The sequence below is a fragment of the Streptomyces sp. NPDC107498 genome, from assembly GCF_055582805.1.
The window spans coordinates 1-49,967 of sequence record NZ_JBVJPE010000036.1 but is presented as its reverse complement, the minus strand read 5'-3'; the positions used below and the strand labels follow the sequence as shown (position 1 = coordinate 49,967).

Annotated in this window: 39 protein-coding genes and 1 pseudogene; 11 read left to right on the top strand and 29 right to left on the bottom strand. The window is 73.2% G+C overall.

What is annotated here, in order from left to right:
* Positions 1-92: 92 nt before the first annotated feature.
* The 3 genes from ACZ66Z_RS35110 to ACZ66Z_RS35100 all read left to right on the top strand — a co-directional run bounded on the left by ACZ66Z_RS35110 (position 93) and on the right by ACZ66Z_RS35100 (position 7,108).
* Positions 93-5,438 carry an amino acid adenylation domain-containing protein gene (locus ACZ66Z_RS35110; RefSeq protein WP_469939921.1) on the top strand — a complete coding sequence of 1,782 codons (5,346 nt, stop codon included), beginning with the start codon at positions 93-95 and terminating at the stop codon, positions 5,436-5,438.
* A 147-nt stretch (positions 5,439-5,585) separates the two neighbouring features.
* Positions 5,586-6,668, top strand: a complete 1,083-nt coding sequence (locus tag ACZ66Z_RS35105; RefSeq protein WP_469939920.1) for a flavin-containing monooxygenase — start codon at positions 5,586-5,588, stop codon at positions 6,666-6,668.
* Positions 6,665-7,108, top strand: coding sequence for a hypothetical protein (locus tag ACZ66Z_RS35100; RefSeq protein WP_469939918.1), 444 nt, complete (start codon positions 6,665-6,667; stop codon positions 7,106-7,108). The genes ACZ66Z_RS35105 and ACZ66Z_RS35100 overlap by 4 nt, the downstream gene beginning before the upstream one ends.
* 58 nt (positions 7,109-7,166) lie before the next feature.
* Here the strand turns inward: ACZ66Z_RS35100 and ACZ66Z_RS35095 are convergent, their stop codons facing one another.
* The 5 genes from ACZ66Z_RS35095 to ACZ66Z_RS35075 all read right to left on the bottom strand — a co-directional run bounded on the left by ACZ66Z_RS35095 (position 7,167) and on the right by ACZ66Z_RS35075 (position 11,883).
* Positions 7,167-8,864 (bottom strand): long-chain fatty acid--CoA ligase, encoded by a 1,698-nt coding sequence (locus ACZ66Z_RS35095; protein ID WP_469939917.1) that lies wholly within the window; start codon positions 8,862-8,864, stop codon positions 7,167-7,169.
* Between the two features lie 38 nt (positions 8,865-8,902).
* Positions 8,903-9,457, bottom strand: a complete 555-nt coding sequence (locus ACZ66Z_RS35090) for a hypothetical protein (protein WP_469939916.1) — start codon at positions 9,455-9,457, stop codon at positions 8,903-8,905.
* 206 nt (positions 9,458-9,663) lie between these two features.
* Positions 9,664-10,209: a hypothetical protein gene (locus ACZ66Z_RS35085; RefSeq protein ID WP_469939915.1), complete on the bottom strand. Its 546-nt coding sequence runs from the start codon at positions 10,207-10,209 to the stop codon at positions 9,664-9,666.
* Positions 10,210-10,354: 145 nt separating this feature from the next.
* Complete coding sequence (locus ACZ66Z_RS35080; RefSeq protein WP_469939913.1) at positions 10,355-10,552, bottom strand: hypothetical protein; 198 nt, start codon at positions 10,550-10,552, stop codon at positions 10,355-10,357.
* A complete protein-coding gene (locus ACZ66Z_RS35075; RefSeq protein WP_469939912.1) occupies positions 10,549-11,883 on the bottom strand; it encodes an aminotransferase-like domain-containing protein in 1,335 nt (444 codons plus the stop codon). Before ACZ66Z_RS35075 ends, ACZ66Z_RS35080 begins: the two co-directional genes overlap by 4 nt.
* A gap of 126 nt (positions 11,884-12,009) precedes the next feature.
* Between ACZ66Z_RS35075 and ACZ66Z_RS35070 the strand changes: the two genes are divergently transcribed.
* Positions 12,010-12,771 (top strand): enoyl-CoA hydratase-related protein, encoded by a 762-nt coding sequence (locus ACZ66Z_RS35070; protein WP_469939911.1) that lies wholly within the window; start codon positions 12,010-12,012, stop codon positions 12,769-12,771.
* 256 nt (positions 12,772-13,027) lie between these two features.
* Here ACZ66Z_RS35070 and ACZ66Z_RS35065 read toward each other — a convergent pair whose 3' ends face one another.
* The 6 genes from ACZ66Z_RS35065 to ACZ66Z_RS35040 all read right to left on the bottom strand — a co-directional run bounded on the left by ACZ66Z_RS35065 (position 13,028) and on the right by ACZ66Z_RS35040 (position 21,961).
* Positions 13,028-14,485: a carboxylesterase/lipase family protein gene (locus tag ACZ66Z_RS35065; protein WP_469939909.1), complete on the bottom strand. Its 1,458-nt coding sequence runs from the start codon at positions 14,483-14,485 to the stop codon at positions 13,028-13,030.
* Complete coding sequence (locus ACZ66Z_RS35060; protein WP_469939908.1) at positions 14,482-15,507, bottom strand: alpha/beta fold hydrolase; 1,026 nt, start codon at positions 15,505-15,507, stop codon at positions 14,482-14,484. The genes ACZ66Z_RS35065 and ACZ66Z_RS35060 overlap by 4 nt, the downstream gene beginning before the upstream one ends.
* 30 nt (positions 15,508-15,537) lie before the next feature.
* Entirely contained in the window at positions 15,538-16,833 is a 1,296-nt protein-coding gene (locus tag ACZ66Z_RS35055) for an esterase/lipase family protein (protein ID WP_469939906.1), read from the bottom strand.
* 371 nt (positions 16,834-17,204) lie between these two features.
* Positions 17,205-18,047: an MBL fold metallo-hydrolase gene (locus ACZ66Z_RS35050; RefSeq protein ID WP_469939904.1), complete on the bottom strand. Its 843-nt coding sequence runs from the start codon at positions 18,045-18,047 to the stop codon at positions 17,205-17,207.
* Positions 18,040-18,924: an NAD-dependent epimerase/dehydratase family protein gene (locus tag ACZ66Z_RS35045; protein ID WP_469939902.1), complete on the bottom strand. Its 885-nt coding sequence runs from the start codon at positions 18,922-18,924 to the stop codon at positions 18,040-18,042. Before ACZ66Z_RS35045 ends, ACZ66Z_RS35050 begins: the two co-directional genes overlap by 8 nt.
* 205 nt (positions 18,925-19,129) lie before the next feature.
* Positions 19,130-21,961 (bottom strand): helix-turn-helix transcriptional regulator, encoded by a 2,832-nt coding sequence (locus ACZ66Z_RS35040; protein ID WP_469939901.1) that lies wholly within the window; start codon positions 21,959-21,961, stop codon positions 19,130-19,132.
* 429 nt (positions 21,962-22,390) lie between these two features.
* On the opposite strand from ACZ66Z_RS35040, the gene ACZ66Z_RS35035 reads away from it, so the two are divergent.
* Entirely contained in the window at positions 22,391-23,278 is an 888-nt protein-coding gene (locus ACZ66Z_RS35035; RefSeq protein ID WP_469939899.1) for a LysR family transcriptional regulator, read from the top strand.
* Between the two features lie 125 nt (positions 23,279-23,403).
* On the opposite strand, the gene ACZ66Z_RS35030 is transcribed toward ACZ66Z_RS35035, so the two are convergent.
* Positions 23,404-24,105 (bottom strand): hemerythrin domain-containing protein, encoded by a 702-nt coding sequence (locus ACZ66Z_RS35030; RefSeq protein WP_469939897.1) that lies wholly within the window; start codon positions 24,103-24,105, stop codon positions 23,404-23,406.
* 297 nt (positions 24,106-24,402) lie between these two features.
* Complete coding sequence (locus tag ACZ66Z_RS35025) at positions 24,403-24,624, bottom strand: hypothetical protein (protein ID WP_469939896.1); 222 nt, start codon at positions 24,622-24,624, stop codon at positions 24,403-24,405.
* A 328-nt stretch (positions 24,625-24,952) separates the two neighbouring features.
* On the opposite strand from ACZ66Z_RS35025, the gene ACZ66Z_RS35020 reads away from it, so the two are divergent.
* Positions 24,953-25,114 (top strand): hypothetical protein, encoded by a 162-nt coding sequence (locus tag ACZ66Z_RS35020; protein WP_469939894.1) that lies wholly within the window; start codon positions 24,953-24,955, stop codon positions 25,112-25,114.
* Here ACZ66Z_RS35020 and ACZ66Z_RS35015 read toward each other — a convergent pair.
* The 4 genes from ACZ66Z_RS35015 to ACZ66Z_RS35000 all read right to left on the bottom strand — a co-directional run bounded on the left by ACZ66Z_RS35015 (position 25,089) and on the right by ACZ66Z_RS35000 (position 28,256).
* Positions 25,089-25,799 carry a class F sortase gene (locus ACZ66Z_RS35015; RefSeq protein WP_469939893.1) on the bottom strand — a complete coding sequence of 237 codons (711 nt, stop codon included), beginning with the start codon at positions 25,797-25,799 and terminating at the stop codon, positions 25,089-25,091. The two genes, ACZ66Z_RS35020 and ACZ66Z_RS35015, sit on opposite strands and share 26 nt — an antisense overlap.
* Before the next feature lie 109 nt (positions 25,800-25,908).
* Positions 25,909-26,742 carry a DUF4397 domain-containing protein gene (locus ACZ66Z_RS35010; RefSeq protein ID WP_469939892.1) on the bottom strand — a complete coding sequence of 278 codons (834 nt, stop codon included), beginning with the start codon at positions 26,740-26,742 and terminating at the stop codon, positions 25,909-25,911.
* 81 nt (positions 26,743-26,823) lie between these two features.
* A complete protein-coding gene (locus ACZ66Z_RS35005; RefSeq protein ID WP_469939890.1) occupies positions 26,824-27,534 on the bottom strand; it encodes a DedA family protein in 711 nt (236 codons plus the stop codon).
* Positions 27,531-28,256, bottom strand: coding sequence for a class I SAM-dependent methyltransferase (locus ACZ66Z_RS35000; protein ID WP_469939888.1), 726 nt, complete (start codon positions 28,254-28,256; stop codon positions 27,531-27,533). The genes ACZ66Z_RS35005 and ACZ66Z_RS35000 overlap by 4 nt, the downstream gene beginning before the upstream one ends.
* A 132-nt stretch (positions 28,257-28,388) precedes the next feature.
* On the opposite strand from ACZ66Z_RS35000, the gene ACZ66Z_RS34995 reads away from it, so the two are divergent.
* Together ACZ66Z_RS34995 and ACZ66Z_RS34990 are read left to right on the top strand one after the other, a co-directional pair.
* A complete protein-coding gene (locus tag ACZ66Z_RS34995; RefSeq protein ID WP_469939887.1) occupies positions 28,389-29,525 on the top strand; it encodes a sensor histidine kinase in 1,137 nt (378 codons plus the stop codon).
* Positions 29,522-30,172, top strand: a complete 651-nt coding sequence (locus ACZ66Z_RS34990; RefSeq protein WP_469939885.1) for a response regulator — start codon at positions 29,522-29,524, stop codon at positions 30,170-30,172. The genes ACZ66Z_RS34995 and ACZ66Z_RS34990 overlap by 4 nt, the downstream gene beginning before the upstream one ends.
* Before the next feature lie 55 nt (positions 30,173-30,227).
* Here ACZ66Z_RS34990 and ACZ66Z_RS34985 read toward each other — a convergent pair whose 3' ends face one another.
* The 12 genes from ACZ66Z_RS34985 to ACZ66Z_RS34930 all read right to left on the bottom strand — a co-directional run bounded on the left by ACZ66Z_RS34985 (position 30,228) and on the right by ACZ66Z_RS34930 (position 45,704).
* Positions 30,228-31,559, bottom strand: coding sequence for a type III PLP-dependent enzyme domain-containing protein (locus ACZ66Z_RS34985; RefSeq protein ID WP_469939884.1), 1,332 nt, complete (start codon positions 31,557-31,559; stop codon positions 30,228-30,230).
* Between the two features lie 47 nt (positions 31,560-31,606).
* A complete protein-coding gene (gene lysA, locus ACZ66Z_RS34980) occupies positions 31,607-32,911 on the bottom strand; it encodes a diaminopimelate decarboxylase (protein ID WP_469939882.1) in 1,305 nt (434 codons plus the stop codon).
* A gap of 25 nt (positions 32,912-32,936) precedes the next feature.
* Positions 32,937-34,289, bottom strand: coding sequence for a M20/M25/M40 family metallo-hydrolase (locus tag ACZ66Z_RS34975; RefSeq protein ID WP_469939881.1), 1,353 nt, complete (start codon positions 34,287-34,289; stop codon positions 32,937-32,939).
* A 42-nt stretch (positions 34,290-34,331) separates the two neighbouring features.
* Positions 34,332-35,195: a M55 family metallopeptidase gene (locus ACZ66Z_RS34970; RefSeq protein ID WP_469939879.1), complete on the bottom strand. Its 864-nt coding sequence runs from the start codon at positions 35,193-35,195 to the stop codon at positions 34,332-34,334.
* Positions 35,192-36,145: a S66 peptidase family protein gene (locus tag ACZ66Z_RS34965; protein WP_469939878.1), complete on the bottom strand. Its 954-nt coding sequence runs from the start codon at positions 36,143-36,145 to the stop codon at positions 35,192-35,194. The genes ACZ66Z_RS34970 and ACZ66Z_RS34965 overlap by 4 nt, the downstream gene beginning before the upstream one ends.
* Positions 36,146-36,150: 5 nt before the next feature.
* Positions 36,151-38,193 (bottom strand): S9 family peptidase, encoded by a 2,043-nt coding sequence (locus ACZ66Z_RS34960; RefSeq protein ID WP_469939877.1) that lies wholly within the window; start codon positions 38,191-38,193, stop codon positions 36,151-36,153.
* Positions 38,194-38,727: 534 nt separating this feature from the next.
* A complete protein-coding gene (locus ACZ66Z_RS34955) occupies positions 38,728-39,951 on the bottom strand; it encodes a C39 family peptidase (protein WP_469939875.1) in 1,224 nt (407 codons plus the stop codon).
* A 198-nt stretch (positions 39,952-40,149) separates the two neighbouring features.
* The gene (locus ACZ66Z_RS34950; RefSeq protein ID WP_469939873.1) at positions 40,150-41,160 is read right to left on the bottom strand and encodes an ABC transporter ATP-binding protein; all 1,011 of its coding nucleotides are present in this window, start codon (positions 41,158-41,160) and stop codon (positions 40,150-40,152) included.
* Positions 41,144-42,148 (bottom strand): ABC transporter ATP-binding protein, encoded by a 1,005-nt coding sequence (locus ACZ66Z_RS34945; RefSeq protein WP_469939872.1) that lies wholly within the window; start codon positions 42,146-42,148, stop codon positions 41,144-41,146. Before ACZ66Z_RS34945 ends, ACZ66Z_RS34950 begins: the two co-directional genes overlap by 17 nt.
* 6 nt (positions 42,149-42,154) lie before the next feature.
* Entirely contained in the window at positions 42,155-43,096 is a 942-nt protein-coding gene (locus ACZ66Z_RS34940; RefSeq protein WP_469939870.1) for an ABC transporter permease, read from the bottom strand.
* The gene (locus ACZ66Z_RS34935; protein WP_469939923.1) at positions 43,089-44,015 is read right to left on the bottom strand and encodes an ABC transporter permease; all 927 of its coding nucleotides are present in this window, start codon (positions 44,013-44,015) and stop codon (positions 43,089-43,091) included. The genes ACZ66Z_RS34940 and ACZ66Z_RS34935 overlap by 8 nt, the downstream gene beginning before the upstream one ends.
* Positions 44,016-44,087: 72 nt before the next feature.
* Complete coding sequence (locus ACZ66Z_RS34930) at positions 44,088-45,704, bottom strand: peptide ABC transporter substrate-binding protein (protein WP_469939868.1); 1,617 nt, start codon at positions 45,702-45,704, stop codon at positions 44,088-44,090.
* A 483-nt stretch (positions 45,705-46,187) separates the two neighbouring features.
* Here ACZ66Z_RS34930 and ACZ66Z_RS34925 point away from each other — a divergent pair.
* The 3 genes and pseudogenes from ACZ66Z_RS34925 to ACZ66Z_RS34915 form a co-directional block, all read left to right on the top strand.
* Positions 46,188-47,438, top strand: a pseudogene (locus ACZ66Z_RS34925) (glycoside hydrolase family 10-like protein); the annotation flags it as partial.
* A gap of 507 nt (positions 47,439-47,945) precedes the next feature.
* A complete protein-coding gene (locus ACZ66Z_RS34920) occupies positions 47,946-49,457 on the top strand; it encodes a PucR family transcriptional regulator (protein WP_469939866.1) in 1,512 nt (503 codons plus the stop codon).
* Between the two features lie 185 nt (positions 49,458-49,642).
* Positions 49,643-49,834: a hypothetical protein gene (locus ACZ66Z_RS34915; RefSeq protein ID WP_469939865.1), complete on the top strand. Its 192-nt coding sequence runs from the start codon at positions 49,643-49,645 to the stop codon at positions 49,832-49,834.
* Positions 49,835-49,967: the final 133 nt, after the last annotated feature.

The following is a 49,967-nucleotide window of genomic DNA, read 5'->3' as shown; positions in this document are numbered from 1 at the left end:
GCGTCACCATCGACTGGCCCACCCTCCTTCGGCCCTATCGCGCCCACACCGTCGAACTGCCCTCCTACCCCTTCCAACGGCAGCACTACTGGTTGCGGAACGAGCCCGTCGCCGTCCCGCGCAGCGAGGCCCGGCCGGTGGAACTCCCTGGCGAGCGGGGGGATCTGCTGGGCGCACGACTGCCGTCGTCTCCGCTCGCGCAGGCGCAGTTCGCCCCGCGGCTCGACGCGGTGGCGCACCCCTGCCTCGGCGACTTCGTGGTCGGCGGGCGGCCGGTGGTCAGCGCGGGTGTCCTCGTGGAGTCGTTGATCGAGGCGGTCACCGAACTCTCCGGGCCGGGGCCCGTGTCCGTCGAGGACCTGGACCTCCCCGTCGACCTGGTGCTCGAACCGGTCGGCATCGACCGGTCGGCGGCCGGCGGCGGGCGCGCCGCCCAGCTCGTCGTGGACGCGGACCTGTTCCGCTACTACGCGCAGGACCCGGCGGGCGGCTGGCAGCTGCACGCGCAGGGCCGGGCCGCCTCCGGTGCTCCGGCCGCTCCCTCGGTGGCGTTCGCGTCGGTGGGTTCGGGTCGTGAGCTGACGGGCGACGAGTTGTACCGGATGCTGTGGCAGCGCGCCCTGTACCTGGGCTCCGCCGCCCGCTGGGTGGAGCGGATCCGGCTCGGCCGGGGCGAGGCCACGGCCGAGATCCGGTCCGCCCTGCCCGGCGAGGCGGAGCGCTACCTGATCCACCCCGGTCTGGTCGACGCCATGTTCCAGACGGCACTGGCCTGCTTCCCGATGGACGGCCCGGCACTCGTGCCGGCCGGTCTCGACCGCTTCGTGCACTACGACCGCGGTGGAGCCCGGGAAGGCCTTCGATGTCACGCCGAACTGTTCGAGGACGGCACCCGGGTGCGCATCCGGCTCGTCACCGCGCAGGGCCGGTTGGTCGCCGAGGCCTGCGGCGTGCGCTTCGTCCCGGCCCTGAGCCGGCCGGCGGCGGAGCCCGCCGCCGTGCCGGTGCCCGCGGCCGCACGCGTGACCCCGGCCGTGGCCGAACCGCAGCGGCGGACCACGGTCCCGACGGCGCCGGCCCCGGCACCGGTCGAGGAGCCCGAGACCGCGCCCGCACCGGCGCCCGAGGCGGTGCGCGCCCTCGTGACGCGGACCGTCGCCCAGGCCCTCGGCACGGTGGCGGCCCGGCTGGACACCGGGCAGTCGCTGCAGGCGCTCGGCCTGGACTCGCTGATCGCGATGAAGATCCGGACGGCGCTGAACCGCGAGCTCGACGTCCTGCTGCCGATGACGGCGTTCCTGAACGGCCGCAGCACCGAGGACATCGCCGGGGACGTGCTGGCCGCGCTCGGCGCCGGAACCGAGGCGGGGACGCCGGAGACCGACGGAGGCACCGACGCGGAGGCCCCGCAGACCGGTGCCGCGGCCGACGCCGCGGCCGGCGTCGAGACCGGTGCCGAGACCGGCGGTGACGTCGACGCGGAGCGCTACGAGCCGTTCGGCCTGACCGATCTCCAGCAGGCGTACCTCGTCGGCCGGGGCGACGCCTTCGAGCTCGGCAACACCTCCACCTACTTCCAGATCGAGATCGACCTGGAGAAGGTGGACCTGGAGCGGCTCGGTGCGTCCTTCCGGGCGATGATCGAGCGTCACGACATGCTGCGGGCCGTCTTCACCGCCGAGGGCGAGCAGCGCGTCCAGCGCGAGGTCCCGGCCTACGCGATCCGTGAGACGGACGTCTCCCACCTGGCCGAGGACGAGCGCGAGGCCGCGCTGACCGCCGTCCACGAGGAGATGCGGCACCAGGTCTTCGACACCGCCCGCTGGCCGCTGTTCGACGTGCGGGTGACCCGGATCGACGACCGGACGATCCGGCTGCACGCCGGCTTCGACGCCCTGGTCATCGACGGCTTCAGCACGTCGATCCTGTTCAAGGAGTGGGCCGCGCACTACCGCGGCGAGGAGCTGCCCGAGCTGGAGCTGCGCTACCGGGACTACGTCCGCCAGGCCCGTGAGCTGGAGTGCGGTCCCGAGTACGACCGGGCGCTCGCCTACTGGCGGGACCGGCTGGACACCCTGCCGCCCGCGCCCCAGCTGCCGCTGGCGGTGGCTCCGTCGAGCCTGGACCGGCCGGTGTTCAACCACCGTGGCGCGACGCTCCCGAAGGAGGAGTGGGACCGCTTCAAGGAGCACGCGGCGGTGGCCGGGGTCAGCCCCTCGGCGGCGCTGTGCACCGCGTACGCGCAGGTGATCGCGGAGTGGAGCGCGACGCCCGACTTCTGTCTGAACCTGCTGTACTTCAACCGGCTGCCGCTGCACCCGCAGGTCGGCGACGTCATCGGCAACTTCTCCACCACGCTGATGCTGGAGATCCGCGACTCGGCCGACGACGCGTTCGCCGTCCGTGCGGGCGAGGTGCAGGCCCGGCTGTGGAGCGACATGGAGCACAGCCAGGTCAGCGGCGTGCAGGTGCTGAGGGAGCTGAACCGGGCGCGTGGCGCCTCGGTGCGGGCCGCGGCGCCGGTGGTCTTCACGAGCCTGGTGAACTTCGCGGGGCAGCAGGACACCGAGCGGCGCGGGGTCGTGCAGTACCTGGCCGGGATCGGTGAGAACGGCCGTCAGGTGAGCAGCTCGGTGCGCACGCCGCAGGTGTGGCTGGACCACCAGGCGGTCGAGGAGGCCGGTGAGCTCGTCCTGAACTGGGACGTGATCGAGGAGCTGTTCCCGGCGGGTTGCGTGGACGCCATGTTCGCCGCGTACCAGCGGTTGCTGCACGAGCTGTGCCGTGACCCGGAGGCCTGGCGGCGGCCGAGGCCGGCGCTCGTGCCGGCGGCCGACCTGGACGTACGGGCCGCGGCCAACGACACCGACGGGCCCGTGCCCGACGGCCTGTTGCACGACGCGGTGCTCGCCCAGGCCGCGGCCACGCCCGACGCGCCCGCCGTCATCTCGCGGGCGCTGACCCTGACGTACGGGGAGCTCGACCGCAGGTCCAACCAGGTGGGGCACGCGCTGCGCGCCCAGGGCGCCGGGCCCGGCGACCTGGTGGGCATCGTGATGGACAAGGGCTGGGAGCAGGTCGTCGCGGCGCTCGGCATCCTGCGGGCCGGGGCGGCGTACGTCCCGATCGACGCCCGCGTGCCGGTCGAGCGGCTGCACGTGCTGCTGGAGAGCGCCGGGATCACCCGCGTCGTCACCCAGCCGTGGGTGGAGGACACGGCGGACTGGCCGCAGGGCGTGGCCAGGACCGTGGTGCGGGCCGACGACGAGGGCGAGGAGGCCCCGCTCGGGGAGTCGGGCGCCAAGCCCGGCGACCTCGCGTACGTGATCTTCACCTCGGGCTCCACCGGGCTGCCCAAGGGCGTGATGATCGAGCACGGTGCGGCCCTGAACACGGTGGTCGACGTCAACGAGCGCTACGGCGTCACCGCGGCGGACCGGGCCCTCGGACTGTCCGCGATGCACTTCGACCTGTCGGTCTACGACGTGTTCGGCCTGCTGTCGGTGGGCGGCGCCCTGGTGCTGCCGGAGCCGGCCGCGCACCGCGAGCCCGCCCGCTGGGCGGAGCTCGTCACGGAGCACGGGGTGACGATCTGGAACAGCGTGCCCGCGCTGATGGAGATGTTCACCGAGCACGCCCTGTCGAACGGGCTCACCGGGCTGCCGGTGCGGCTCGTCATGATGAGCGGCGACTGGATACCCGTGTCGCTGCCCGGCCGGATCCGGCTGCTGCTGCCGGAGGCGGAGCTGTGGAGCCTGGGCGGCGCCACGGAGGCGTCGATCTGGTCGATCCTGCACCCCATCGGCGACGTGCCGGACGACTGCGCGAGCATCCCGTACGGCAAGGCCATGCGCAACCAGCGCTTCCACGTGCTCGACGGCGCGATGCGGCCCTGCCCCGTGTGGGTGCCCGGCGACCTCTACATCGCCGGCGTCGGGCTGGCCCGGGGCTACCTGAACGACGAGGTCAAGACCCGGGCCGCGTTCCTGCACCACCCGGTCACCGGTGAGCGTCTCTACCGCACCGGCGACATGGGACGCTTCCTGCCGGACGGCACCATCGAGTTCCTCGGCCGGCTGGACTCCCAGGTGAAGATCCAGGGCTACCGGATCGAGCTGGGCGAGGTGGAGGCCGCGCTGACCCAGTGCGGGGGCGTGCGGAGCGCCGCGGTCGTCGCGGCGGGCGAGCAGCACGGCCCCAAGCGGCTGATCGCGTACGTCGTCCTCGACGAGGGGCGCGACGACACCGAGCAGCAGATCATCGAGGCGCTGCGCCAGGTGGTCCCGTCGCACCTGGTGCCGCAGCGCGTCCTCGTCCTGGACGAACTGCCGCTCAGCGACAACGGCAAGGTCAACCGGGCGGCGCTGCCCGCTCCCGAGGAGGTCGCCGCGGAGGGCGCCGGCTTCGTCGCGCCCCGCGACGAGGTGGAGCGCCGGCTCGCGGAGATCTGGGCGGAGTTCTTCGGAGTGTCCGAGATCGGGGTGACCGCGAGCTTCTTCGACCTCGGCGGCGACTCGCTCCTCGCGGTGCGCCTCATGGCCAGGATCGCCCGCGGTCTGGGCCGCAGCCTGCCGCTGTCCACCCTCTTCGCCCGGCCGACCATCGAGCTGCTCGCCCGGGCGGTCCGGGAGGCCGGCAGCGGCGAGGAGGGGCGCACGGCGCTGGTGCCGGTGCGCACGGGCGGTTCGCGGACTCCCCTGGTGTTCGTGCACCCGGTCGGCGGTGACGTGCTCTGCTACGCGGAGCTCGCCGAACTCCTCGGCGACGACCAGCCGTTCTACGCGCTGCAGCTGCCGGACACGGAGCTGACCAGTGTCGGGGCCATGGCCGCGCACTACGTCGCGGCGGTCCGGGAGGCGCTGCCGGAGGGTCCGTACCGGCTCGGCGGCTGGTCGATGGGCGGCGTGATCGCCCTGGAGATGGCGAACCGGCTGACCGCGGCGGGCGCCGAGGTGGAGCTGCTCGCCGTGGTCGACCTGATGGTCGAGCCCGGGCCGGCCGAGGGCGAGCCGGTCTCCGACGAGACGCTGCTCTCCTGGTTCGCCCGGGACCTGGCGGGGCTCGCCGGGGTGGACTGGGAGCTGCCGGTCGAGGCCTTCGACGGCCGTCCGCCGGTGCGGGTGCTGCACGCGGAGGCGCGGGCGGCGGGGGCGCTGTCCGAGGACATCGACCTCGACACGCTGAGCGGCATCGTCGACCGGTTCCGGAACAACTACCGGGCCCTGTTGAGTCACACGCCCAGCGGGTTCACCGGCCGAGTGGTGTCGCTGCGGGCGGCGGACGGCGGTGCGACGGTCGAGACCGCGTCCCGCTGGATGCGGTACTTCTCCGGTGACGCCACCCTCGTCGACGTGCCCGGCGACCACTACACGGTGATGCGGGGCGAGCGGCTGCGCGTCCTGGCCGGCGAGCTGCGCCGCGCCCTCGACGCGCACTGACCCGAACCGGCCGGGCCGCCCGCGCGGGCGGCCCGGCCGGTCCACCCCGGACCGGTCCTGCGGATCCGGCGGGGTCCAGGTACGAGAAGTGAGGACAATCGGAATGCGAATTGATCAGGCCGGCCGGAACAGCGCCGGAGCGAGCCGATGAGCGCGTTGCCGGCCACCGTGCCGGTCGCCGTCGTCGGAGCGGGCCAATCGGGGCTCGCCGCCGCGTACCACCTGCGGCAGGCCGGCGTGGGGTGTGTGGTCCTCGACGCCGGCAGCGAGGTCGGCGAGACCTGGGAGCGGCGCTGGGACTCCCTGAAGCTGTTCACCTCCGCGCAGTTCTCCGGGCTGCCGGGCCTGCCGTTCCCCGGGGCCGGGGCGCACTACCCCGGCAAGGACGAGGTCGTGGCGTATCTGCGGGACTACGCCGAGCGGTTCGACATCCCGGTGCTGACCGACCACAGGGTGCTGTCGCTGCGCAGGGACGACGACGGCTATCTGCTGACCACCGCGCACGGCGACTGCCGCGCCGAGCAGGTCGTGATCGCGACCGGCCCGTTCGGCGCCCCCCGGCTTCCGGAGTTCGCGGCCGGGCTGAGTGCGGACGTGCCCACCCTGCACACCAGCGAGTACCGCGCGCCCGCCCAGGTGCCGCCGGGCACGGTGGTGGTCGTCGGCGACGGCAACTCCGGCCGGCAGATAGCCGCGGAGCTGTCCGCGACCCACAGCGTGGTGCTCAGCTGCAGCGACAAGGTGTCGCCGCCCCTGCCGCAGACCGTCGTCGGGCGGGACATGTTCTGGTGGATGAGCGTCATCGGCGTGATGAGCCTCCCGGTGAACATGCAGGCGCCGGACCCGATCGTCGGCGACCGGGTGCCCGAGCTGGTCGCCGCGGGCGGGGTGCGGACCGTGGGCCGGATCACCGCGGCCGAGGGCGCCGAGCTGGTCACCGCCGACGGCGAGCGCGTCAAGCCGTCCACGGTGATCTGGGCGACCGGCTACCGCACCGACTGGAGCTGGCTCGACCCGGCGATGCTCGACGAGGACGGGCAGCCCCGGCACACGGAGGGCACGGGGGTGCTGCCCGGCAGCCACTACCTGGGGCTCTACCGGATGCGCACCCGCGGCTCGGCGCTGATCGGCTTCGTCGGCCGGGACGCCGAGCGCACCGCGGCGGCGATCACCGCAGCCGCCCAGAGCACCACGACCGTTCCTCCCACGGCAGAAGGCGAGCCGTCATGACCACCACCGCCACCACCACCACCACCGAACTCGACGTGCTGGGCGCGCTGTTGGCGTTCGACTTCATCGGGTTCGCGCAGAAGTCCGCCGCCCTCGACCCCGCCGGGCCGGGGTACGGGCAGGCGGTCGGCGCCGCCTTCGGGCTCGCCGCCCGTCGCCGCTTCCCGCAGGGGGCGGCGCCGCGGGAGATCAGCGCGTACGTCGCGGAGTTCCTCGGCTCGCTGGAGGCCGGCGCGGAGGACTTCGACCGGGCGGCCCTCGAAGGCCTGTTCGCCGAGGGGCTGCACGGGGCCGCGGCGTCCGGTGGCGAGCGGCTCGATCCGGAGGCGAGGATGCAGGCCCACCTCGTCCTGTCGCTCCGGCTGGTACGGGAACTGGGCCTCGGCCCCGACGAGCAGCGGGAGCTGCTGACCGAGGCCGCGCGCGCGACGTCGGCCTGAGGCGTACGGAAGGAGGCGGCGCCCCGGACGATCCGGGACGCCGCCTCCTCCGTTCGCCTCACTCCGCGGGCGGCACCCGCGCGCCGGACCCGCCGGGCCCGTCCGGCCCGTCGGATCCGCCGGGCCCGCCCGGGGCCCAGACGTCGAGCGTCCCTTCCCCGTACGAGGCCCGCACCGCCCGCTTGTCGTACTTGCCGACGCTGGTCTTGGGCACCGCGTCGACGAAGGACCAGCGCTCCGGTATCCACCAGCGCGCCACCCGTCCGGTCAGGAACTCCCGGAGCTCGTCCCCGCCGGTCCCCGCGCCCGGCACCAGTGACACGCAGGCCAGGGGGCGTTCCTCCCAGCGCGGGTCGGGCACGCCGACCACGACGGCCTCGAGCACGGCGGGGTGCTCGATGATCGCGTTCTCGAGCTCGATGGTGGAGATCCACTCACCGCCGCTCTTGATGCCGTCCTTGAGCCGGTCGCTGACGACCACCCAGCCGCCCGGTTCGATCACTCCCAGGTCGCCGGTGCGCAGCCAGCCGTCGTGGAACTTCTCCGCGGAGTCCTCGGTGTTGAAGTACGAGCCGGTGACCCACGGTCCGCGCAGCTCCAGTTCGCCCACCGACCGGCCGTCCCAGGGCTGTTCGCTGCCGTCCTCCGCGATCAGCCGGGCGTCGACGAAGGGCATGAGGCGGCCGCTCTTGGCCAGCCAGTCGACCTCGTCCTCGTCCGGGGTGCCGTGCGGGGGGACGGCGAAGGTGGCGAGGGGGCTGGTCTCGGTCAGTCCCCAGCCCTGCTTCAGCCGGACCCCGTAGCGGTCCTTGAGCTGCTTGAGCAGGGCGCGCGGCGGGGTGGCGCCGCCGCAGCCCGCGAGTCGTACGCCGCTCAGGTCCAGCGGGTGCTGCTCGCCGTGGTGGACCAGGCTGTTCCAGATGGTGCAGATCGCCGCGACGGCGGTGGGCCGTTCCTCGTTGATGATCCGGGCCAGGTCCGGGGTGTGCAGACGGCGGCCGTTCATGATGAGGTCGGAGCCCGCCAGCCAGGCGGCGTAGGGCCAGCCCCAGGCGTTGGCGTGGAACATGGGCACGATCGGCAGGACGCGGTCGCCGTCGTGCATCGCGAACCCGGCGCCGGCCGAGACGCCGAGCGTGTGGAGGGTGATCGAGCGGTGGCTGTAGGCCACGCCCTTGGGGTTGCCGGTGGTGCCGGTCGTGTAGCAGAGCGCCGCCGCTTCCCGTTCGTCCAGGTCGGGCCAGTCGAAGCCGGGCCGCTCGGCCGCGAGCAGTTCGTCCCAGCGGTGTACGGCGATGTGCGGGGGCAGCTCCACCTCCGGCGCGTCGCCGATGACGACCAGGTGGCGCACGCTGCCCAGCCGGTCCCGTAGGGGCGGGAGCATGTCCAGGAGGGTCGCGTCGACGAGGAGGACGGCGTCCTCGGCGTGCTCGACGATGTAGCCCAACTGGTCCGGATGGAGACGGAGGTTGAGGGTGTGCAGCACCGCCCCCATGCTCGGTACGGCGAGGTACGCCACCAGGTGTTCGGGGGTGTTCCAGGCCAGCGTGGCGACCCGTTCGCCGGTCTGCACGCCCAGTCGGGAGAGCGCGGCGGCGAGCCGTTCGGCCTGACGGGCGATGTCGGCGAAGGTCTGCGAGGACCGTGCGGTCGACCCGTCGGCACATCGCACCACCCGGCTGTCCCCGTAGACGCGTTGTCCGTGCGCGAGGATGTCGCGAACCAGCAGCTCGCGGTCCTGCATCGTGCTCTTCATGGTGCGCCCCCTTGCGAGTACGCGGTCAGCGGTCGGGATCAGCCGAGGTACTGGATCTCTCCCAGCAGGGAGCTGCTGACGTGATCGTGGTCGAGCAGGTTGACGCGGGCGTTCATCTTGCCGCTGCCGGCCGCGAACTCGTAGTTGCCGGAGCCGCCGATGATCTTGAAGGTGCCGGTCGGGTAGACCAGGGTGTCCGACGTCAGCGGCGCGGTGAGCGCGTAGCTGATGTTGAGCCGGTCACCGTCGGGCTCCGTCATCGTCGCCGTCCCCTTGATGTCGTACTTGCCGGGGATGGTCGCGGTGCACACCACTTCCTTCTGCGCCCAGGTGGCGGTGGTGACCGGCCTGCCGGTGGAGGTCCCCGTGCCGGTCACGTTGTAGCCGTTGCAGCCCACGGTGTCGGGGTGCGTGGTCGCGACCACCGCGAAGTTGCTGGTGATCTCGACCGTGGGAAGGTAGGTCGCGGCCGCGGCGGCCGAGGGGGCGGTCCCGGCGGCGTACGTGACGCCTGCCGTGCCGCCGGCGATCAGTACCGATCCGGCCACCACGCCCGCTATGCGCGCGGACCAGTGACGGGCAACTCTTGCCATGTTCTCCCCCGAAGTGTCAGTTCTGTCTCAACTGAGCCCGCATGAAGGGCTGTTGGGGACAGCTTCCCTGATCGAGGAGTCTTCCGTCGAGACGTTCGACGCACGCGCCGCGAACAGAAGGAAGGAGCCGGCCCCGCGCACGGCGGGGCCGGCTCCGGGGGCGGACGACGTCGACGGGACGTCATCCGCCGGGGACCGGCCTCAGGTCAGATCTGCCACCGGAAGCCCATGGATCCGGACAGGGAGGCCGTGACGTGGTCCTTGTCGAGCAGGTTGACCGTGGCGTTCATCTTGCCGCTGCCGACCGCCTCGTCGAAGGCGCCGTCGCCACCGGTGATCGTGAACGTGCCGGACGGGTACACCATGGTGTCCGACGTCAGCGGCGCGCTGAGGTGGTAGGTGAAGTAGAGGTGGGAACCGTCGGTCTGCGTGACCGTCACCTTGCCGTTGATGTCCCACTGACCCGGGACGGTCGCGGTACAGGCGTCCTCCGTCTGCGACCAGGTGCCGGTGCCGGCGATCCGGTTGCCGGTGACGGTCCCCGACCCGACCACCTTGTAGCCGTTGCAGCCCACGGTGTCCGGGTGCGTGGTCGTGACCACGCCGTACTTCCCGAGGGCGTCGAACGGGCTCGCCCCGGGAGGAGGCGTCACGACGGCGTTCGAGACGCCTGCCGTACCCCCGACGATCAGCGCCGCTCCGGCCATCGCGCCCGCTATGCGCGTCGACCAACGCCGAGTGAGTGTTGCCATGTCATCCCCCGCACTTGTCGTTGTTTGACCAACTCAGGCCACTCGATGGCCTGTTGCCGATCAGTTTCCATGATCGAGGGCCATTCCGTCGACCCGTTCAGGCCAATCGCTTTCACCGACCGCCACCCGGACCCTCACGGATGCTTCACAGCCGCCGGACGCGCGGCACTCCGGCCTGCGCCGGAAGGGTGAACTCGCCGTCGGCGGTCTCCGGCCGGCCCGCGGTGAACGCTCGGATCCGGCCGAGCGGGAGGGCGGCCCGCTCCGGCGAGCCGAACCGGACGGTCCCGCCGGCCCTCGGGAGGTGCACGTCCGCCGTGGCCCCGCCGGTCCCGTGGGTCACGGCGGGATCGTCCCGATCGTGTCCCTCAGGCGGTGCAGCGCGTCCCGGAGCCCGTCCGGGGGCGGGGTGGCCAGTGCCAGCCGGAGGGCCCGGGGGCGGTGGGGGCCGACGGCGAAGGCGTCCGCGGTGGACACGAGGACGCCTTCCTCCGCGAGCAGGGCCGCCACGTGGTCGGGCCGCTGGTGCGGCTCCAGCCCGAGCCAGACCGTGTACGAGGTCGGGTGGGCCGTGACGTCCATGCCGGTCAGCACCTCGCGGGCGATGCCCTGCCGGACGGCGGCGTCCGCGCGACGGCCCCGCTCCAGGCGCGTCACCGTGCCGTCGGAGAGCCAGCGGGTGGCGAGCGCGGTGACGATCCCCGGGGCTCCCCAGGCCGCCGCGCGAAGGCTCCGGGTGACCCGCTCGACGTGACGGCCGGGCAGTACGGCGAAGCCGAACCGCAGGCCGGGCGCCACGTTCTTCGACAGGCCGGCGACATGACAGGTGCGTTCGGGCGCGAGGGCCCGGAGCGGCGGGGGCGGCGAGGGGTCGAGGAACGCGTAGGTGCCGTCCTCGATGATCAGGCAGTCCCGCGCCCGGGCGACCGCGACGAGGCGGTCGCGCCGCTCCCGGTCGAGGACCCAGCCGAGCGGGTTGTGCACGGTCGGCTGGGTGTAGACGGCACGGACGGGCCGGTCGCGGCACAGTCGGTCGAAGGCGTCGAGGTCGGGGCCGGTCGGCGTGACCGGGACCGGGGCCAGGTCGAGGCCGTGCGCCGAGGCGAGGAGCTTGACGCCCGGGTAGCCGAGCGCGTCGACGGCGAGGACGTCGCCGGGCCGGGTCAGCGCCCGCAGGACGACGTCGAGCGCCTGCTGGGTCCCGCCCGTCAGCAGGACGTCCTGCGGCGGGACGTCGATCCCCCGCCCGAGCAGGTACGTGGCCACGACCGCCCGGTCGCGCCGACGTCCCCCCGGCGGGTGCTGGCGGAGCAGCGCCTCGGCGTCTCCGGTCGTCGCCAGCGCGCTCAGGGCCTGCCGCAGCAGCTCCGTCTGCCCCGGCGCCAGCGGCTGGTTGAACGACAGGTCCGCCACCCGGGGCACCGGCAGCGCGCGTGACGGTTCGAGCCCGTCGTAGCCGGAGCGCTCGCGGACGAACGTCCCCCGGCCCGGCTCCCCCACGACCAGTCCCATGGCGGCGAGTTCGGCGTAGACCCGGGTGGCGGTGGCCAGCGCGATCCGCCGCTCGCGGGCGAGGGCGCGGTGCGTCGGGAGCCTGCCGCCCGCCGGGATCGCGCCGGAGCGGATCGCGGCGGCGAACTCGTCGACGACGGCTTTGTAGGAGGGCGGTCGCATGCGGCACCTGCGTCGGGCACGGATCGGACGGGACGGGACATGTATCCAGGACAATAAATGGAGCGTCCCGGACCGTGACTCCTAGCCTCGGTGACGTCCGCACCCAGGCGAATCGGAGGACCCGGCATGGCCGTCCGCACCGAGCGCGACGACGACGTCGTCACGCTCACCATCGACAGGGAACACAAGCTCAACGCCCTCGACTACCCGACGATCGACGCGCTGCTCGACGCGCTGGACCGCGTCGACTCCGACGACCGCGTCCGGGCCGTCGTCCTGACCGGCGCCGGACGCAGGGCGTTCAGCGCGGGGGCGGACATCCCGTCCCTGGCGGACAGCATCGCGGGCGGGCCCGAGCGCGCGCTGCGCGAGGTCGTCCGCCGGGGGCACGCGTTGACCCGGCGGATCGAGGAGTTCCCCAAGCCGGTGATCGTCGCGGTCAACGGCCTGGCGTACGGCGGCGGTTGCGAGATCACCGAGGCCGCGCCGCTCGCGATCGCCGCCGAGCACGCGACCTTCGCCAAGCCCGAGGTCTCCCTCGGGTTCCCGCCGCCCTTCGGCGGATCGCAGCGGTTGCCGCGTCACGTCGGCCGCAAGCGCGGCCTGGAGATGATCCTGACCGGCGATCCGGTCCCGGCCGCCCGGGCCGCCGAGCTCGGTCTCGTCAACGCCGTCGTGCCCGCCGGTGAACTCCTCGGCGCCGCACGGGACCTGGCCGCTCGCATCACCCGGCACGCGCCGACGGCGGTGGCGGCCTGCCTGCGCGCGGTCACCCGCGGGATCGGCCTGCCGATCGACGAGGGCCTGGCCGTGGAGGCGGCCTGCTTCGCCGCCACCGTCCCCACGGAAGGCGTACGGACCGGACTGCGGCGGTTCCTCGACCGCTGAGCCCGCGGCGCCCCGCCCTTCCGGCTGTCGTACGGGCGGGCCCGCGCCCTGCCGGAGGAGCACAGGACCGTCGGCGGGGTCGCCGGTGCCGACCGGGACCCGCGCGAGTACCGGCGCTCCGGGCTCACTCGCCCCGGCGGGGCCGGGGCCGGCCCGTGCCCGTGCCCGTGCCCGTGCCCGTGCTCACGACGACAGCCGCCCACGGACGTGATCGAGCCGGGTGCCCCCTCCCCTGTTCCCCGGCCCTCGGCCGCCCTCAGCGCACCCCCTCCCACAGCAGCCGTTCCCGCGCGCGCGGGTCGTCGACCGGGGCGGTCCCGGGCGTGGTGGTGAAGGTCATCGTCGTGCGGGTGCCCCTGTCGTACGCCTTCCAGCCGGGGCTGCCCGTCTTCGCGAAGGAGACCCACGCCCCGTGCACGGCGTCCGCGAGTTCCTGGGGCGGGTGGGCACCGAGCAGCGGCGCGTACGAGGGGTCGTGGAGGCGGTCGAAGACGAAGGGCAGTTCCAGCGCGTGGCAGGCGCCGAGGGCACCGTCGTACCGCGGGGAGCGCCAGGCGAACTCGTAGAGGTACGAGCCCGGGACGGCCTCGGCCAGGCGGATGGCCGGGATCCGGTAGAACCAGTCGGTGGCCACGGCGTCGAGGAGTTCGCCCGGCACGGCGTCCGGGCGGCCGGCCCGGTAGACGGGGAGGGCCTCGTCCGGGTCGAGGCCGTAGGCCGCGGTCACGGCGCGGAGCGAGGACGCGGGGAAGACGTGGAGCCGTTCCGTGGGGACCAGGAAGAGGCGGTACTCCTCGCGGTTGCTGCCGATCATCAGGTCGACGCCGCAGTCCGGGCCGGGGAGGGCCAGGTCCGGCCGGACCGGCTCGAAGGGCATGACGTTCAGCACCGCCTCGCCCCACCGCGCCGGATCCGGGTCGGCGCTCACCTCCGCGCGCAACGCGGCCTGGGCCGGGAGGAGTTCCGGCAGGGGAACGGCCTCGAAGGCCTCCGGGGTCGGCTCGATCCCCAGCTTCTCCGCGAGGCGGGCCGCGATCAGCCGGGCCGACGACGGGCGCAGGAAGTGGTGGCAGGCTCCGCTCTGCAGGATCGCCCGGTGGAAGAGCCCGCGGGCCGACCCGGTGGTCAGCAGCGCGCCGATGCTCATCGCGCCCGCCGACTCGCCGAAGACGGTCACCCGGTCCGGGTCGCCGCCGAAGGAGGCGATGTCGTCCCGGACCCAGCGGAGCGCGGCGATCTGGTCGAGCAGGCCCCGGTCGTCGGGACGGCCCGGGAGGTGGAGGAAACCGTCCGCTCCCAGGCGGTAGTTGAGCGTGACGCAGACGACGCCGTCCCGGGCGAAGGCGCTTCCGTCGTAGCCGGACGCCGAGCCGGAGCCGTTGGTGAACGCGCCTCCGTGCAGCCACACCATCACGGGCAGGCCGGCGCCCGGCCCCGGAGCCGGGGTCCAGACGTTGAGGTTCAGGCAGTCGTCCCCCGGGACGGCGTTCTCCGGGACGAGGGCGTCGAAGGGCGGGGCGTAGGGGGCGTGCGGCGCCGTCGGCCCGTGGGCCGTGGCGTCGCGCACCCCCGTCCACGGTTCCGGCGGGGCGGGCGCCCGGAACCGTCGCGCGCCGAAGGGCGGAGCGGCGTACGGGACGCCGAGGAAGCGGGTCACCCCGTCGGGGGAGGTCAGACCGCGGACCTCCCCCTGCCGGGTGCGGCACACCGTCACGCCGCGAGGACCTCCAGGAGCGCCTCGCCGAACTCCTCGGGACGTTCGAGGTGGACGGCGTGCCCGGCGTCGGCCACGGCGACCTCCCGCACCGCGCCGCCGGCCGCCGCGTAGCGGTCCAGGACGTGGCGCGTCTGCGCCAGCATCGGCTGCGCGGGGGTGCCGTCCCAGCCCGGCACCACGCCGACCGCGCCCAGGTGCGCCAGGTCGAACATCGAGGTGTCCGAGACGATGACGTCGTCCTCGCCGCGTATCCAGAGCACGGGCGGCTTGGGCTCGATCAGGTGCAGGTCGTCGACGCGGAAGTGGGTCGGGGCCATGCAGTTGAGGACGCCCCGCGTCCCGGGCGCGATCCCGGGCCAGGCGTCGGACGCCGTGCTGTCACCGGGATAGTGGTCGTCGCCGAGTCGCGTGGTGAGCATGGACTCGACGTACGCGTCCTCGTGCTCGGTGCGGAACGGCGGCTTGACGTAACAGGCCGTCAGGACGGAGCGCGGCGAGAGCGGGGAGTCCGCGCCGCGGTCGCCCTCGGCGAGCAGCCGGACGAACTCCGGGTTGGCCGTGCCGCCGCCCGATCCCGCCCCGTCCGCGGAGTTGAGGATCCCGTCCGCTCCGTGGGTGCCGCCGAAGCCGTACGGGGAGACGGGGCTGACCAGGGTCAGGGAGCGCACCGCGGCCGGGTGGTCCCGGAGGTACTGCATCACCACGCCGCCGCCCATGGACCAGCCGACCAGGTGGGCCCGGTCGATGCCGAGGGCCGTGAGCAGCTCGGCGAGGTCGTCGGCGTAGTCCCGCAGGCCGCGCGTGGCGTCGACGGGCAGCGGGTCGGTGCCGCCGAAGCCGCGCAGGTCGACGGCGAGGGGGCGGTAGGGGGGCGGCAGCGTGGTCAGGGTGGAGTGCCAGAAGGCGGAGGAGGAGACGTTGCCGTGGACGAGGACGACGGCCTCGCCCTCGGTCCTGGCCTCGGTGATCTGCTGGGTGAGCCGGCCGGTGGCGACGCGACGGGTGCGGAGCGCGGTCATGTCCTTCTGGTCCTTCGGTCCTCGGGCGCTTCAGGAGAGCCAGGCGGCGACCTGGGCGGCGACGGTGCCGTGCCAGCCCAGTTCGAGGTGGTTGGCGCCGGCGACGGTGGCCTTGCCGCCGACGGTGGGGATGCCGGTGGTGTCGAGCGCGCTGGAGACGAAGACGACGCCGTCGCTGGGTCCGCGGTTCTCGTTGAAGATGCCGAGGACGTCGGCGGACCCGCCGGCCAGGAGGTAGGCGGTGACGGAGGCCGGCACTCCGGCACGGTGCAGCGGGCCGATGAGCGATCCGGCGTCGACGGCCGCCTGGATGCCGCCGCCGGCGGTGGAGAAGCCCTGGCCGCCGTAGTACGTCGTGTACCAGTCCTGGGCGGAGCCGTCGACTCCGTACGCGCCGTCCCAACGGGCCAGCATCTGGCGCTGGCCGGGGTAGTTGTCCTGGCCGCCGGAGGGCGTCATGGAGAACTCGGGGTGCGCGGTGTACAGGCCGTAGCAGGTCATGTGGGAGTGCGGGGAGGGCGCGTTGATCTTGCCGCCGCACTCCGGCCAGACGGAGAAGTCGTGGGCCCAGCCGTGGGCGTACGGGTAGTCGTAGCCGCCGTTCGGACCGCCGAGGGTGATCAGCCGGCGGACGTCGCCGGCGTAGGGCCGGCCCCAGCTCGGCTTCAGAGACGACACGTACGCGCGGGTCGACATCTGGCCCTTGCTCCAGCCGACCAGGTCGACCTCGTCGACCCCCAGCTTCGCCTTGATGACGGCGACGGCGTCACCGACGACCTGCGCCTGCATCAGGTTGTCGCCCTGCTTGTGCGCGAAACCGACGGCGAAGACGCGGTGCCCGCGCCCGGCGAGGTACTGCATGAGGCCGGTGGAGGGGCAGGAGGCGGCGCCGCAGCCGTAGCCGCCGGATTCGCCGGGATCGGCCCAGGCGCGGTCGGCGGTGTCGTTCGCCCCGTGCACGAGGAGGACGGGTGTGGTGCGGCTGCCGGTGTTCCAGCCGGGGGCCGAGTAGAGCAGGAAGCGGCCGGAGGAGGGCCGGGAGACGCCGCCGAAGTACGTGACGCGCGTGCCGTCCTGGTCACCGCGGCCGTCCGCCGGATAGCCCTCGGTCCGGAACCCGCCGGTCGTGTCGAGATATCGCTCGACCCTTTCCCAGCCGTTGGTGACGGTCCCGGCCCCGTAGCTCGCTTCCAGGGTGAGGTACGGAGGAGGCGCGGCGGCGACCGCGGGCGGCCCCAGGAGGGCCGTCGCGACCACCCCCGCCACCGCGAGGACACGGGCCGCGCGCAGTCGCCACCGCCGCCCCGGACTCCGTCCTTCGGCCATGGCCCGGCCTCCCCCGCTCGTGCGCTCTCGACGCGCCCTTCCGGCGCCCGTCCCGGCATCGGGAGCTGCACACGTTAGGCGGGCGGGGAGCCGGCGGGGCATGGGGTCGAGCCACACAAAGCGAGAGGTGGGCATGATGTCCGACTACGTGTCCGGGCAGGACGTCCGCCTGCGTGCCATCGAGCCGGAACCGATCGTCGCCGACGTCGGGCCGCTGTTCGCCGGACGCCGGCCTGCCGGCTGCCGGCTCGGAGGCCACCGGGCTCGGTTCGCACTCCACGGTCCCCGTGTCGACGTGGACCGTGGAGTGCGAACCGGGCCCGTGCCGGCGCCGGGTCTCCCGCGGCGCCCGGCCACGGCGACCGCGGTCCTCAGCCGTGCTGGGCGAGCGCCTCCGCCGGGGCCGTGGTCCGCGTGAAGCGGAGGTAGCGGTCGACGGACCGGGCCAGGACCTCGTTGCCGCCCCGGGGCACGACCCGGTTCCACCAGGCGCCGTAGATCCGCTCGAAGCGGTGGCCGGCGAGCAGGTCGGCGGCGGCGCGGACCGCGTGGGGGCGCTCCGGGATGTGGTTGGCGTAGCTGTACATGAGGGTGACCCAGCGGTTGTCCGGACAGACGTTGACCACGTCGCCGGTGAACAGCGCCCCGTCGCCCGCGCTCCAGTGCAGCACCGCGCTGCCCGGGAAGTGCACGCCCGGGTTGATCAGGGTGAGCTCGTCGGTGAGTCGGAGCGTGCGCCCGCTCCAGAAGCGCACGGCCGGGTCCGGCCGGCCCACCCACCGGCGGTCGGCTTCGTGGAGGTGGACCGGGGCGTCGAAGGCGTGCGCCCACTCCACCATCGAGGAGTAGAAGTGGGGGTGACTGATCGCGATGTGGTCGATGCCGCCGAGTTCCTCGACGGCCCGCACCATCGCGTCGTCGAGGTAGGGCACGCAGTCCCAGAGGACGTTGCCGGCGGCGGTGCGCAGCAGCAGGGCCCGCTGGCCGATGGCGAACTGGGGGGTGACGCCGACGCCGAGCACGCCGGGGCCCTGCTCCTCGAAGCGGCCGGTGCGGCCCTCCTCGCGCAACTCGGCCAGTGTCGTCCACTGCTGGCCGTCCGGGCTCACGTACTGCCGCTCGTCCAGGCAGACCGGGCAGTCCGGACGCGGGGCGGCGTACTGGGTGCCGCAGGTGCGGCAGATCGGGGGCGTCGGGACGGCGGTGTCAGCCACGGGTGCCTCCGGCGAGCTCGGTGAGGACGGACGGGCGGCTCGGCCGCCAGCCCAGCTCCTCGGCGGCGCGCCGTCCCGACACCACCTGGTCGAGCGCGAGCGCCTCGGCGAACGGCTCCCCGAGCACCTCGGCGGCTTCCGCGCGCGGCCACGACTCGGCCCGGCCGGTGCCGCCCGCGGCGACGTCGGCGGCGGCCGCGATCGCGGCCGCCGGGACGGACTCCCACGCCACGCCGTGCAGGAGGTCGCCCGGATGCCCCTTGGTCAGGGCGAGGACGTAGAGGTCGGCGAGGTCGTCGACGTGCACCATCGGCCAGCGGGTCGTGACGGGGCCCACGTAGCGACCCGTGCCGTGCTCGCGGGCCCAGCCGGTCATCAGGGCGGGGATGCCGCCGTCACGGCCGTACACGATGCCCGGGCGTATCACCACGGCCCGCACGTCGTCCCCGGCGCCGGCCAGCACCCGCTGCTCGATCCGCGGCCGGTAGCCGACGATCGCGATCGGGTCGGTGTCGGCGTCCTCGTCCAGCGCGGCGTCCCCGGTGGCGCCGAGCACCCACACGCCGCTGGTGTAGACGAATGCCCGGCCCGTGCCGCGCAGCGGCGCGAGCAGTGCCTCCAGGGCGGCGGTGTCGACCGCCTCGTCGCCGGTCGGCGTGGCCAGGTTCACCACCGCGTCCACGTCGTCCGTCACCGCCGCGCGCAGTGACGCCGGGTCGGTCAGATCGCCGACCCGAACCGGCGCGTCCGGGGACAGCGCGGCCGCGTCCTTGACCAGGGGCACCACGTCGTGGCCCTCCAGCGTCAACCGCGACACCACCGCGGAGCCGATGTAACCGGTGGCACCGAGTACCAGGACCTTCATGAACCCTCCCATGCGGACGTTCCTCGAACAGGAGAACCGTAGGAAACGCGCCCCGGCCCGCGGATCCGTCGAACGACCGGGTGTCGTACCGGCGTTCGTGCGCGACGGGGCCGGAGGAGTGACCAGGTCGACGGGGGTGACGGGGGAGAGGGGCGACGGGGGTGACGGAGGGCGGAAGGGGCGACGGCGGTGACGGGGAGGATGTCGGGGGGGGACGTCAGCCCAGGTCGAGCACTCCCAGCGCCGCCCGCGACGTGACACCGAGCTTCGGGTAGGCGTTGGACAGGTGGTAGCCGACCGTGCGCGGGCTCAGGAACAGGCGTGCGCCGATGTCCCGGTTGCTCAGTCCCGTCGCCGCGAGCCGGACGACCCTCAGTTCCTGCGCGGTCAGCCGGTCGACGGGGTCCGCGCCCGCCGTCGGAGCGGCCGGGGCGGCGCCGACGGCCCGCAGTTCCGTGCGGGCCCGGTCCGCCCACGCGGCAGCCGGCATCCGCTCGAACGACTCCAGGGCCACGGTCAGCGCCTCCCGGGCGGCGGCCCGGCGTCTGGTCCGGCGCAGCCACTCCCCGTACAGCAGCCGGGTGCGCGCCTCCTCGAACGGGCGGCCGTCCCCCTCGTGGGCGGCGAGCGCCCGCTCGTAGAACTCCCCCGCCTCCGCGTCGTCGGCGGCGAGCAGGGCGCGGCAGCGCAGTTCCACCGCTCCGGCCCACGCGGCCCCGGTGGCCCCGGCCCAGCGCGCGAAGCGCTCGGCGGCCGGCCCGGCGTCGGCGGCCCGGTCGCTCCGGGCGGCGGCCTCCACCTGGTCGGGCAGGCTGTGCACGGAGACCATGAGGTGCCGGTGCGGACCTCCGGTCAGGGCGGCGAAACGCTGCAGCGCCCGGTCGTGGCGGCCGAGCCCGAGGTCGAGCAGGCCCTGCGCCCTGGTCAGCCAGATAGGGATCGGCGCGACCCCGGTGCACGGGTGCCACCCCGCCCGCCCGGCGGAATCCCGCCGGTCCCCGCCGCCCCGCCCTTCGGTCCCTCCCTGCCCCTCCGTGCGGCCCGGTTCCTCGCCGTCGAGTGCGGCCAGCACCGCCAGGACGCCGCTGAGCATCGTGGCGAGATGGCGCTGACCGGTGTCGCACGCGATCTCCAGGCCCTCGACCGCCGTCGTGTACGCGTCCCGGTGCCGCCCCAGGAACAGCCGCAGTCGCGCCAGCCGCAGCAGCACCCGCGCCAGCACCCCGACGGCCCCCTCCGCACGGCACTCCCGCTCCAGGGCCACGGCCTGGTCGTGCACCGTTCCGTACTCCCCGAGCAGCATGTCCCAGCCGTGCAGTCGCACCTGATCGATCAGACTGCGCTCGGGCCGGGTCCGCACGACGTACCCGGCGAACTCCCGTACCGCCGCCGCCCCGCCCGCCGGGTCGCCCGCCAGCATGTCGAGCACCCCCGCCGCCCCTCGGTGCACGGGATGCCCGCCGAAGTCCAGACCGGCCGTCCGCGCGCGGGTGTCCCGGGCCGCCGCCACCGGGTCCGGCGCGTCCCAGGCCATCGCGGCCGACTCGAACAGCAGCCACGCCCCCGTGGCGGGGCGGTGCGCCGTCACCTCGGAGGCCGCCTCGACGAGCAGCAGCCGCGCCGACTCCGCGCGGCCCTGTCCGTGTTCGATCGCCGCCCGGACGCTGGCCAGCCGGGCGGCCGCCTGCGGGCTGTTCACCGGCCCCGCCTCGTCGGCGAGCGTCCCCGCGAGCTCCACCTGTCCGGCCTCGGCCGCGGCGGCCGACGCGGCGGCCAACCGCAGCGACCTGGCCTCCTGGTCCTCGGTCAGCCGCGCGGCCCGTCGATAGGCGGCGGCGACCGCGGCCCGGCCGCCCCGGGAGCGGAACAGCTCGGCGCCACGCTCCAGTTCGGCCGCGACCGCCTCGTCGTAGCCGACGGTCGCCGCGGCCAGGTGCCAGGCCCGGCGGCCCATGTCCCCGGCGGTCGAAGCCGCTTCGGCGAGCGCCCGGTGCGCGGCCGTGCGCCCGGCCAGCACCGCCCCCTGGTACGCGGCGGCCCGCACCAGAGGATGGCGGAACGCCAGCCGGTGTCCGGACACCCTCACCAGGTCCGCCGCCTCGGCGGGCCCGAAGTCCCCGGCGGCCGCGCCCACCCGCTCCCCCGCCGCCATCACCAGCGCCACGTCACCGGTGTCGTCCGCCGCGGCGACCGTCAGCAGCAGACGGGTCGGCGCGGGCAGTGCCCGGATCCTCTCGTCGAAGATCCGCCGCACCCGCCACGAGGCCGGCAGCACGGCGATCTCCCGCGCGTCCAACGGCTCGCTCCCGTTCCGCTGGGCCGCCGTCAGAGCCCCCACGAGCTCGACCAGGGCGAGCGGATTGCCCTGCGCGAGCCCGAGGATCCGGCGGCTCACAGCGGCATGCAGATCGGGCGCCCGGCCGGCGAGGAGCGCCGCCCCCTCCTCGTCGGTCAGCGGCCCGAGGTGCAGCACCGGCAGGCCCGGCGCACCGTCGAAGGCCGCCGCGTCCTCATGCGCGGCGAACACCATGACCACCCGCCCCCGCCCGAGCCGGCGGGCCGCGAACAGCAGCGCGTCCACGGTCTCCAGGTCCAGCCAGTGCGCGTCGTCGACCAGGACCACGACCGGACGTTCCTCGGCCAGCCCGTCGAGCAGGCCCAGCGTCGCGGCCCCGACCAGGAAGCGGTCCCCCGGAGGCGCGTCGTCCAGGGCGATCGCCCCGCGCAGCGCCCGCATCTGGCGCTCCGGCAGGTCGCTCGTCCGGTCCAGGGTGCCCCGGAGGAGCACCTGCAGACCGGCGTACGGCAGCGCAGCCTCCGACTGGACACCGGTGCACCGCAGCAGCCGGGCTCCGTCCGCGGCCACCGAGGCGCACCGGTCGAGCAGTGCCGTCTTGCCCGAGCCCGCCTCGCCGAGGAGCACCACGGCTCCGCCCCGGCTCTCCGGGGCTCCCGCCAAGAACCCGTCGAGGACGTCCCGTTCGTCGTCCCGGCCGCTGAGACCGGCGGCCCCCCGGCCGGCGGCACCTGCCTGGACCGTGTCGGTCATCGGTGCTCTCCTCCTCTTCACGGACGCCCCGATCTCAAGGCGGGCGTGGCCGACGATGTCATGGGCCCCCCGGTCGTGGACCGCGCTCCGCCGGGCGGGTCGGCCCGCCTCACGGAGCGGGCCGTGTCCGGCCTCCGGTGACGCGGCCCGGTGGGCGGCGGGATCCGGTCGACCGCCGTCGGCGCCGGCGGATCCGTACGCGTGGCACAACCCCCGGGCGGCCGACCGTGCGCACGCTCGGGCCATGGGCGGTCGGGGAGGACACGACCCGTTCCCCGCCTGCCGGGCGGGCTCTCCGCCCCCTTCGACGGCACCGGGCGAGAACGGAGCCGGACGAGCACGATCAAGGTCTTCCAGCCGTCGAGAACGATCACCATATACTTCTGCGGCTCGACGGCCGCGGGGGACGTCGGGCGGGACGGGGGCGTCATGGAGTTGCGGGACATCGAGATCTTTCTGGTGTTGGCCGAGGTGTTGCACTTCGGCCGGACCGCCGAGCGGCTCCGGGTCTCCCAGGCCCGGGTCAGCCAGGCCATCAGGAAGCAGGAGCGGCGCATCGGCGCCGCGCTGTTCGAGCGCACCAGCCGCACCGTGCGCCTGACCGAAGTGGGCCGCCAGCTGCGCGACGACCTGCAGCCGGTCTACGCGGGGCTGCACGCGTCCCTGGAACGCGCCCGGCTCGCCGCCCGCGGCGTCACCGGCCGGCTCCGCGTCGGCATGATGCCGTTCAACGTCGCCGACCTGCACTTCTACTGGAGAGCCTTCCGGTCGCGGTACCCCCAGTGGGAGCTGGAGGTCCGCCAGCTGACGTACATCGACCCGTTCGGCCGGCTCCGTGAGGGCGACCTGGACGTCCTGGTCGTCTGGCTGCCCGTGGAGGAGCCGGACTTCACCGTCGGCCCGGTCCTGATGACCGACCCCCGGATCCTCGCCGTGACCGCCGACCACGAGCTCGCGCAGCGGACGTCGGTGCGGCTGGAGGTGCTCGCCGACTTCCGGCACACCATGCCGCCCGACATCCCGGACTACTGGGAGGACGGCTACCTGCCCTTCAACACGCCCCGGGGCCGGACGATCGAGCGCGGCCGGCCCACGACCAACGCCGATGACCTGATCAACCAGGTCGGCATGGGCGAGATCGTCCACGGCTTCCCCAGCCACGTCGTCCGGCACTGGGGCATGCCGAACATCCGCTGGATACCCGTCCCCGACCTGGCGACCCTGTCCTACGCCCTGGTCTGGCGGACCGAGGCCGAGAACGAGCCGATCCGCGCTCTGGCCGACACGGTCCGCGAACTCGGCGCGTTCCGGTTCTGACGCGCCGCCGCGGTGCCCGGCGGAGGCGCCGGGACGGCGGCCCGGACCGCTCCGGCGCGTCCCCGGACCGCTCCGGCGCGTCCCCGGCCCGCGGCGGTGCACCGTCTGCCGAGCGGGCGGCCACGTCACCCGCCGACGGGGCGCGTCGACCGCTGGGCGACCTCGTCGATCGCGGCGGCCACGATGCGGGCGTCCCGGGTGCCCCACAGGTCGAGCGCCTCGTACGCGGGTCGCCATCGGTGCGCGTACGCGTGGTGCGCGCACTCCGGCAGGAGCTGGGCCAGGACGGAGGCGACGGTCCGTTCGTCGACGCCGTCCAGGAGCCAGGGCACGAGACGTGCCGCACACGGTTCGATCCGGCGGGCGTGGGCACCTCCGAAGAGATCCCACTGCTCCTGGCCCAGGACGGCCTGAACGAGCGGGAGGACGGCCTTCTCCTCGTGGTCGAGGTGCTTGTCGAGGCCGGTGACCAGGGAGTCGGCGAGCTCGCCGAGAAGGTCCGGTCCGACTGCGGCGTCGGCCAGTCCGTCGTCGACCGCCCCGAGGAGGAGGGCGAGAGCGGCGTGCTCGGCCTCGATCGCCTCCAGCCGCGTCAGGTCGAAGGGACGACCGGCCAGGGCCCGGCGCAGCAGGGGCCACAGCGCCTCGTCCTCGGCGGCCTGGTGGGCGTGCAGGGCGCTCCGGAGCATCCCCCAGCCCGGGGCCGCGCGCAGGACGCGCCGGAGACCGACGCGATCCCCGGCGGCGGCCCGGGCGAGGTTCCGCAACTCCCTGCGCAGCGCGTTGTGCACCGCGTAGGTCACGGTCATGTCGAGCCTGTCGCTCACGTCGGTCCAACTCCCGGGTCTTCATGGCTGGGTGAGTGCGTGCCAGGAGTGGACGACGCGAGTCGTCCCCGGCACGGACCAGCCTCCTCCGGGGCCGTCCAGGGATCAACGCGGACCTGATGCACCGATCGATAACCCAGCGGTTATCGGTGCCCCGCCGGCGAGGGAGCGCTCGCTCCTACCGGCCGTCGGGGCGGCTCGTCGACATCGGGCTGACCGGACCCCACGGAGGGCCGAAGGCGTTCGGACACGCGATCCCACCGGGACGGGTTCGGACAAGGGGCTGTGGCCTGTATGTCAACGCCTGTCTGCGGGCTTGGCGGAAGTCGAGCGCTGGCGCGGCTGGACGGGAAGTCGGCGCGGGGCGTGGAGCTCCTTGTCCGCCTTGCCACCGATCCCTTCCTGCCGGGCCACAGCCGTGGATCGGCTGTCGCAGCCCTCGACGTCCACGGCGATGAGCGCGCCGCTGCCCTCCTTGCGCGTCTCCCCGCCGACCTCGTGCCCTTCGACTTCCGCCAAGCCCGCAGACAGGCGTTGGCATACAGGAACAAGAGGGTGCAGGCCGTAGTGACAGCCCGCATCATGTGCGACACCGCCCTGAACAGCTGCCGTCAGGACATGGCCGCCCGGCTGCTGACACGTCTCATGGGCAGGCGTCACGCCGGCTAGCCGGCGGGGGGGGGTGAACCACGTCCACCCCCTACTGCAGCACCTCGACGCTCCACTCCCGCCGGCGCAGCGGAGCCGCACGCCCCGCACGCCGGGCGTTCCTCGTCTCTCCGAGCAGGGTGGGTGTCCCGCGACCCATGCCGGAACGGCCGTGTCACCCGGTGAGACAGTGGTGTCCGTGATTCCCGCAGAGGTGCCCGACGCGCCTCCCCTGGTCCACGCCGACGGCTTCGACGTACCCGTCCTCTTCCGCGACGAGTGGCCGCAGGAGTCACGCCACCGGCCGACGCGCGTGCGCCGCCCCGTACCCGCCGTCACCGCGCCGCCTTCGCCGCCGTGACGACCAGGTTGTTCTGGTACCCGCCCGCGTCGGGCCGGTAGGGACCGGTGCAGGTGATCAGCGTCAGCACCGCCCGGCCGTCCCGGCGGAACGCCTGCGAGTCGGCGAGGGCCTCCTTGTCCACGGTCCGGCGCGCGGTGACCTCGTAGGCGATGCTGCTTCCGTCCTCGCGTCCCACCAGCACGCGGTCCCCCCGTCGTACCTCGTTCAGGGCGTTCAGCACGCCAAGGCCCCGGCCCTTGGCGTCCACGTGACCGACGATCACGGAGGAACCGGCGGTGGAGCCCGGCGCGGGTGAGAAGCGGTACCAGCCGACCCGGTCGGGGTCCGGCGGAACCTCCGTCCGGCCGTCCTCGGTCACGCCCACCGCGTCGACGGGAGCGCGCAGGCCCAGCCGGGGGATCGACAGCTCCCGCGGCTCGGGGACGCGGGCCGATCCGGGACGGTCCGATGCGGCGGTCGTGTTCGTGGGCGCGGCCGCGGGCGGCGTCACCGGTTCCGGTGACCGGGGCGGAGTCGTCGGTGCCGTGGCCGTCGTCGTCGGCGGCGGGGAACCGAAGTCGGCGGCCCGCGCGGGCCCTTCGTGCCGGGCGGCGACGACGACGAATGCCGTGGAGAGGATGACGCCGATGAGCGCCACGACCGCCCCGAGGACCCTGCTGTGTCCTGTCCGGCGCGTGCTCATCGTGGTCGGCCTTCCGGCGTGGGGGATCTCCGGGTGCGCCCGCCCCGCCCGGGCTGGGTGGGCGCACCCGGAGACCCGTGCACGGTCGTGGAGTGGGTCGTGCCGTGGGTCAGACCTCGTCGGTGCGTCGGCGCAGGAGGTAGACGCCGGTGCCCAGGGCGAGGACCGCGCCGGCGGCCAGGGCGCCCAGGGCGTCGTCGTTGTTCCCGCCCGCGGCCTGTCCGGTCTCGCCGGCGGGCACGCCGTTGGGCGCGGAGTGCATGCCGGTGACGGTCTGGGTCTTCAGGGCGAGGTCCTTGTCCGTCGCGCTGCCCCAGGCGTAGACGATCGTGTTGCCGCCTTCGGCCAGGTCGAGGTCTGCCGGGCCGATCGCCACGGTGTCGGTACCGGCGAGGACGACGTCGGCGTTGACGGTGCCGGCCGCCACCTCGGCCATGGCCTCCTTGGGGTTCTCCAGGCCCTTGAAGACCGTGGCGCCGTCGGCCCGGACGTCGACGGCGGGTGCGGCGGCGACATGGCGGACGGTCAGGCGCGCCTTGCCCGCCGGCACCTTCGAGGTGTCGTTGACGAACGCGTCGAGAGTGGGCTTGCCGTCGGCCGTGAGGTGGGCGACCACCGTCGCGTTCGCCCCGGCGGGCACCTCGACCGTCTTCTCGATCGCCGGAGTGCCCGGGGGGCCCTCGCCGTCCTTGAAGACCTTGATGTCGTAGGAGCCCGCGTCCCACTTCATCGGATCGGTGAGCGTGCCGGGCTTGAAGTCCGGCAGCAGTTCCTCGTCCCCCGCGAACACGTCCACGGTCAGGCCCGGCACCGCGTGCAGCACCGACACCGTGGCCTGGCCTTCGGAGGTCTGCGACTGGGCGAACGCGGGAACGCCGGCGGTGACGGACAACGCGACGGTGATGCTGGCGGTGAGAGCCGCGCCTGCGGTACGAACGGTCATGGCGATCATCTCCATCATCCGGCCGAGAGGGTCTCGAAGCCCTGTGTGGAGAGGTGTTCCGCCGTCGTGGGCGGATCGGTTTCACCCGGTGGTTGAAATCTTCACTTCGCTTCGGCCGGGGACCCGACGGGACGACACGTCGAGGGCCTCGCCGTTCGACGCGGGCGAGGGGGACGACGGGGCTCCTTTCGCGTCCGGCCGGCCCCGCCGCGCCTTCGCCCACAGCGCCACCGCCGCGACCACGACGACGAGTACGGTCACGGCGGGCACGCCCAGGGTGACCACGCGCTGGAGAAGGCCCGCGGCCGCGTAGCCGGCGCCGGTCTCGGCCGCGGCCCACAGGAGCGCGGCGACCGCGCTGTACGGGGCGACGGTGCGGTAGGGCAGCCGGAAGGCGCCTGCCAGGTGCGGGGTGAGGGTGCGCATCAGGGGCACGAACCGGGTGAGGAAGAGCGCCCGGCCCCCGTGGTGGACGATCATCCCTTCGACGCGCTGCCAGGCGCCGACCGGGACGCGGCGGGCGATCCTCGTGGTGCGCAGGCGGGTGCCGAGCGCGCGTCCGGTGCGGAGGGCGAGGAAGTCGCCCGCCACCGCGGCGCCGGCGGCGGTGGCCATGACCAGGAGCAGGTCCAGCCGACCGGTGCGGGCGAGGGCCCCGGCGGTCAGCAGGAGGGTGAGGGTGGGGACGAACGCACCGATCAGCAGGACCGACTCGGCCAGGACGGCGACCGCGAGGATCAGGTGGGCCGTACCGGCGGGCACCTCGCCGAGCACCGTGGACAGGGCGTTCACCGCAGCGCTTCCGCGGCGCCGGAACGCACGGCGTCCGCCCGCCCGGCGGGCCGCTCCAGCTGCCAGACCCTGGCCGGGGGGAGGTTGGCCCAGACCGTCCAGCAGCCGGTGGCGTACCGTCGCCGGTAGGAGGCCATGACCTCTTCGACGGCGTGGTGGCGGCGGGTCTCGGCCCGGGTGGAGAGCAGATCGCGCGCCTGTCGGGTGCCGAGGTAGGCGAAGTAGGTCAGGGTGCCGCCGGGATGGAGCAGCTCCAGGTATCGGTTCATGATCGTCTCGACTCGGTCGGGCATGAAGTTGGTCAGCGGCAGACCGGAGACGATCGCGTCGTAGCGTCGGTCGGTGTCCAGCTCCTCCACACAGCCCTGGTGGACGCGCACCTGATCGGGCCTGCCGGCCAACCGCGGGGAGGTGCGCACGAGGCGGCGCAGACGGTCGGCGAAGCGGGGGTTCGCCTCGACGACGTCGAGGTGGCTGCCCGGAGCGAGCTGCCGGACGAGGGCGCGGGTGACCGCTCCGGTGCCCGCTCCGGCCTCCAGTACGGACAGGGAGTGGGGCGTCCGGGCGCGAACGGGTTCGGTGAGCGCGTGGGTCAGGGCCCTGCCGCTGGGCGCGACGGCACCGACGGTGCGCAGGTCGCGTGCGGCTTCGATGAGGAACGTCCAGCCCTCGGCGTGGCGCTGCGCGAGGACGCGGTCGTGCGAAGAGGTCCAGTTGTCCATGCACTCGACGCTAGGGAGGCCGGTGGACCTGTGAATCGGCCGATCTGCGCGCGCCCTCCCCTACGAAAGTAGGGGGTGACCGTGGCTGATCGTCGTAAGCCCGTGCGCCGGCCGCGGCCTAGGCTCTGAGGGGTGGACTGGAGAGAACGTCCCTCCTGGAGGGAGTACGGACGCTGGTGCCTGGTCGTGGTGCTCACCCTGGTGGCCGTGCAGAACACCGCCTCGGTCATGGGCGGGCGGTACGTCACCACGGCCGCCGCGGCTGCGGTGGTGTGCGGTACGGCTCTGCTGGTGCGCCGGCCCTGGCCTCTCGCCCCGGTTCTGACCACGGCGTCGGTCGCGATCTGGGGATGGCCGCTCCTGTCGTTGCTGCTGGTGGCCCTGTTCGACCTGGCCGCTCACCGTCGCACCTGGGTCGCCGTCGGCTGTGCGGTGGTCGTCCAGGCGGCGAACGCGTTCACTGATCCGGTCGTCTCGTTGTGGACGCCCCAGCAGTACGGTTCCTCCTTGTTCCTGCTGTTGGCCGTGGTGGCCGGGCTGTGGCTGGGCAGCCACCGTCGCCTGGTGGAGACGCTGGGTGCCCAGGTCGAACACCTGCGCGTCGAGAGGGAGTTGCGGGAGCAGGCCGCCCGGGCGGCCGAGCGGTCCCGGATCGCCGCCGAGATGCACGACGTGCTGGCCCACCGCCTGAGCCTGATCGCCCTGCACACCGGCGTGCTCACCACGAAGGCCGACACCGTGCCCGAACCGGTCGCCGAGCGGCTGGCCCTGCTGCGGACCGCGTCCACCGAGGCCCTGGCCGACCTGCGCGACGTCCTGGGCGCGCTGCACGACGCGGAGAGCTCCTCGGCTGCCCCCGCTCCCGTCCTGCGCGAGACGAACGAGCTCGTGGAGGAGGCGCGCGCGGCCGGGCAGCACGTCGACCTCCACGTGACGGGACTGCCCGGACAGGCTCCGGCCGCTCACCGGCTGGCCGTCCACCGGATCGTCCAGGAAGCGCTGTCCAACGCCCGCAAGCACGCACAGGGCGCGCCGGTCACCATCCGCCTCGGCTACGCACCGCCCGCCACCACCGTGGAGATCGTCAATCCCGCCGGCGCCCGGTCACCGGGGCTCGTCGAATCCGGCTTCGGCCTGGTGGGCCTCCGGGAACGGGTCACCGCTCTCGGCGGCCACCTCTACGCCGGGCCGGGCGGGGCGGGCGCCTGGAGACTGTCGGCCCGCATCCCCCACCCGCCCGCCGTCGGGCAGAACGGTTCCCTCGCATGATCCGCGTCCTGATCGCAGACGACGACGCCCTGGTCCGGCTCGGCCTCGCCGATCTCCTCGGCACCGACGACGAGATCGAAGTGGTGGCCCAGGCGGACGACGGGCTGCGCGCCGTCGAGCTGGCCGCCGCCCGTCCCGTCGACGTCGCCCTGGTCGATGTGCGCATGCCGCGCATGGACGGCATCACCGCCACGGCGCGCCTGCGCGCGCTGCCCCGTCCCCCGAGGGTGATCACGCTGACCACCTTCGACCTGGACGAGTACGTCTACGACGCGCTCGCGGCCGGCGCCGACGGGTTCCTGCTGAAGGACACGGACCCCGCCGAGATCCTGCGTGCGGTCCATCTGGTCGCCGCGGGGTCCGCCATGCTCCACCCCCGTGCCGCACGGCGCCTCATCGACCGCTACCACCGCTCCCACCAGCCGCGGGCCGAGGCCGCCCGCGCCCGTCTCGAACGCCTCACCCCCCGCGAACGCGACGTGCTGGCCCTGCTCGCCCGGGGGGAGACCAATGCCGACATCGCCGCCCGCCTCCTCATGCGCGAGAGCACGGTCAAAGCCCACGTCAGCCGCATCCTCACCACCCTGGAGGTCACCAACCGGGTGCAGGCGGCCCTCTTGGCGCGCGACGCCGACCTCGGCGGGTAGGGAACCGCGGGAGGGGATCGGCCCACGCCTCCTGCCGCGGACGGCGCACGGCCCGTCAGGAGGATCCGGGTGAGCCGAATCCCGTCAGCAGTGCCTCCGCGTGGGGCGAACCGCTCTCCTCCACCACCTCGTCCACCGTCTGCGGCGTCCGTACCGGAGCGAGCACGGCGCCCCCGTCGCGGTGGAGGACTCCGTACACCCCCGGCCTCGGCAGACTGTTGTACGCCCAGGGCGCGGAGAAGTAGTAGGCCCCCGTGTCGTGCAGCACCACCAGGTCGCCTTCGGAGAGTTCCGGCAGCGGACGTGCGTGCGCCACCACGTCCCCGGCGAAGCAGAGGGGGCCCGCGACGTCCTGCGGCACCGCGGGAGTCGTCTTCGGCCGGCCGTCCGGACCGTGGGCGGTGACCCTCACCGGCCAGGCGTCGGGCATGAACACGGTGCGGGCGGCCACCTGGGCCCCGACGTGGGTGACCGCGATCCGGCGGCCCCCCGCCTCCTTGACGTACTCGACCACCGCCGCGGTGAAGCCGTTCTTGGCGAGCAGCGACCGGCCGAATTCCGTGACCACCTGGTAGCGGCCGTCGAGCAGGGCCGGTTCGGCGTCGGTGAGGACCCGGACGTAGTCCCGGTACGTGGGCGTGACCGTGTCGCCGGAGAAGTTGACGGGCAGCCCTCCCCCCAGGTCCAGGCTGGTGACCTGACGCCTGCCCACGTGCTCGTCGATCTCCTCGGCGAGCCGGTGCAGCGCGGCGAGGCCCTTCGCGATCAGTGGCAGCGGGCACCCCTGCGAACCGACGTGGGCGTGGAGGCGGGTGAGCCAGGGACGCCGCAGGAAGGCGTCGAGCACGCGTGCGCGGGCTCCGGGGTCGTCCAGGGCGACACCGAACTTGGAATGCGGCGTCGCCGTGCTCATCGCCGCGATGGAGCCGCCCCCGACCTGCGGGTTGACGCGAAGGCCGACGACGGACCGGGAACCCTCGGGGCGCAGGGCGTCGACGCGGTCGAGTTCGGCGAGGTTGTCGGCGTTCAGCGCGATCCCCAGGGTGAGTGCCTCCCGGATCTCGGCACGGGTCTTGGCCGGCGAGTCCAGGACGATGCGGTCGGGTGCGAACCCCGCGGCCAGTGCCAGCCGGGTCTCCCCCGGGCTCGCCACCTCGCAGCCCATTCCGGCGTCCGCGAGCAACCGCAGCACCGGGACGAGGGGGGACGCCTTGACCGCGAAGGCGTGCAGGACGTCCGGTACGTGGGCGAAGGCCTCGTGGAGCGCGGTGACGCTGTCCCGGACCCCCTGGACGTCGATGAAACCGGCCACGGGGTGCTCCCGGCCCAGGACGCCCTCGGCCGTCGCCCGTCTCAGTGCGGTCGCGACCTTCTCCTGGTACGACATGCGTTCCTTCCTCGCTTTCGACGGTGCGGTCGTCTCCGGGCGACCGGTCACTCGACGTCCGTGCGCAGGACGTCGTCGATCGTCTCCCTGCGCACGACGGCGCGTGCCGTGCCGTCGCGGACGGCGATGACGGGCGGACGCGGCTGGGAGTTGTAGTTGTTCGCCATGGAGCGGTGATAGGCACCGGAGGCGGGCACGGCGAGGAGGTCCCCGACGGCGAGGTCGGCCGGCAGGCGGGCCGAGTCCACGACGATGTCGCCGGACTCGCAGTGCCGGCCGCAGACCGTGACCGTCTCGTCGGCGCTCCTCGCCGTGGTCCGGCCCGCCCGGGAAGCCGTGTAGGAGGCGTCGTACAGGGCGGGGCGGATGTTGTCGCTCAGGCCGCCGTCGACGGACACCCACGTCCGCAGTCCGGGCTGGCGCTTGATCGTGCCCACGGTGTACAGCGTCACCGTGGTGGGCCCCGCGATCGCCCGCCCCGGCTCGACGGCGAGCCTCGGCATCGGGATGCCCGCCCCGGCGCACGCCTTGCGGACCCGGTCGATGACGACGGGGGCGAGGTCCCGCACGTCGAGGGGCTCGTCCTCGGGAAGGTAGGCGATGCCCAGCCCTCCACCGAGGTCGAGCCGCCTCAGCAGCACGCCGTGCGTACGCGCGGTGTCGGCCATCAGGCCGACGAGCCGGTCGGCGGCCGACTCGAAGACGTCGGGGCGCAGGATCTGGGAGCCGAGGTGGCTGTGCAGACCGACGAGCTCCAGGCCGGGTGTGCTCAGGACGCGGGACACCGCACGGTGAGCGCTGCCGGTGGACAGCGAGAAGCCGAACTTCTGGTCGTCGGTGCCGGTGGTCACGTACGCGTGGGTGTGTGCCTCCACGCCCGGCGCGACACGGACGAGGACCTGCTGGCGCACGCCCCGCCGGGTGGCGATGTCCGACAGCCGGGACACCTCGTCGTCGGAGTCGATGACGATCAGCGAGACGCCGTGGTCGACGGCCTCCGCCAGTTCGGCCGCCGACTTGTTGTTGCCGTGGAAGATCACGGAGGCTCCCGGTACGCCCGCGCGCCGTGCCGTGCGCAGCTCGCCCGCGGAGCACACGTCGATTCCGAGGCCCTCCTCCTTGAGCCACCGGGCGACCTGGCGGCAGAGGAACGCCTTGGCGGCGTAGAAGACGTCGTGGCCGGTGAACGCGTCGCGCCAGGAGCGGGCACGGGCGCGGAAGTCGTCCTCGTCGAGGACGAAGGCCGGGGTGCCGAACTCCTCGGCGAGATCGCTCAGGAGCACGCCGCCGATCTTCAGGCCGTCGGGGCCGCTCGTGGTCGTGGCCGGCCACAGATGTCGGGGGATGTGCACGGTGGTTCGCCCTTCGGAAGGAAGCTCAGTAGGTGGTGAGAAACCGGTGGAGGACGCGGACGCCGAAGGCGAGGCCGGACAGGGGCACGCGTTCGTCCACTCCGTGGAACATGCCGAAGTAGTGCAGGTGGGGGTCGAGCAGGAGGGGCGCGAAACCGTAGGTGCTGATGCCGATCTTCGCGAAGGCCTTGGCGTCGGTGCCTCCGGACTGGACGAACGGCACGGGACGGGCGTGGGGGTCCTGGCTGCGGATCGCCTCGGCCATCGCGCTGAAGGCCGGCCCCTCGTGATCGGCGGCGACGGCCTCTTCGCAGTTGATGAACTCCCGTGTGACCTTCGGGCCGAGGAGCCGGTCGACGGTCTCCAGGAAGGCGCTCCGCTCGCCGGGAAGGAATCTGCCGTCCACCTCGGCGTGGGCGCGTGACGGGATGACGTTGACCTTGCCGCCGGCGGTGAGCACGGTGGGATGGGCGGTGTTGCGGACGGTGCAGTCGAACAGTTCCCCGAGTGGGCCGAGGCGGGCCGCTTCTTCCTCGAGCCGGGTGCGATCGATCCGGAACCCGAGTGTCCGGTCGAGTGCGTCGAGCAGGGCGCGGACGGCAGGGGTGAGGCTGGTGGGCCAGCGATGGGCGGCGAGCCGGGAGAGGGCGTGGACCAGTTCCACCACCGCGTTGTCCTGCCCGGGCCCCGATCCGTGTCCCGCCGTGCCGTGGGCGGTGAGCCGCATCCACGCCGTACCGCGCTCTCCGACGGCTATGGGGTACACGCGCGCGTCCGGCCCGGCGTGGATGGGTCTCGTCGTGATCGAGAAGCCGCCGGACTCGCTGATCGCCTCCTCGACGCCGGCGAAGTGGTCCCTGTGCGCGGTCGTGACGTGCCGGGATCCGTACGCGCCGGTCGACTCCTCGTCCGCGAGGAAGGCGAGGACCAGGTCACGTCGCGGCCTCTGTCCCGTGCGGGCCCAGGCGCGCACCAGGGACAGGGTCATGGCGAGGGTCCCCTTCATGTCGACCGCGCCGCGTCCCCACAGGCAGCCGTGGTGCAGGTCTCCGGAAAGGGGGTGCAGGGTCCAGTCGCGGGGCTCGGCGGGCACGGTGTCGAGGTGCCCGTGGACGAGCAGGGGCGGCAGGCGGGGGTCCTCGCCGTCGATTCGGGCCAGGACGCTGGTGCGGCGGTGCCGCGGTTCGGTGAGGGTGGCACGGACACCGGCCTCGTCCAGGGCTTCGGCGACGTACTCGGCGGCCTGCCGCTCGCCGGGTCCCGACCCGTCTCCCGGGTTGGCGGTGTCGATGCGCAGGAGGTCCGTGCACAGTTCGGCGACATCGGTGACATGGCCGTCGTGCGGGCCCGGCGGTCCGGGCGGTCTGGTGGCGGTCACGAACTGCTCCACGAAGGTAGGTCGGGCACGGGCGTCGGGCGGTCAGTCGAAGTGGTCCTCCATCGCCGTACCGGCGATGGAGGTGCACACTTTGAAGGTCCGGGCCCCGGTGGTCGCACTCGGTGCGGTGAAGGCGACGCCCAGCGGACCGTTGGGTTCGACGGTGGGGACGGCGAGCACCGCCGCCGCCAGGTGGGGTGCGTGGAAGTCGAGCTCGAAGCGGTGGGGCCGGGCGGGGGCGGCGCGCTCCCGCGGGATGTCCGCGTCCGCGCCGTCGCACCGGACACGGGGGAGGCGGGCGGCCTCGGTGGCCCGGGCGCGCAGCAGCTCGGCGCTTCGTGCGGGAGGAAGACAGATGGCGGCGTACCGGCTGACGCATTCCTTGACCGCCACGACGAGGGCCCCGGGGGCCCAGGTCCGGGCTGCCCCGCAGATGAGGTCGTCGCCGGTCACCAGGACGACGGGGACGCCGTGTTCCTCGGCGACCAGTGCGTTCATCCGGCCTTCGTCGGCCGGTTCGCCGTCGATGCGGAAGCCCGTCAGCCCGGTTCCGAGGTAGGTGTGCGAAAGCACTCCCTGCCGGCCGGCGCCCGTGTGGTAGCCGAGGAAGACGACCGCGTCGACCAGGTCGATCCCCGCCATCATGCCCAGCGGCTTGTGGCGGCCGGTGAGCAGGCGCGCGCGGGGGTCGAGGGCCTCGAGGAGCAGGTTGCGCTGGGTGTAGTGGGCGTCGTTGACCAGTACGTCGCTCGCGCCGCCGGCGAAGAGGCCGTCGACGACGGCGTTGACGTCGCCGGTGAAGAGCGGGCGCATGCGCTCCCAGGAGGGGGTGCCCGGTTCGACGTCGTCGGGGCACGTGACGCCGGTGGCGCCTTCCATGTCCGCGGAGACGAGAACTCGCGTCATTCCGTGGTCCTTTGCTGCGGGGGGAGGGTGAGGCGGCGCAGGCCCGTCTCGAGCACCGCGCGTGCCCCCAGGGGGAGGGTGAGCTGGCGTGGTCCGTGGCCGGCGGGCAGTCCCGCCGCCACGGGGACGCCGAGGTCCGACAGACGGTCGCGCATCAGGGCGTCCACCTGGTCCGGAGGGCCGCAGTCGGTGAAGTCGCCGAGGACGACACCGGCCGTTCGCTGCAGGACGCCGGCACGTCCGAGCTGGGTCAGGGACCGGTCCAGGCGGTAGGGCTCCTCGCCGACGTCCTCGAGCACGAGGAGGCGGCCGTCGGTGGCGGGCGCGGTGGGGGTCCCGAGCGACGAGGCGAGCAGGGTGAGGTTTCCGCCGGTGAGAATCCCCTCGGCACGTCCGGGAACGAGGACGGGTCCGTCCAGGGGCAGCGAGCGCGGTGACGGCCCGAAGAGGGCCGCGTGGAGGGCCGTGGCAGTGGGTTCGTCCTCGTGGACGGGCCGGCAGGCGGGCATGGGGCCGTGGAGCGTCACCAGGCGGAGCCCCTCGCCCAGTGCGTGATGCAGGCAGGTGATGTCGCTGGAGCCGACGAGGAACTTGGGACCCGCGGTCGCGAGGCGACGGGGGTCGAGGCGGTCCGCGATGCGCTGGGTGCCGTATCCGCCTCGTGCGCAGAGGACCGCTCGCACCTCGGGATCGAGCCAGGCCTCGGTGAAGTCGTCGAGGCGTTCGTCGTCGGAACCGGCGAGGTAGCCGCGGCGGGTGGCGGAGAGCCGGGGAGTGGTGCGCGGCCTGAGGCCCCACCCTTCCAGCAGGTCCAGGGCCATGGCCGTCTCGCGCTCGTCCACCGGCCCGGCGGGGGCGACGACGGCCACGGTGTCGCCCCTGCGGAGGAACGGAGGATGGGTGCGGTGCTGCTCGTGGGAGTTCCCCGCGGCGGCGTGCGGCGTGGTCACGGCCGTCATGACCGGTTCGCGGGAGCCGGTGGATCCGTGGGGCCGGCCGTCTCCGCCGCGGGTCCGCGAGGAGGGGCGAAGATCCGTTCGTAGAAGCGGATCTCGGCGTCGAGGGCCGCCCGGATCGTCTCGGCGTGCCGCCAGCCGTGGCGTTCCCCCGGGAACTCCACGTGCTCGCAGGCCGTGCCTGCCGCCCGCAGGGCCCGGACCATGGCGGACGACTGCGCGGGATCCACGATGGCGTCCTCGAGGCCGTGGAGCAGCAGGGCGGGGCCGCTGGCGTCGCCTGCGGCGAGGACCGGGGAGCGCTGTTCGTACAGTGCGGCGCTCCGCGGCAGGGGGCCGATCAGCCGGTCCAGGTAGCGGGACTCGAAGTCGTGGGTGGTGGCCGCCCAGGTGAGCGGGTCGGTGATGCCGTAGAAGGAGACCGCACCGGCGAAGACGTCCGTGTGCGTGAGGGCGGCGAGCGCGGTCCAGCCCCCCGCGCTTCCTCCGCGGATCGCCAGTCGTCCGGGATCGGCGAGGCCTTCGGCCACCAGGGCCCGCGCGACGGTCACGCAGTCCTGGACGTCGACGATGCCCCAGGCGCCGTTGAGACGCTCCCGGTAGGCGCGGCCGTATCCGACGGATCCTCCGTAGTCGACCGTCGCGACGCCGATGCCGCGGCTGGTGAAGTAGGCGATCTCGAGGTCGTGCACCATCGGGTGGTCGCCGGTGGGACCGCCGTGCACGAAGATCACCCAGGGCGGGCGCCGTCCTTCCGGCGTGGCGCGGCGGGGGTGGGTGGGAGGGTAGGTGTGGGCGTGCACCAGGGGGTCGGCGCTCGTGGGGCCGTCACCCGCCGGTGCCGTGGCGTCGCGGCGGAGGGCTCTGGCCGTGGGGTGCGGCAGCCAGGCGGGGTCGACCGGTGACGTCGGGGAGGAGAGGACCCGTGGGTCGCGGTGGTCGGCGGCGCCGGGGCGGGGGAGGTCCGTGGTGAAGACGCCGTAGGGGAGGACCGGGCCGGCCCCGGCGGCGACCAGGCGGCTCGCGTCGGCGTCGATGCTCTGGACGAAATCGGTGTAGGGAAGGCCGAGATCGGTGAGCACGGGCCGTCCGCGGTCGGCAGCGGGGTCCACGAGGGAGATGCGCCGCCCGGCACCCGTTCCGTGGACGGCCACGGCCCGGCCGTCGGGAAGGGGGGCGAACCACGTGGCGCCGGGCTTCCACAGAGCGCCGCCGAACTCCTCCTCGACGGCGGTGACGGCCCGGGCACGGCCCTCGTGGACGGGCACGACGTGCAGGGTCCACCAGCCGTCGGGGTCGGTGACCGCCCAGAGGCTGTCGCCGTCCTTCCATTCGGCCTGGACCACGGACTCCCTGGAGCCGCCCGCCCTCACCCTGTGCACGCCGGCGGTGCCGTCCCGCCTCATCGGGGCGACGCACAGCTCCGTGCCGTCCCACGGCATGTTCGGGTGGTTCCAGCCGATCCAGGACAGGTGACGGCCGTCCGGGGACAGCCTGGGGCACGTCATGAAGTGGTGGGTCGCACAGATCGTCCGTTCGGTGCCCGTGCCGAGCGAGACCGCCACGAGGGCACGCTCGACGTCACGCACTCCGTCGAGGCGCGTCTCGCGGACGGCCCAGACCTCGTCGCGTGACGGCGGTGCGTAGAGATCGCCGTAGGTGACGTTTCCGCGCGCGGGTGTGAGGGGCCTGGGCGCGTCCCCGGCATCCGGGTGGTGGACGTAGAGGCGCTGGTCGTGCCAGTGGGTGAAGACCAGGCCGGCGCCGGTGGGGCGCCAGGAGCGGCCGCCGTACTCGTGCAGACGGTTGCGCGCATCGAACCCCGGCGGAAGCGCGTCCTCGACCGTGCCGTCCGGTTTCGCGCGCACGACACAACGGCGACCGGACTCGTGGGGTCGTGGTTCGTCCCACCACACTTCGTCGCCGACGAGGGAGACCCACCCCGGCGTCCCGTCCTGGCGGGCGACGGCCGCGGCGCTGATGTCGGAGTCCCAGGCCCGGAACGCGGGGGGCGCATCTCGTGTGGAAGAGGAGTGGTTCATCGGGGATACCGCCTTGTGGCCATGCGAATGACGTCGATGGGGTCAGGAAGGGAGGGGTCACGGCCGGGAACGGACGCGATCCGGCCGGGCTGCGGCGTGAGCCGTCGTCATGGAGGTCGTCACGGAGGTCGTCACGGAGCGGGAGGCGAGCCCCGGTGCCGCGCCGTCGGCCGGACCGCGGTGCACGGCGGAGCGGGGCATGCGGATCAGTGGTGTGCGATCGCTTCGTACGGGGGGGGCCGTGCGTCCGGGAAGCGCCTTCTCGGCCCTGCGTGCGCCGGTGGCCCGGACGCGGGGCACCGGCCTCAGGGCCGCAGAGCCGGAACGACGGGCCGAGGTGGCCGGGGTGGCCGGACGGGGACGTTCTCGTCGCGCTCGTCCCGTGAACCGCACCGATGCGGCGGAGCCGTTCTCATGCCCCTCACGCTAGTGAGGCACGGTGGCTCCGGGCGATCAACAAAAGGTCCCGGCCGACGAAGCGGGGCACGACGTTTCGTCGTCCTCCGCGGAGGCCGGCCGGCCGTGCTTCACGGCCTACCAGTTGGGGTCCAGACCGGTCACGTTGGCGGGCAGGGGCAGATCGTGGGGACGGACGAGGTAGACCACTCCCCCGCCGCCCGAGGCCGACAGCCATACGCGCTCGAACTCGCCGCGCGGGTAGGTGCGCCGCACCTCTTCGTCGGTGGCCGAGAGCGGGTCGTTGACCACCACGTCGCCGTCGGTCGTGAAGCCGCAGACGATCTTGATGCTTCCGGCCGGCGAGTAACCCGCTCCCAAGAGCTCGCCGATGCGGAAACTCTGGGCCGTGGCGATCGGTATGCCCGCGCAGATGAACCGTTCGAGCTCGCTCAGCGAGCGCAGCCGCGTGACCATCCCACCGAGCCCGTAGCGGGCCGGGTGGGCGGCGTTGAAGGCCCAGTTGCCGCACCCTTTGTAGGCGTAGTCGTAGACGGCGCGAGCGGTGAAGTCGACCTGGGGCGCGGTGTCGGCGGGATCGATCCACGCCATCTCCCCGGCGTCCGGGCCGTGGCCGAAGTACTCGACGAGCATCGCGGTGCAGGTCGGGGCCGACCACGCTTCCCCGCCCCCGTCCCACTGGGGACTGTGGCCGGTGTGCAGTTCCTGGGAACGCCGGGGGACGTCGAGGATCTTGCCCCACGCCCCGGCGGGACCGCTGACCGCTCGGTGGTGGTCGGGGGGCGCCGACGACGCGGCGAGGTACAGGGCCTGGACGACGGGGCCCTCGGCGACGCCCCGGACGCGCGCGAGCCGGACCTCCAGTTCGTACGCCGAGACGGGCCTGCCGGGGGCCGCCACGAACACGTCCACGTCCGCCGTTCCGAACGGGCCGGTCTGACCGGGCACGGTGGTGCGGTGCACCACCGTGTCCTCCGAGGCCCAGTGCGCCATGACGTACCAGGGAGACGTGGCCCCCGCCGCGTCGCGCACGCGCAGCCGTACCATCAGCCGGGTGCCGGCCGGCGTGAGGGCCGTCCACGAGGGGATGAGCTCCTCGGCCGGGAACGGCAGGTCACTCCAGCCGGTCGAGCAGGAGGCGTAGTCCCACTCCAGGGTCGCGTGGCCGTGGTGGTCCACGAAGGCCTCACGGCCCTCGACGCTCCGCAGGCGCACGGCCCCGTCGGACCAGGCGGTGCCCCTGAAGACGGCATCGGTGAAGTGACGGGCCTCCGACCATCGGTGCAGCACCGCCTGCGGCATGAGGGGGCCGCTGCCTCGCCCACGGTTCTCGCCTGTCACGGGCTTCCTGCCGCTCTCTTGTAGCTCCGGGTACGGCCCGGCCTGACGCCGGTGCCGGGACGGGGCCCACATGGTAACGGCCTGGGGTTCCTGATCAGGACCCCCAGGCCGGTTCGGGTCGGTGCCGCGCTCAGTCCGGTACGCGAGGCGCCTCGACGGCGGTCGTGAGGACCGCGGCGCGGCCGGCGGGCTCGTCCTTCATCGCGTGGTGTCGACGGGGAAGTGACAGGCGGTCGGATGGTCGGCCCCGTCGCGTGTGCGCAGTTCGGGTTCCGTCAGGCACTGCTCGCGGGCGTGGGGGCAGCGGGTCCGGAAGCGGCAGCCGGACGGCGGCGAGGCCGGGGACGGCAGGTCTCCTTCCAGGAGGTGTGCCTCATCGGACGCGCGTCGCCCCGGGTCCGGTACGGGGGCGGCGGCGAGGAGAGCACGGGTGTAGGGGTGGCGGGGGGTCGTGTAGATCTGCTCGCGGGTGCCGGTCTCCACGATCTTCCCGAGGTACATCACCGCGATCCGGTCGCACAGGTGCTGGACGACCGCGAGGTCGTGGGAGATGAAGACGCAGGCGAGGTCGAGGTCGCGGCGGAGGTCCTGGAGCAGGTTGAGGACCTGCGCCTGGACGGAGACGTCCAGGGCGGACACCGGCTCGTCGCACAGGAGCAGTCGCGGTCCCAGTGCCAGGGCCCGTGCGATTCCCAGGCGCTGACGTTGTCCGCCGGAGAACTGGTGCGGGTAGCGGTCGCGGTGGGCGGGATCGAGGCCGACGGTTTCGAACAGCTCGGCCACGCGTCGGCCGCGATCGGCCCGGGGCACCGCTTCGGGGTGGACGACGAAGGGTTCCCCGACGATCTGTCCGGCCGTCATCCTCGGGTCGAGCGAGGTGTACGGGTCCTGCAGGACCATCTGCACGCGGCGGCGAAGCGCGCGCAGTTCGTTCCCGGAGAGGGAGAAGAGGTCCTGTCCGCCGATCGTCACCGTGCCCGAGGTGGGCCGGTCCAGGGCCATCAGGAGGGAGGCGAGGGTGGACTTTCCGCATCCGGATTCGCCCACGATGCCGAGCGTCTCCGCGCTTCGGACGGTCAGGTCGACGCCGTCGACCGCTCTGACCGCCCCGGTGCGGTGTTTCCACAGCACGCCTTCCGTGATCGGGAAGTGGCGGGTGAGCGCCGTGGCTTGCAGGAGGGGCGGAGCGGTCTCAGCCGACGGGGGCATCGTGGACCTCCTCGGCGAAGTGGCAGGCGCTGCGGTGTCCTGCGGGTGAAAGCGTCCGGAGGGGCGGTGCTTCGCTGCCGCAGCGCGGCTCGGCCCGCGGGCACCGGGGGTGGAAGGCGCACCCCGCGGGGATCGAGGACGGTGGAGGCGGAGCGCCGGCGATGGGGACGAGGGGTTTTCCCAGGCGGTCCAGACGGGGCACCGAGTCGAGCAGGCCCCGGGTGTAGGGGTGGCCGGGGCGGGCGTAGAGGTCTTCCGCCGACGCGGACTCCACCGTGCGGCCGGCGTACATGACGGTGATCCGGTCGGCCGCCTCGGCGACGACGCCGAGGTCATGGGTGATCAGCAGCAGGCCCATGCGGGTCTCGTCCTGGAGTTGTCCGAGCAGGCGCATGATCTGGGCCTGGACGGTGACGTCGAGGGCCGTGGTGGGTTCGTCCGCGATGACGACCTCCGGGTCGAGCGCGAGCGCCATCGCGATCATGACGCGCTGGCGCATCCCTCCGGAGAACTGGTGGGGGTAGTCGTGGACCCTGCGTGCGGCGGCGGGAATGCGGACGCGGTCCATCAGGGCGACGGCGCGCGCGAACGCGGCCTTGCGTCCCGTGCCCCGGTGCACCCGGTACACCTCGGCCAGCTGGTCGCCCACCGACAGCACGGGATTGAGCGCGGTGAGCGCGTCCTGGAAGATCATGGAGAGGCGCGTTCCCCGCACTGCCCGGTGGCGCTCCGGGGGCATGGCGAGCAGATCGTCGCCGCGCAGCCGCACGGCACCGCGGGTGATGTGCGCCGGAGGGGTGTCGAGCAGCCCCATGACGGCCTGTGCCGCGACGGACTTGCCCGATCCCGACTCTCCGAGCAGGGCCAGGGTCTCGCCTTCGCGCAGGGTGTAGGAGAGTCCGTTCACCGCCCGGATCGTGCCGCGTCTCGTGCGGAATTCGACGCAGAGGTCCTCGACCTCCAGGAGGGGCTGTGCGGCAGGGGACATGGTCGCTCATTTCAGACGGGGATCGAAGGCGTCTCGTACGGCGTCGCCGAGGAGGATGAAGCTCAGGACCGTCGCGGACAGGAAGAGGGCGGGGAAGAACAGCAGGTGGGGGTGGTCGAGGACGAAGGCCTGGGCCGCGTTCAGCTGGAGTCCCCAGGAGACCTGGGGGTACTGGAGTCCGACGCCGAGGAAGTCGAGCGTCGCTTCGCCGGAGATGACGGCTCCGACGTTCAGCATGGCGACCACGATGACGGGCGTGATCGCGTTGGGGAGGATGTGGCGCACCATGAGGCGCGCGGGGCGGGCTCCCAGCATGCGGGCGGCCCGCACGTAGTCGGCGTCGGCCAGGGCGATGGCCTGGGAGCGCATGATGCGCGTCATGGTCGTCCAGCCCAGCACGGTCAGGACGAGGATCATGGCGCCGAGACCGTGGTCCGGGAAGGCGACCAGGATGACGGTGGCTCCGAGCACGAAGGGCAGGCCGAAGAAGACGTCGGTCACCCGGGAGACGACGGCGTCGAGCCAGCCGCCGTAGAAGCCGCACAGCAGCCCGAGCACGACGGCGATCAGGAGGGAGGCGGCCGTCACGGCGAGGCCGGCGATCAGCGAAGGACGGGTGCCGCGGATGACCTGGGCCAGGTAGTCACAGCCTTGCAGGTCGAATCCGAAGGGGTGGCCGACGGAGGGGCCCTGTTGGGACGCGGCCAGGTCGCAGCGGTCTCCTCCTTCGGTGAGCAGCGAGGTGAGGACGTCGGGCGCCAGGGCCATGGCCGTCATGAGGAGCAGGGTGATCAGGGCGGCCCACACGGTGGGGCGGGCCCGCAGTTCGAGCCATGCGTCCTTGCTGAGGGAGGCCCGCTCCCGGGACGGCGGGCGCGCCGCGTCGGGTGCCGCGGTGTGCTCGGCGGCTTCGCGCGCGTCCTCCGGGGTCCTGGTGGTGTCAGTCATGGCGGATCCTCGGATCGAGCAGCCCGTAGAGCAGGTCCACGAGCAGGTTCGCGAGCAGGAAGACGAGAACGAGGGCCGTCGTGGTGCCCACCACGACGGGACCTTCGCGGAGCTGGATGGACTGGAAGAGCAGCTGGCCGACGCCCGGCAGGTTGAAGATGTACTCGGTGACGACGGCGCCGGCCATGAGGCCGCCCAGTTCCAGTCCGAGGAAGGTGACCACGGGGATCAGTGAGTTGCGCAGGGTGTGCCTGATCACGACGCGGCGTCGGCTCAGCCCCTTGGAGTGGGCGGTGCGCACGTAGTCGGCCCGCAGGTTCTCGATGAGGGAACTGCGCGTGAGCCTGGCGACGTAGGCGAGGCCGAACGAGGCGAGGACGAACCCGGGCAGGAGATAGGCCAGGGGCCATCCCCCTCCGGTGCCGGCCACCGGCAGCCAGCCGAGCTGCACGCCGAAGACGAGCTGGGCCAGGTATCCGACGACGAAGACCGGTATCGAGAGGATCAGGGTGGTGCCGAAGAGCACCGCGCTGTCGTCCCATCTGCCCTTCCGGAGACCTGCCCAGACCCCGAGGGCCATTCCGATGACCACTTCCAGGATCCAGGCGGTCAGGCCGAGTTGCAGCGTGACGACCCATCGGTCGGCGAGCAGGTCCCACACGTCGCGGCCGGTGAAGGTGGTGCCGAGGTCGCCCGTGAACAGGCCGGTGAGGTAGTGCGCGTACTGCACCCACAAGGGGTCGTCGAGGTGGTGGCGGGCGTGCAGCTCGGCGAGGACCGCCGGCGGCACGGGTTTGTCACCGGCGAGTCCCTGGATGGGGTCGCCGGGCAGGACGAAGACGAGCGTGTAGATGAGGAAGGTGGTGCCGAGGAGTACGGGAAGGGCGTGCAGCAGGCGACGGGTGACGAATCTCCACACGACGGACGGCCCCCAGGGGTAGGTCTGTGCGGAGCGCCGGAGGAGGTGCTCCACGGAGGGTCGGTTGCGGCGTCAGCCGTTGACGGTGACGCGGTCCAGGTGCAGGCCTGCGGCGTACGGGTCGATGACGACGTTCCCGATCCGGTCGCTCCACGCCGACTGGTCCTGCCAGTTCCAGAGCGGGATGTACGGCAGTTCGCGCAGGGCGATGTCCTCCGCCTCCTGGTACGCCGCGACGGCTTCCGCGCCCTGGGCGGCGTTGCCCTTCGCCACGAGGGCGTCGAACTCCTTGTCGCTCCAGCCCGATCGGTTGCCGGGGTAGTAGAGCCCGTCGAGGTAGTTCTGGATGCTGGGGTAGTCGATGACCCAGTTCTGCCGGAAGGGGCCCTTGTTCCTGCCGTCGTTGAGGAGCGAGGACAGGTCGGCGGGCGCCATCTTGCGGAACTTCACGTCCTGGATGCCGAGGTTGTCCTTGAGCTGGTTGGCGACCGAGGTCATCCACTGTTCGTACGTGGTGTCCGCATTGGAGAAGTAGAGCTCCAGGGGGCCGTCGAGGCCGCCGGCCCCGTCGAACAGCTTCTTGGCGGCGGCCGGGTCGTAGGCGCAGGTCCTGCCGCAGGCGTCGGGGCGGTGTCCGGGGATCATCTCGCCGACGATCGAGGTCGCGGGCTTGTAGACGCCGTTGTAGATGGCCTGGGTGATGCTCTTGCGGTCGATGGCCATGGAGATGGCCTTGCGGATCCGGGGGTCCGCGAAACGCGGGTCCTTCACGGGCAGTCCGAGGTAGTCCATGGTCCCGCTGGGACGGATGGAGAAGCGTTCGCCGAAGAGGCGCTCGGCCTGCGTCGAGTTGGCGGCGGGGACGGTCGTCAGGACGTCGACGTTGCCGGCCTGCAGTTCGGTGAAGGCGGTCTCGCGGCTCGTGTAGATCTTGAAGTCGATGCGGTCGGCCATGGGCTTGCGGGAACCGCGGTAGCCGGAGAACTTCTTCAGCTCGATCTTCTGGTTGCGTTCCCACTCCCCGTCGAGCCGGTAGGGGCCGTTTCCGATCGGTGCGACGTCGAAGGCGTCCGGCTTGGCGACGGCCGCCTTGGGAAGGGGGGCGAAAGCGGGGAAGGACAGCAGCATGGGGAACTGGCCGAAGGGCGCCTTCAAGGTGACCTGGAGGGTCGTCTCGTCGAGCACCTTCAGACCGGACAGGGTCCGCGCGGACGGCTCGGCGCCCTCTTCCGCCGGATTGAGCGCGTCGTAGCCCTTGATCTGGGCGAAGTAGTAGTTCGCGTCCCAGGCGTTCGGTCCGTAGGCGGCGGCGTTCCACGCGTCCGCGAAGCTGGCCGCCGTGACCTTCTCGCCGTTGTGGAAGGTGGTCCCGGATCTGAAGGTGACGGTCCAGACGACGTTGTCGTCGGTGGACCAGGAGACGGCGGCCAGCGGCTTCACGCTGCCGTCCTTCGGATCGAGCGCGGCGGGCGGGTCGAACAGCCCCTGCAGGACCTGGAGGGAGTAGCTGCTGGTGGTGCGGCCCGGCAGGAGGTGGTCGGGTTCCGTCAGCGCCACCGAGTAGGCGCCTCCGGGCTTGCCGGACGAGTCCTTCGCCTTCGCCGGCTCGGACGGACCGCAGGCGGACGCGGATGCGACGACGGTGAGAGCGGTGGCTGCCGCGAGGGCAGCGGACCGGATGTGATTCATGGTGCGCTGTACTCATTTCGGAAAGGCGGTCCGGAGGAAACGCCGTCCAACGGCGTTCGAACGGAAGGCTCTTGGAGTGAGGCCGGGGCGACACGGTAGGGATCCGTCCGACGGGGAGACGATCGACGGAACGTCCAGGCCCCCCGGGGGGTGGTGGACATCGAGTCGTTGCCACCGCGGTTGCGGGAGGATGAGCATGGGCCGCGGCACCTCGACCGTCACGCGTCCTTCCTCGCTCGTCGCCGGCGCTCGGCCGTCGGCGGAGAACCCGCGCACGCTCGTGCCGGAGACGGCCCGCACCGGCACGCCCCACCCTCGCCTTCGAAACAGAAGATACAGAGAACGATGTCAGGCATCCAGAGTTACGTACGTTACGGATGCGGCAAGCTCGCCGATCCCGGGGAACACCGCTCCCGCCCCGCCCCGCCGTCAGACCCACCGACGTGCTCCCCGCCCCTCGTCACGCCGCCCGCGGAGACAGACATGACACCGAAACGCACCGCTGGTTCCTCGCCCCCCTCAGCCCTCCCCCGCCGCACGCTCCTCGCCGCCGCCGCGGCGGCGGGCTGTGCCGCGGCACTCGCGTCGTCGCCGGTCCACGCCGCGGCGCCTCCCGTCGGTCCCGTCGGTCCCGTCGAACGACAGATGCGAGGGCTGTGGATCGCCTCCGTGGTCAACATCGACTGGCCGAGTCGCGCGGACCTGGACGCCGCCGCCCAGCGCGCGGAGTTCACACGCCTGGCGGACGAAGCCCTCGCATGGGGGTTCAACGCCTTGTTCGTGCAGATCCGGCCGACAGCCGACGCGTTCTGGCCCTCGCCCCTCGAACCCTGGTCCCAGTGGCTCACCGGCACACAGGGCGAGGACCCCGGGTACGACCCCCTGGGCTTCATGGTGGAGACGGCGCACGAGCGCGGCCTCGCGTTCCACGCCTGGTTCAACCCGTACCGCGTCTCCATGCAGGCCGACCCGTCCGCACTGGTGCCCGAGCATCCGGCCCGCGTCCATCCGGAGTGGAGCGTCTCCTACGGCGGCAAGCTCTACTACGACCCCGGGGTGCCGGCCGCGCGCCGCTTCTGCCAGGAGGCCATGCTCGACGCCGTCAGGCGGTACGACATCGACGGCGTGCACTTCGACGACTACTTCTACCCCTACCCGGTGGCGGGGTCCGACTTCCCCGACGAGGAGACGTTCCGGACGTACGGAGCGGGACACGCGGACAAGGCGGCCTGGCGCCGTCACAACGTGGACCTCATGGTCCGCGAGATGCGGGACGCCGTACGCGCCGTACGCCCGGACGCGCTCTTCGGAATCAGCCCGTTCGGCGTCTGGCGCAACGCCACCACGGATCCGCGCGGTTCCCGGACCGCCGCCTTCCAGTCGTACGACGGCCTGCACGCGGACACCCGCGGATGGGTCGAGCGGGGTTGGCTCGACTACGTCGCACCCCAGGTGTACTGGCACATCGGGTTGCCGGTGGCCGACTACGCCGTCCTCGCACCGTGGTGGGCCGAGGTGATCAGCGGCACGGACACGGAGCTGTGGATCGGACAGGCGGTCTACAAGTCGGGAGCCGCGGGGCAGCCCGCTCCGTGGCAGGACGGCAAGGAGCTGACGCGCCACTTGACGCTCAACGCCACGCTCCCCGACATCGGCGGCGACCTCTTCTTCAGCGCCAAGGACGTCCGCGCCGATCGCGTGGGGGACTTCGCCGCCATGCGGACCGCGCACTGGCGCCGACCGGTCCTCGGCCCCTTGCCGGCCCGGCTCGACGAGGGACCGCTTCCGCGACGGCCGACCGTCGAGGTCCGGCGGGACGTCCGCACCGGCACGGCCTCCCTGCGCATCAGCGCCGGGGCCCACGGCGACGAGCACGTCCCGTTCCGTTACGCGGTGCACCGGTTCCCGGAAGATCCCGGCCGTCACCCAAGAGGAGGGGACGCCTCCCTCGTCGCCGTGATTCCCGGCGGGAAGCAGGTCGTCCACCACGACCCGGACGCGTCGGGAGACTGCTGGTACGCGGTGTCCGCCGTCGACCGGGTCCAGCGCCAGGGCAGGCTGTCCCGCCCCGCGCACTGACCCTCACGGTGCGCGGCGACCGTTCCCCACGGGGGGGCGGTCGCCGCGTTCCCCCCTTCCCTCACGGATCCGTCGCCGGGGAACCCACTCCTGGACGAACGGTCGACAGGCGAAGCCGCTTCATGGACCATGCGTCCCATGCCTCTCACCGTTCGTGATCTCTTGGCCATCCCTTCTCTCCACCTTCGCCTCCTGGCGGGCGGTACGGGACTCGGCCGAGTGGTCGAGGCGGCACACGCGACCGAGAACACCCGGCCCGCCGCCTGGCTCGAAGGCGCTGAAGCAGTCATGACCAACGGGCTGTTGCTTTCGACCGACGAGCCCGGCTGCGCGGCTTACGTGAGGGAGCTCAGCGGCGGCAAGGCCGCCGCCCTCATCGTGGGAGTGGGCCCGGGGCTGCCCCTGCAGACGGTTCCGGCCGCTCTGAGCGCCCATGCGGAGCGGGCCGGACTGCCCTTGCTCACCGCTCCGCCGAACGTCCCCTTCGCCTCCATCACCAAAGCGGTCTTCGTGGCCAGGGCGTCCGAGGAGCGACGCCTGCTGGAACGGACCCTCCGCACACAGCGCCGACTGTCCTCGGCGGCCGCCTCCGGGGACGGGCTGGCGGGTCTCCTGTCGTCCTGGCACCAGGCGGTCAACTCGGGCGTGGCCGTGTGCGATTCCTCGGGAAGGCTCCTCGGGTCGGCGGGGACCGACGGGCAGGAACTGCTGGCGAACGCTACCGCGGTGATCGAGACCGTCGCCCTGCACGGCCTCCGGGGAAGCGGCGGCGCGGACCTGCCCTGCGGGAGGCTCGTGGTCCAGCCCCTCGGAACGACCCGCCCGCGCGGCTTCCTCGTCCTGCTCGACGCGGACTCGCCGGAGGCCCGGCTGCTGATCAGCGTCCTCGTGTCACTGCTCTCCGTCGAACTGGAACGCCGTCACCTGGCCGACGAGCCGCAGCGCCGTCGCCGTGCGGCCCTTCTGGCCAGGCTCTTCCATCCCGACGTCACCGCGGACCAGGCGAGATCCCTGCTGCGGACGGCCGACGTCGCCTCGGCCTCCGTCCGGGCCATCGCCGTGCGAGCGGCCGGCGAACCGGTGGAGCTCGCGGCAGACCTCGCCCTGGCGGTGCCCGGAGGACTCGCGCGCGTGACCGGCGAGACGGTCGAGATGGTCGTTCCGGAGGATGTGGACACGTCAGCGGTGCTCCGCCGCTTCGCGACGGGCCTTCCAGCGGGGATAGGTCCGGCCGTCGCCCCGCAGCACGCGGCGCTCTCGCTCCGGCAGGCGATCGCCCTGCTGTCCTCCAGCACCGAGCTGGGACGGCCCGTGAGCGCCTCGGAGGCGGGGTCGGTCAGGCTCCTGCTGAGCCTGGGCAGTCCCGCGACCCTGGCGGCCTTCGCCGACACCGTCCTGGCACCGCTCGACGCCGCGGACCCGGGCGGGGAACTCACCGAGACCCTTCGCGTATGGCTCGAGACGAACGGCTCCTGGGCCGAGACGTCTTCCCTGCTGGGCCTGCACCGGCACACCGTCCAGAACCGCATCGAGAAGGTGGCCAGGCTGACGGGGCGACAGCAGGACCGGGCGGAGGACCGGGTCGACCTCTGGCTGGCGCTGACGGCGCGGGCGGTGGGCAGGCCCCCCGCCCACCAGCAGAAGTACAGGAACGCCGTTCCCTCAAAGGGCTAAACGGTCCAGGACGCCTCCGGACGGATCGACATGACGTCCATTTCGAGACAGGCGTGCCTGTTCCTACCGTACGCCTGTCGGTCGGGCCTGATGGCGGACGCTCGCGGAGGTCCTCCCCTCACGGGAGCACCGACCCCGCCGGGGATCACCGAGGCCGGCAGCCACAGGAACAGAGAGGACCGTCCATGATCCCTCCGCCTGCCGGGGCTCGCGCCGAGATCGACCTCGGTGCGCTGCGTGCGAACGTCCGCACGCTGCGCGCCCGTGTCGCCCCCCACGTCCGGCTCACGACCGTGGTCGAGGCCGGCGCGGACTGGGCGGCACCCGCACCGGAGGACCGCCCCACCCCATCCGTTCAGACAGGAGAACCCGTATGAGAATCCGGTCCGTCCTCACCGCTCTGGCGCTCGTCACCGGCGCCCTCTTCGCCCCCGGCGTCGGCGTCCTCACCGCCGCCGGCGAGGCCCACGCCGTCACCAAGATCAGCCACGCCACCGCGACCTCGATGTT

Bases quoted from the DNA above. Each gene is read 5' to 3' on its own strand.
- ACZ66Z_RS35095 (WP_469939917.1), bottom strand. From the start codon at position 8,864: ATGAAGAGCACGATGCAGGACCGCGAGCTGCTGGTTCGCGACATCCTC.
- ACZ66Z_RS35085 (WP_469939915.1), bottom strand. From the start codon at position 10,209: ATGGCAACACTCACTCGGCGTTGGTCGACGCGCATAGCGGGCGCGATG.
- ACZ66Z_RS35090 (WP_469939916.1), bottom strand. From the start codon at position 9,457: ATGGCAAGAGTTGCCCGTCACTGGTCCGCGCGCATAGCGGGCGTGGTG.
- ACZ66Z_RS35015 (WP_469939893.1), bottom strand. From the start codon at position 25,799: ATGAGCACGCGCCGGACAGGACACAGCAGGGTCCTCGGGGCGGTCGTG.
- ACZ66Z_RS35060 (WP_469939908.1), bottom strand. From the start codon at position 15,507: ATGACCGCGCTCCGCACCCGTCGCGTCGCCACCGGCCGGCTCACCCAG.
- ACZ66Z_RS34990 (WP_469939885.1), top strand. From the start codon at position 29,522: ATGATCCGCGTCCTGATCGCAGACGACGACGCCCTGGTCCGGCTCGGC.
- ACZ66Z_RS34945 (WP_469939872.1), bottom strand. From the start codon at position 42,148: ATGTCCCCTGCCGCACAGCCCCTCCTGGAGGTCGAGGACCTCTGCGTC.
- ACZ66Z_RS34940 (WP_469939870.1), bottom strand. From the start codon at position 43,096: ATGACTGACACCACCAGGACCCCGGAGGACGCGCGCGAAGCCGCCGAG.
- ACZ66Z_RS35045 (WP_469939902.1), bottom strand. From the start codon at position 18,924: ATGGGAGGGTTCATGAAGGTCCTGGTACTCGGTGCCACCGGTTACATC.
- ACZ66Z_RS34960 (WP_469939877.1), bottom strand. From the start codon at position 38,193: ATGAACCACTCCTCTTCCACACGAGATGCGCCCCCCGCGTTCCGGGCC.
- ACZ66Z_RS34985 (WP_469939884.1), bottom strand. From the start codon at position 31,559: ATGTCGTACCAGGAGAAGGTCGCGACCGCACTGAGACGGGCGACGGCC.
- ACZ66Z_RS35075 (WP_469939912.1), bottom strand. From the start codon at position 11,883: ATGCGACCGCCCTCCTACAAAGCCGTCGTCGACGAGTTCGCCGCCGCG.
- ACZ66Z_RS35055 (WP_469939906.1), bottom strand. From the start codon at position 16,833: ATGGCCGAAGGACGGAGTCCGGGGCGGCGGTGGCGACTGCGCGCGGCC.
- ACZ66Z_RS34915 (WP_469939865.1), top strand. From the start codon at position 49,643: ATGATCCCTCCGCCTGCCGGGGCTCGCGCCGAGATCGACCTCGGTGCG.
- ACZ66Z_RS34970 (WP_469939879.1), bottom strand. From the start codon at position 35,195: ATGACGCGAGTTCTCGTCTCCGCGGACATGGAAGGCGCCACCGGCGTC.
- ACZ66Z_RS35010 (WP_469939892.1), bottom strand. From the start codon at position 26,742: ATGACCGTTCGTACCGCAGGCGCGGCTCTCACCGCCAGCATCACCGTC.
- ACZ66Z_RS35040 (WP_469939901.1), bottom strand. From the start codon at position 21,961: ATGACCGACACGGTCCAGGCAGGTGCCGCCGGCCGGGGGGCCGCCGGT.
- ACZ66Z_RS35100 (WP_469939918.1), top strand. From the start codon at position 6,665: ATGACCACCACCGCCACCACCACCACCACCGAACTCGACGTGCTGGGC.
- ACZ66Z_RS35000 (WP_469939888.1), bottom strand. From the start codon at position 28,256: ATGGACAACTGGACCTCTTCGCACGACCGCGTCCTCGCGCAGCGCCAC.
- ACZ66Z_RS34930 (WP_469939868.1), bottom strand. From the start codon at position 45,704: ATGAATCACATCCGGTCCGCTGCCCTCGCGGCAGCCACCGCTCTCACC.
- ACZ66Z_RS34950 (WP_469939873.1), bottom strand. From the start codon at position 41,160: ATGCCCCCGTCGGCTGAGACCGCTCCGCCCCTCCTGCAAGCCACGGCG.
- ACZ66Z_RS35070 (WP_469939911.1), top strand. From the start codon at position 12,010: ATGGCCGTCCGCACCGAGCGCGACGACGACGTCGTCACGCTCACCATC.
- ACZ66Z_RS35035 (WP_469939899.1), top strand. From the start codon at position 22,391: ATGGAGTTGCGGGACATCGAGATCTTTCTGGTGTTGGCCGAGGTGTTG.
- ACZ66Z_RS35105 (WP_469939920.1), top strand. From the start codon at position 5,586: ATGAGCGCGTTGCCGGCCACCGTGCCGGTCGCCGTCGTCGGAGCGGGC.